Below are 57,671 nucleotides of genomic sequence, written 5' to 3'. Positions count from 1 at the left end.
ATCACGGGCACTGTTGTTTGAGTCACCGGCTTAGTTTCTCACGACACCGAGCATGCCTGAAACTCGCATGCCCGACACGGCATACGTCCTTGGAATCCAACCGCCTAGCTCAGTATTTCCGCGAGGAAGGATGCCGTGTGGCTTTTCGTGGATTTCGCTACCTGCTCGGGAGTGCCGGTGGCGACGATCTGGCCGCCGCCCGAACCGCCGTCCGGGCCAAGATCCACGATCCAGTCGGCGCTCTTAATGACATCCAGGTTGTGTTCGATGGTGATCACTGTATTGCCCTTGTCCACCAGCCCCTGAAGGACCATCAGGAGCTTGCGGATGTCCTCGAAGTGCAGGCCCGTGGTGGGCTCGTCGAGGACATACACACTGCGTCCGTTGGAGCGCTTCTGCAGTTCCGCGGCAAGCTTGACCCGCTGGGCCTCGCCGCCGGAGAGGGTGGTTGCCGGCTGTCCCAGCCGGACATAGCCGAGGCCCACGTCCACGAGCGTGTTCAAGTGCCGGGCGATCGGCGAGAAGGCCGCGAAGAACTCCGCACCTTCTTCGATGGGCATGTTGAGCACATCCGCGATGGTCTTGCCCTTGTAGTGCACTTCCAGGGTCTCGCGGTTGTACCGTGCGCCGTGGCACACCTCGCAGGGAACGTACACGTCCGGCAGGAAGTTCATTTCGATCTTCAGGGTGCCGTCACCTGCGCAGGCTTCGCAGCGCCCGCCCTTGACGTTGAAGGAGAACCGGCCTGGCAAGTAGCCGCGGACCTTGGCCTCGGTGGTTTCGGCGAAGAGCTTGCGGATGTTGTCAAAGACACCGGTGTAGGTGGCGGGGTTGGACCGGGGGGTACGCCCGATGGGGCTCTGGTCCACGTGCACCACCTTGTCCAGGTGCTCCAGGCCCACGATGCTCTTATGGCGTCCGGCTACCTGCTTGGCGCCGTTGAGCTTGTTGGCCAGCACCTTGTAGAGGATCTCGTTGACCAAGGTGGATTTGCCGGAGCCGCTGACTCCGGTCACGGCAGTGAACAGGCCTAGGGGGAAGGCCGCATCAACGTTGACCAGGTTGTTTTCACGGGCCCCGACGACCTTCAGCTCACGCTTTTTGTCGTATTTGCGCCGCTTCTTGGGAATGTCGATCTTCTTGCGGCCGGACAGGTAATCGCCGGTCAAAGAGTTGGTGTTGGCCAGGAGGTCCTGGTACGAACCCGAGTGCACCACCTGGCCGCCGTGCTCGCCCGCGCCCGGGCCGATGTCAACGATCCAGTCCGCCACCTGGATGGTGTCCTCGTCGTGTTCCACAACGATGAGCGTGTTTCCCATGTCCCGGAGCCGCGTCAGGGTGTCAATGAGCCGGCGGTTGTCGCGCTGGTGCAGGCCGATGGAGGGCTCGTCCAGGACGTAAAGGACGCCCACGAGGCCGGAACCGATCTGGGTGGCGAGCCTGATCCGCTGCGCTTCGCCGCCGGACAAGGTGGCGGAGGGGCGCTCAAGGTTCAGGTATTCCAGCCCGACGTCGAGCAGGAAGGTCAGCCGGGCCTGGATTTCCTTAAGCACCTGGTGGGCGATCTGGGCCTCACGGCCGGTCAGGACCAGGTTGTTCAGGAAGTCCGCGCACACCCGCATGGGCATGGCCGCGACATCGGCGATGGACTTGCCGTTGATCAGGACGGACAGCGAGGCGGGGTTGAGCCTGGCGCCATTGCACGCGGGGCACGCGATCTGCCGCATGTACTCTTCATAGCGGTCACGGGCCCACTCGGAGTCCGTCTCGCCGTGCTTGCGGTGGACGTACTGGATGGCGCCCTCGAAACCGGTGCTGTATTTGCGTTCCCGGCCGAAGCGGTTCTTGTACTGGACAACCACCTTGTGGTCCTTGCCGTGCAGGACGGTCTGGCGGACGTCGTTGCCCAGCTTCTCCCACGGCGTGTCCATGGAGAATCCAAGCTCATTGGCCAGCCCTTCGAGCAGGCGGTTCCAATACTCGGTGGTTGCTGTGCCCAGTGACCATGGCGCGATGGCGCCCTCGGACAACGACAGCTCAGGGTTCGGAATAATCAGTTCTTCGTCAACCTCCAGCCGTGTTCCGATGCCGCTGCACGCGGAACAGGCGCCGAAGGGATTATTGAAGGAGAAGGAGCGCGGCTCGATTTCATCGATGGCCAGGGGATGCTCGTTGGGGCACGCGAGGTTCTCGGAAAATGCCCGCAACCGTCCCGGCGCGTCTGCGTCCAGATCGACGAACTCGGCCAGTACCCGGCCCTCAGCCAGACCAAGTGCCGTTTCAACGGAATCCGTGAGGCGCTGGCTGATGCCTTCCTTGACTACCAGGCGGTCCACCACCACTTCAATGGTGTGCTTGAACTGCTTGCCGAGTTTGGGGGGCTCGCTCAGCTGGATCAGCTCGCCGTCCACCCGGGCACGCGAATAGCCCTTGGCGGTCAGTTCCTTGAAGAGGTCCACGAACTCGCCCTTGCGCCCACGTACCACCGGCGCCAGGACCTGGAAGCGTGTGCCTTCCTCAAGCTCAAGGAGCTGGTCCACGATCTGCTGCGGCGTCTGCCTGGCCACAACCTCGCCACAAACCGGGCAATGCGGCCGACCCACGCGTGCCCACAGCAGACGCATGTAGTCATAAATCTCGGTGATGGTGCCAACCGTGGAGCGGGGGTTCTTGCTGGTGGACTTCTGGTCAATCGATACCGCCGGCGAGAGACCTTCGATGAAATCGACATCCGGTTTATCCACCTGGCCCAGGAACTGACGGGCATAGGCCGACAGGGATTCAACGTAGCGCCGCTGGCCCTCGGCGAAGATGGTGTCGAATGCCAGCGATGACTTCCCGGAGCCAGATAACCCGGTGAAGACGATCATGGCATCACGGGGCAGATCCAAGTCCACATTGCGCAGGTTATGCTCGCGCGCGCCCTTGACCACAAGGCGGGAGAGGTCTGGCCGGGCAGGCGTGGCAGGGGCCTGGGTAACGACGACGGGGACGGATTCGACTGCTGTTTCTTCAGCTACGGCTTTAGGCACCCACTAATGCTAATCGAAAACTTCTTCGAATATCCATGCGGGGTCCGGCTAGTCGGCGTCGTAGGCTGCAGCCAGCAGCTTGACTGCTTCGGCAAAGGTGGCGCCTTGTGCCTTGGCCACCGATGCATACGAGTTGGCGGCAAGGGACAGTGCATCCTCCCGCTCATCACGCGCGCACACCACAGTGCCGTTCCTGCCCTTCGTGGCCACCACACCGGCTGCCTCCAGCTCCTTGAACGCCCGGGCAACGGTGTGGGGCGCGACGTCGAGCAGCCCCGCCAGTGTCCGCACCGCCGGCAGCTTGGTACCCGGTGGAAGGGCGCCACTGTCCGCAAGGCGGATCACGTGGAGGCGCAGCTGTTCAAACAGTGGCACCGTGCTCGACTGATTGGGCTTCCACGCGCCGGGGAACGGGCCGCCCGAGGTCATCGTCCGGCCTCCAACGTGCCGGTGCGGCCCGCACGTCCGGCGAACTGCGCGTTGTAGAGCCGCGCATAGCGGCCGTTGCCTGCCAGGAGGCTTCGATGGGTTCCCTGCTCTGCAATGCGTCCGTGATCCATGACCAGAATTAGATCAGCGTCCCGGACCGTGGACAAACGGTGGGCGATGACAAAGCTTGTTTTTCCCCGGCGCAGCCTCCGCATTGCCTGGCGGATCAGGACCTCGGTCCGGGAATCCACCGAACTCGTCGCCTCGTCCAGGACCAGGACGGCGCGGTCCGCCAACTGTGCCCGGGCGATGGATATCAGTTGGCGCTGGCCCTGGCTGAGCGGCTCTCCCCCGTTGCCCAGCAGGGTGTCGTATCCGGCGGGCAGTGACCTGATGACGTGGTCCACATGGCTCGCCTCTGCTGCCGCGGTAACCTCCGCATCTGTGGCCCCCGGCCGGCCGTATTCGATGTTCTCCCTGATGGTGCCGGAAAACAGCCACGCATCCTGGAGCACCACCCCGAATCCCTCACGCAGGACGTCCCTCGGAATGTCGGCGATGTTGGTGCCTCCGACGGTGATCCTGCCGGCGTCGACCTCATAAAACCGCATGAGGAGATTAACAATGGTGGTCTTGCCGGCGCCCGTATGGCCGACAATTGCGACAGTCTGACCCGGTTCCACCGTGAACGAGAGTCCACGGACCACCGGGTCAGCCCGGACATAGCCGAAGGTGACATGGCTGAACACAATCCCGCCGCCCGGACCGGATTGGTGGCCGCTACTTTCACGTTCGGCAGGTATCTCCTCCGCATCGAGCAGGTCGAACACGCGGCGCGCCGACGCCACGCAGGACTGGATGACGTTGAGCATGCCGCCGATCTGGCCCACAGGCTGGGTAAAAAGCCGGCTGAACTGGATAAACGCCTGGATCCCGCCGATGGTCATCGCCCCGGTGGTGACCTGGAGCGCCCCCACCACCGCCACGGCGATGTAATTGACATTGGCAATAAGGACCATCAACGGCTGGACAATGCCCGATGAATATTGGGCACGTGCCGATGCCCGGGCAAGGCGGTCGTTGCTTGCCTTGAAGGCTGCCGCCGCCTGGTCCTGGTACCCGAAGGCCCTAATGACCTCGTGCCCGGTGACAAACTCCTCCACGTGGGCGTTCAATTCACCTGTTTCGGTCCACTGGCGGGCAAAATGTGCTTGGGATTTCCGGGCCACCATAACGGTGATAAGCGTGGACAGCGGAACTGAAACAAGGGCGATCAGTGCCAGGAGCGGCGAGATCCACAGCATCATGGCCAGGGCGCCGCACAGCATCAGGACAGACATGATCAGCTGCGTGAGAACCTGGCTGAGCGCTTGCGAAATATTGTCGATGTCGTTGGTTACGCGGCTCAGGACGTCGCCCCTGGACTTCGTCTGGAAGTACGTGGAAGGAAGCCGGTGCAGCTTGGCCTGGACCGATGCCCGGAGGCTATACATCAGGCCGTGCACCGCGCTGGCCGTCACGGCTCCCTGGATCCAGTTGAACAGGGAAGCACCAACGTACATCGCGGCAACGGCGGCCAGCAGGATCCCCAGCCGCTGCCCGTCGAGCACTCCGCTGTAGACCCCATCCACCACCACATCGGTGGCATCACCGAGGTAGTTCGGCGCCGCGACATTGAGGACTACAAAAGCGCAGGTGGCCGCAACGGCACCCAGCATCCGGCCCCGTGACGGGCGCAGCAATGCAAGGAGACGGCGTGCTGTGGGCCAGAAGCCGTCGGGCGCCGCCTCGGTGCCGGGCGAAGGTGTCATGGCGCGTCGTCCAGTGCCAGTTGGGACTCGGCGATTTCCCGGTAGGTGGCGGACGTCTCCAGCAACTGCAGGTGCGTCCCCGCTGCAACCAGCCGGCCGTCGTCGAGTACCAGGATCTGGCCGGCGCCGGCAACGGTCGAGATCCGCTCCGCGACGACAATTACCACTGCGCCGTCAAGGGCAAGCTCCAGGGCATCCCGGACCCGGGCCTCGGTGGCGAAGTCCAGCGCGGAGAAGCTGTCGTCAAACAGATAGACGGGGACTTTCCGCAGGAGGGCACGCGCAATGCAGAGGCGCTGCCGCTGGCCGCCGGAGAGGGTGGTTCCCCCCTGCCCGACCTCTGTCTCCATACCCAGCGGCAGCGCACGGACGAAGCCGGCAGCCTGGGCTGTCTCCACGGCGTCCCACAGCTGGCCGTCGGATGCTTCCGGAGCTGCCACGCGCAAGTTGTCGGCGATGGTTCCGGAGAAAAGATGCGATCTTTGCGGCACCACCGCCATGGTCCGGCGGAGGACGTCCAAGGACATGGAACAGATGTTCCGGCCGCCGATGCTGATGGTTCCGGCAGTGGAGTCCAGGAACCGCGGCACCAGGTTCAGGAGCGTCGATTTACCGCTCCCCGTTGAGCCGACGATGGCAACAGTGGTTCCTGGCCCTGCCGTAAAGCAGATGTCTTCCAAAACTGGATTCTCGGCGCCGGGGTAGGAAAAACTGACGTTCCTGAAGGTGACGCTGGCACCGTCCAAGGTGCCACCATGGCTGGTCCCTTGGGGCGTCTTGTAGTCCTGGACGGACGGTGTTGCGTCGAGCACGGCACTGAGCCGTTCAGCGCAAGCGGCGGCCCGCGGAGCCGTCATGAAAACGTACATGGCCATCATGATTGCCAGGAGAATCTGCAGGATGTAGGCGATAAAGGCCGTGAGGGCGCCGATCTTCATCCCGCCGTCGTAAACCCGGTGGCCACCGAACCAGACCACGGCCACCGATGACAGGTTGACCACAATCATGATCAGCGGCAGCATGCCGGCAACGAGCAGGGAGGACTGAAGGTTGTTGCCGGTGAGGCTGCTGTTGGTCTTCGCAAACCGGCGTGTTTCGTGTCCCTGCCTGACGAAGGCCCGGATCACACTCGCGCCGATGATCTGCTCACGCAGGATCTCCCCCGTCCGGTCCAGGAGTTCCTGCCCCTGCCGGTAAAGGGGTACCAGGCGCCGGACGATGAGATACATGATCAGCAGCAGGATGGGCATGATGACGATTACGACGCTTGAAAGCACCTTGTCCTGCTGCCAGGCCAGCAGGACGCCACCTGCCGCCATGACCGGCGCCGCCACCAACATTGTGAAAACCAGGACGGCGAACGACTGGATCTGCTGGGTGTCGTTGGTGGCCCGTGTGACAAGGCTTTGTGTGCCGAAGGCTGCCACTTCCTGGGAAGAAAGCGACTGGATCCTGGTGAAGATCTCGCCGCGCAACTGGTGCCCGATCTTCATGGCCACCACTGCCCCGAAGTAGCCAGCGGCGATGGCCGCCGCCGCCTGGACCGCAGCGATCAAAGCCATGACAGTGCCCAAGCGGAAGATTTCCGGAGTGTTCCCGGCCACGATGCCGTCGTCGATGATGGCCGCATTAATGGTGGGCAAGAGCAGGTTGCCTGCGGTCTGGACGAGCTGGAGAGCAACAATCGCGGCCACGGCACCCTTATGGCCAGCCAGAAGCCGGGCCATTAAGCCGAAAAGCATCGCACCTCCAGGACGGGCTTTGGGAGGCTGATGAGGGTTCGGCCGTTTTGCCATCCCCAGAAGCCGCTTGCGTCATTGTAACCAGCATCACATTCTCTTCTAAGTCATAGGGCATTACCGACCATGTCGAGAACTTCAAACGAATGGAGTTTAGGTGCTGGTTTTCTTTTGCGCTACGGCAAAGATCCGCCGGAAGGGAAACACCGTGCCGTGGACCGATCCCGGGTACGCGGCCCGCAGGGCTGCCGCATACTCAGCTTCAAAGGCGAGGCCGTCCTCGGCCGAAAGGGCAGCCACGACCGGGCGCAACGCCGTGCCGCGCACCCAGTTGAGCACCGGGTCCGCCCCCGTGAGGACCTGCTGGTACGTGGTTTCCCAGGCATCTGCTGTACAGCCCGCGTCCAGCATGATGCGGAGGTAATCTGTGGGCTCCCCCACGGATTCACCACCGCGAAGTACGCCGTCGAGCCGAGAAGACCAGCGGGTGGAACCTGCCAGGTCCCGCATCAGCGCATGGGACGGGGCGTTGAAATTTCCCGGCACCTGCATGGCGAACCAGGCACCGGGCTTGAGCGCCGCCAGCCAGCCTGCCAGCATTTCCTGATGGCCCGGCACCCACTGAAGGGCGGCGTTGGTGACCACCACGTCGGTTTCAGCCGGAGGTGTCCAATCTGCGATATCCGCCAGCCCGAAGCTGAGGCCCGAATGCTTCCCGGCCTGGACCTCAGCCTTGTCCAGCATCTCCTCGGACGAATCGAGCCCGACCACTTTCGCTTCCGGCCATCTCCGGGCGAGCGTGGCCGTGAGGTTCCCCGGACCACAGCCCAGATCCACAACGTGCTGCGGCCGGTCCGCCTGGATCCGGCCCGTCAGGTCGAAAAAGGGCCGGTCGCGGTAGTCGCCGAACTGGACGTACTTTACGGGGTCCCACTTCACAGTTACCTCCATCGCCGGGTGCTGTCTGGCAGTACCGCGAGCCTAACCCGGGCCCGCCCGGATATCAGGCACCGGCTGGGCACTAAGCTGGAAATCAATGAAACTCGTTGACCAGCTGCCTGTCCTGCCCGCCCCAAACCCCTCCGGCGCAGGCATCGACCCGGACGCCCTGTACACCCAATTCCTGGAGTGGACCGAAAGCCGGGGCCTGGCGCTGTACGCTGCCCAGGACGAGGCCATCATGGAGCTCGCCACCGGGGCCAACGTCATCCTCGCCACCCCGACCGGTTCCGGCAAATCGCTGGTGGCCATCGCCGCGCACTTCCAGGCCATGGCAAGGGGCCAGCGAAGTTACTACACCGCTCCCATCAAGGCGCTGGTCTCCGAGAAGTTCTTTGCGCTGTGCGACATCTTCGGCGCGGAGAACGTCGGCATGATCACCGGCGACTCAGGCGTCAACCAGAACGCGCCGATCATCTGCTGCACGGCAGAAATCCTCGCGAACATCGCCCTCCGCGAAGGGACCTCCGCCGAACTCGGCGCGGTCATCATGGACGAATTCCATTTCTACTCCGACCCCCAGCGTGGCTGGGCCTGGCAGGTCCCGCTGCTGGAGCTGCCCCAGGCCCAGTTCCTCCTGATGTCCGCCACACTCGGTGACGTCAGCCGGTTCGAGGCTGGCATCACCGAGCTCACGGGACGGCCTACCAGCACCGTCAGTTCAGCCGAGCGTCCCATTCCGCTGCACTACTACTACCACCAGACACCGGTCCACGAAACGCTCGAGGAACTCCTCTCCACGCGCCAGGTGCCCGTCTACGTGGTGCACTTCAGCCAGATCGAGGCCATTGACCGGGCCCAGACGCTGATGAGCATCAACGTCTGCACCCGCGAGGAGAAGGACAAGATCGCCGAGCTGATCGCGAACTTCCGTTTCGCCGCAGGCTTCGGCAAGACGCTCAACAGGCTGGTCCGGCACGGTATCGGCGTCCATCACGCCGGTATGCTGCCGAAGTACCGGCGGCTGGTGGAACAGCTCGCCCAGGCCGGCCTGCTTAAGGTGATCTGCGGTACGGACACGCTGGGCGTCGGCATCAATGTGCCCATCCGCACCGTTTTGCTCACCGCGCTGAGCAAGTACGACGGCGTCCGCACCCGACCGCTTAACTCCCGGGAGTTCCACCAGATTGCCGGACGGGCCGGCCGCGCCGGGTATGACACCGCCGGGACAGTGGTGGTCCAGGCGCCGGAGCACGTGATCGAAAACGTGAAAGCCATGGCCAAGGCCACCGCCAAGTTTGGTGATGACCAGAAGAAGCTCCGCCAGGTGGTCAAGAAGAAGCCGCCGGAGGGCTTCGTTTCATGGGGTGAACCCACCTTCAAGCGCCTCGTGGAATCCGTGCCCGATCCTTTGACCTCAAGTTTCAGCGTGACGCATTCGATGCTGATGAACCTGATGGAACGGCCGGGCGACCCGTTCACGGCGGCTCGCCGGCTGCTCACCGAAAACCACGAGACGCGGGCCTCGCAGCTGCGGCTGATGAAAAAAGCCCTGGGAATCTACCGCGAACTCCTCGCCGCCGAGGTGGTGGAGCGAATCCCGGCAGAAGAGCAGGGCCAGGACGGCAGGACAGTCCGGCTCACCGTCCATCTGCAGGCCAATTTTGCCCTGAACCAGCCGCTCTCACCGTTTGCACTTGCGGCGCTGGAGCTGCTTGACCCGGATTCGCCGTCGTACGCACTGGACGTGGTGTCGGTGATCGAAGCGACCCTGGAAAAACCCCGCCAGATCCTCTCCGCCCAGCAGAAGAAGGCCCGCGGGGAAGCAATTGCCGTGATGAAGGCTGACGGCATCGAGTATGACCAGCGCATGGCCATGCTGGAGGAAGTCACCTATCCGCAGCCGCTCGCGGAACTCCTGGGCGAGGCCTTCGAGGTTTACCGCAAGGCCGCGCCGTGGGTGGGGGACTTTGAACTGGCGCCCAAGTCCGTGGTCCGCGACATGTACGAGCGTGCCATGAACTTCGGCGAGTTCGTCCAGTTCTACGGGCTGGCCCGCTCCGAGGGAATCGTGTTGCGCTACCTCGCCGACTGCTTTAAGGCGCTGCGCCAGACCGTGCCGCAGGACATGCTCCGGGAGGACCTCGAGGACCTCATCGCCTGGCTTGGCGAACTGGTGCGGCAGGTGGACTCCAGCCTCCTGGACGAATGGGAGGAGCTGACGTCCGGCGCGATGCCCACCCCGCACGACGCTCCGCCTCCCCCGCCGCCGTCGCTGACGTCCAACATCCGGGCCTTCCGCGTGATGGTCCGCAACGAGATGTTCCGCCGCGTGGAACTGTTCGCGGACGAAAACGCAGCAGCCCTGGGCGAGCTCGACGGCGGCGCAGGCTGGGGTGCCGACCGCTGGGAAGACATCCTGGACGACTACTTCGACGAACACAACGATATTGGCACCGGCCCTGATGCCCGCGGCCCCGGGCTCCTGATGATCACCGAAGAGACCGGACTGTGGAAGGTCCGGCAGATTTTCGACGATCCGGCCCGCAACCATGACTGGGGCATCTCCGCAGAAGTGGACCTGGCGGCGTCCGACGAATCCGGCACGGCAGTGGTCCGGGTCACCGACGTCAACCGGCTCTAGGCTGTGACCCAGTGGACGCCGTCCCCGACCTGACGGGCAGCCTTCGGGTTTTGGAAGCCCTGAAGGCCCAGCCAGTGGCGCCCGCCGACGGTCCACGGCAGTGGTGGAACGGCCCGCTGGACGTCGAGGGGCTGGCCTTGGGGGCTGTCCAGGCAGCAGCGACGTCTCTGAACGCCTTGGTTGGTGTGCCCGGGAGGTACTCGTTGGCATCCGGAGCCACGGCAGCGTCATTTGATTCACTCGGCCACCTGCGGATCGCGGGCGGGAAACCCGAAGGATTTGCTCCGACGTCCGGCTTTCGGCGCACGTCGGACGGCTGGATCCGTCTGCACGCCAACTATCCCCATCACGCAGCCCGGCTGATGGCGGCACTCTCGGTCAGCACGCCACAGGATGTGGAACGCGCCCTGCTAAGCATGACGTCCCTGGCAGCCGAGGACGCCATCACGGCAAAGAACGGCGTCGCTGCTGCCGTACGCACGCGGGAGGAGTGGACCGCGACCCCAATGCATGGGACGGCCGGCGCCGGGCCGTGGATCAGCATCTCCCGTCCACCGGCGGACACCAGTGAAAGCCGGCAGCGCCCCCGGTGGGTTCCAGGGGCTGTTCCACGCCACCCCCTGACCGGGCTCAAGGTGCTGGACCTGACGCGCGTCATAGCCGGTCCCACGGCCACCCGCCTCCTGGGCGCGCTGGGTGCGGACGTGCTGCGCATCGACCCGCCCCAGCTTCCGGAGCTGAGCGATGTGTTTGTTGACTCTGGCTTTGACAAGCGAAGCGCGGAGGCGGACCTCCGGGATCCGGAGGTTATGGACACCGTCAGGCGTCTCATTGAGTCTGCCGACGTGGTGGTCACGGGTTACCGTGACGGCGGGCTGGACCGTTTCGGACTGGCGCCCGACGCGCTGCTGCAGGCACGGCCCGACCTCGTGATAGTCACCCTCAGTGCATGGGGCAGCGGCGGCCCCTGGAAGGCACGGCGCGGTTTCGACAGCCTGGTACAGGCCGCCTGCGGCATAGCCGAACGGTATGGCGGGACCACTGATGACGGGTGGCAGCCTGGGGCGCTGCCAGTGCAGGCACTGGACCATGCCACCGGATATGGCCTGGCGGCGGCAGCATTTGCCTTGCTGGCCGAACGGCTCCAAAACGGACGTGGCGGCGCGGCCCGGCTTTCCCTGGCCCGCACCGCTGAAGAATTGTTCCGGCTCCCCGCATTGGCCGGCCAGAGTGGTTCCCTGCCCGAACCCGACTTCCGCGTGATGGAGAGTCCCTACGGCCGCCTGCGGTACGTTGGACCACCCATCATGGCGGACGGTGCGCCGCTTGAATACGGCAAGGGACCCGTCCGCTACGGTACATCCCAGCTTCGCTGGCAGTAGGGATCACGGCCCCGCTAGTAAACTCGGACCATGAGTGTAATCCGCCCCGCCACCCGGCAAGACGTCCCCGCTATCCTGCAGATGATCCACGAACTGGCCATCTACGAGAAAGAACCGGACGCGGTCCGCAACACCCCGGAAATGCTGGCTGAGGTCCTGTTCGGCGGGAACCCACGCGTGTTTGCCACGATGGCCGAAAACGGCGCGGGCGACGTCCAGGGGTTCGCCCTCTGGTTCCTGAACTACTCCACGTGGGAAGGTGTCCACGGCATCTACCTGGAAGACCTCTACGTCAGCCCGGACGCCCGCGGCGAGGGCCACGGAAAGGCGCTGCTGAAGCACCTGGCTGCCACCGCCGTCGAGAACGGCTACGCCCGGGTGGAGTGGAGCGTCCTGGACTGGAACGAGCCGTCCATCAACTTTTACCGCAGCCTCGGCGCCCGTCCCCTGGATGGCTGGTCCACGTTCCGGCTGACCGGCGACGCGCTGGAGAGCTTTGGCACCAGGACGGCAGCGTCCATCCGTGGCTGAGCGCGAGGCTTCCGCGCAAACCACTCGGACGCGGCCCCCTGTCCCGCATTTTGTGAAGGCCCGGCACGAATTCCGGGGCATGCGCACCGCCGAGCACTACTTCACCGTGCCCCTGGACCACTTCATGCCAGGGAGCGGCGACGCCGCCGAGACCATTACCGTTTTCGCCCGTGAGTACGTCTCGTCGGCCCACACCCAGGCTGAAGCCGAAGCGCTTCCTTGGCTGCTGTTCCTCCAAGGCGGCCCGGGCGGCCGCGGCAACCGGCTGGCCTCGCTGAGCGGCTGGAGCAAGGCGGCAGCCCGGGACTTCCGAATCCTGATGTTGGACCAGCGCGGCACCGGGCTGTCGACTCCGCTTGACCGGAAAACGCTGCCCGCGCGTGGAACGGCCGAGGCACAGGCTGCGTACCTTGAGCATTTCCGTGCGGATTCCATCGTGGCCGACGCGGAGCTCATCCGGGCGGCGCTTGGCTCCGGCCCCTGGAGCATCTACGGCCAAAGCTACGGCGGATTCTGCGCACTGACATACCTGTCCTTTGCCCCGGACGGGCTGAGGGAAGCCCTCATCACGGGCGGGTTGGCGCCGCTCGGTGGCCACGCCGACGACGTCTACCGCGCCACGTTCGCCCGTGTTGCGGCCCGCAACACTGAATACTTCAGCTGGTATCCGGAGGACCGCCGGACAGTGAACGCGATCGCATCGCACCTTCGGCAGACTGAGGAGCTCCTTCCCGACGGCGGCCGGCTCACGGTGGAACGGTTCCAGATGGTGGGCTCCTTCCTGGGCGGAAACACGCGGGTGGACGGCCTGCACTACCTTCTGGAGGACGCCTTCACCGAGACACAGCACGGGAACAGGCTCTCGGATGTCTTCCTCGAGCAGGTCCAGGGCATCGTGTCCCGCCTGGCGAACCCGCTCTATGCCCTGCTGCATGAGTCCATCTACGGTCAGGGACAGGCGACCGACTGGGCCGCCTGGCGGGTGCTGCAGGAAAATCCGGCATTCCGCCCGGATGCGGAGCCGTTGCTGCTGACCGGCGAGATGGTGTACCCGTGGTACTTCGAGCAGGATGCCGCCTTGGTGCCGCTGCGGCACGTGGCCCAGCTGCTGGCTGCCAAGACGGACTGGAAGCCGCTCTATGACCACACGCAGCTGGCCGCGAACGGCGTGCCCGCAGCCGCCGCGGTTTACCGGGACGACATTTACGTGGACCGCGATTTGTCCCTGGAAACGGCAGCTGCCGTGCGCGGACTCCAGGTATGGGAGACAGCCGACTTCCACCATGACGGCATCGCCGACGACGGCGAGGCCATCTTCGGCCGCCTGCTGGGTATGGTGCGCTCGGTTGCCGGCTCAGCGGGCAGCAGGGCCGCCCACTGACCCGTTGACTGTGCCGGCGGTGGGGCTGCGGCGTCGCGCCACAAGGACAACGACGGCGGCGGCCAGCACGGCAGCTCCCAACACGCCGCCTGCCATGTTCAGTCCCAGGTAGCCGGCCCAGCTGAGGATCAGGCCGGAGGTTGCCCCGCCCACTGCGCCGGCGGCGCCCATCAGCATGTCCGACACACCCTGGACCACCACACGGGACTCCTGCGGGACGCTCTCCGCCAGCAGCGTGGACCCGGAAATCGTGGCGGCAGACCAGCCAATGCCCAGCAGGACAAGTCCCACGGCAACCGCCACGGTTGATGTCTGGCCAAACCCTGCGACGGCGACGGCCGCGATGAGCGTGGCGAAGCCGATCATGATGGTCTCAGTCCTGCCTGCCTTGTCAGTTAGCCAGCCCATAACGGGCGACAACGCGAACATCCCGGCGATATGCAGGGAGATGGTGAAGCCGATGATCACCAGGACATCGCCGGAGGCGGCGTGGCCGGCATGGGTGGAACCCGGTCCGGCCACGAGTTCCTGCAAGTGCAGCGGGGTCATGGACATCACGCCTACCATCACTGCGTGCGCTCCAACGACAGCGGCAAGCGCCAGCCAGGACGCCCTGGAGTGGCGGATGGCCCGCAGTCCGCGGACAAGCGATCCCCCGGCGGCGCTTCGCGCCGTGCCGCCTTGCTGGGTTGCCGTACCTGGCGGCGTGGCCTGCGTCTTCCCGCCAGCCGTGTGGGCGGCGGATTCCTGGGCAGCTGGTCCTGGGGCGGCTGGTCCCTGGGCAGCGAGGTCTCGGGCGGCGATTTCCCGGGCGAGCAGGAGCGGGTCGGGTCTAAGGCCGGCGAAGAGCAGCACAATCGCCAGCAGGAGTCCGGCTGCGGAGATCACGAACGGTCCGGCGACGGGCGGCAGGCCGAGGGCCAGTCCCACAACGGTGCCAGGCTGGATCAGGTTGGGGCCGGCGACGGCGCCGACAGTGACTGCCCACACGACGGCGGACAAGGCCCTGCCGCGGTGTTCAGAATCCGCAAGGTCGACGGCGGCGAAGCGTGCTTGCAAGCTGGCCGCCGTGCCCACCCCGATGCCCACGGCCCCCAGCAGCAACAGGAGGAACAAGCCGGACACCACCGCAAGCACTATCAGCACGGTGCCGGCCAGGGCCGCGGAAAGTCCCGTAACCTGGCCGGAGCGGCGGCCCCGCCGGTCTGCCAACGAAGCCAGGGGCAGCGCTGTCAGGGCGGCACCCAATGTCATGACCGTGGCCACGGCTCCTGCCCACACGCTGGAACCCGAAATTTCCACAGCCAGGATGGAACCAATGGAAACCGTGGCTCCGGTGCCGATCCCACCGAAAACCTGGGCCGCGCTCAGCAGCACCACAGTGCGCCGTTGCACCTGGCGGACTCCACTTTCCGTTATGAGGATGCGGGCCATGCTCCGAGCATAGTCCTCCGTTGGCCGCTACCGCAGGGGTTCGTTAACGCCGCTGATCCCGGCCGAAGTACGGCCGGGATCAGCGGAAATGCTGGGTGCGTCCAGGAAACGCGGGTGCAACTTACTCGGCGTCGCTGTGGCTCTTCTTGGCGTCTTCCTCGAGGCGGGGGTCCAGGTGGGCCGTCTTGGCCTTGGAACTGACGAGGCTGGCAATCACGGCAACGATGATAGTGCCCACAATGACGGCCAGGGAGACGAAGGTCGGAATCTCCGGGGCCCATTCGATGTGGTGACCGCCGTTGATGAACGGCAGTTCGTTCACATGCATGGCGTGGAGCACCAGCTTCACACCGATGAACGCCAGGATGAACGACAGCGCGTGCTTCAGGTAGATCAGGCGATTCATCAGGCCACCCAGCAGGAAGTACAGCTGGCGCAGGCCCATCAGGGCGAACAGGTTAGCGGTAAAGACAATGAACGGGCTCTGCGTGAGGCCGAAGATCGCGGGAATCGAGTCAACGGCGAAGAGGAGGTCGGTGAGGCCGATGGTGATGAACACGATCAGCATGGGGGTGAACACCTTCTTGCCGTTCACCGTGGTGCGGAGTTTGCCTTCGTCGAACTTCTCCGACATGGGGATGACCTTGCGGATCCGGGCGATGAGCGGATTTTCCTTGTCCTCTTCGTCTTCGCCTTCATCCTGGGCCTGCTTCCAGGCCGTCCAGAGCAGGAATGCGCCGAAGATGTAGAACACCCAGCTGAACTGCTCGATCACGATGGCGCCGAGGAGGATAAAGATGCCGCGCAGGATCAGGGCGATGATGATGCCCACCATCAGGACTTCCTGCTGGTACTTACGGGGCACGGAGAAGCGGGCCATGATGATGATGAAGACAAACAGGTTGTCGATGCTGAGGCTGTATTCAGTGACCCAGCCGGCCACGAACTGGCCGCCGAACTCGGCACCGGTAAAGAAAAACATGGCCCCGGCGAACAGCAGAGCAAGGGAGACGTAGAACGCAACCCACAGGCCCGCTTCCTTCATGGAAGGTTCATGGGGACGCCGGACAACAAGCAGCAGGTCAATGAGGAGGATCAGGCCGAGGACGACAAGTGAGCCGACCTCAAACCACACGGGTAATTCGGGCACGGGAAGCCTTTCGCAGGGTACAGAGAAATGGTGTAAGTCTCTCCGGCCAGCCTGTGCACTTGGTGCTGAAATGGCGGCCCGCTACGCCCGGCCAGGCAACTTTGCCTGGCGTGTTGACGATCGTAGCGCTCGGGATACTCCCCTACGTGACATTAACTGTACAGCAGGCGTCCCCGCATGCGGGAACATGCCCCGACCGCTGCATACCCCCGCCGCCCGGGCGTGGCCTAGGCGTGCCCGGCCGCGTGCATCTGGCGGAGCTCTTTCTTGAGGTCACTGACCTCGTCCCGGATCCGCGCGGCCAGCTCGAACTGGAGTTCGGCGGCAGCGCCGTGCATCTGTTCGGTCAGCTGTTCGATGAGGCCCACGAGGTCTTCCGCCGGCGCCGCGGCGAGGCCGTCCTTGCGGACCTGCGCCGCGCCTTTTGCCGCGGACTTGCCGCGCTTGGCACCCTTGGCCAGCCGGTTGTTGTTCAGCAGCTCCTGGGTGTCGGCGTCTTCCTTGGCCAGTTGGTCGGTAATGTCGGCAATCTTCTTCCGCAGCGGCTGCGGATCGATGCCGCGTTCTGTGTTGTAGGCCACCTGGATGGCGCGGCGCCGGTTGGTCTCATCGATAGCCTTGGCCATGGAGTCGGTGATGCGGTCAGCGTACATGTGGACCTCGCCGGAGACGTTGCGGGCAGCACGGCCGATGGTCTGGATGAGAGACGTCGCCGAGCGCAGGAAGCCTTCCTTGTCCGCGTCCAGGATGCTCACAAGGGACACCTCGGGCAGGTCAAGGCCTTCCCGGAGCAGATTAATGCCCACCAGGACGTCGAAGACACCCATCCGGAGCTCCCGGAGCAGTTCAACGCGTCGCAGGGTGTCCACGTCCGAGTGCAGGTATTCGACCTTGATCCCGTGGCCCAGCAGGTAGTCGGTGAGGTCCTCCGCCATCCGTTTGGTCAGTGTGGTGACGAGGACGCGTTCGTTCTTTGCTGTGCGGGTCTTGATCTCGCCGAGGAGGTCATCGATCTGGCCCTTGGTGGGCTTGACCACCACCTCGGGGTCGATCAGTCCGGTGGGCCGGATGATCTGCTGCACAAAGCCGTCAGCTTTGCCCAGTTCGTATTTGCCGGGAGTGGCCGACAGGTAGACCGTCTGGCCAACGCGTTGGAGGAATTCGTCCCATTTGAGCGGCCGGTTGTCCATGGCCGACGGCAGGCGGAAACCGAAGTCCACCAGGTTCCGCTTGCGGGACATGTCGCCCTCGTACATGGCGCCGATCTGCGGCACGGTGACGTGGGATTCGTCGATCACCAGCAGGAAGTCGTCCGGGAAGTAGTCGATGAGGCAGTGCGGAGCGGTTCCGCGGGCGCGGCCGTCAATGTGCGACGAGTAGTTTTCGATGCCGTTGCAGAAGCCCATCTGCTGCATCATTTCGAGGTCGTAGGTGGTGCGCATCCGGAGCCGTTGGGCTTCCACCAGCTTGTTCTGGCCTTCCAGGACGGCAAGGCGTTCGGCGAGTTCGTCCTCGATCCGCTTGATGGCCCGGCCCATCCGCTCGGGCCCGGCCACATAGTGCGAAGCCGGGAAGACGTACATTTCCTCTTCGTCCCGGATCAGTTCGCCAGTCAGCGGATGGAGGGTATGGATGTTCTCAATCTCGTCTCCGAAGAATTCGATCCGGATGGCCAGTTCCTCGTACATCGGGATGATTTCCACGGTGTCGCCGCGGACCCGGAACGTGCCGCGGTGGAAGTCCATGTCGTTGCGCGCGTACTGCATGGAGACGAATTTCCGCAGCAGGTCGTCACGGTTCATCTGCGCCCCCTTGCGGAGCGTGACCATGCCGGCAATGTACTCTTCCGGCGTGCCAAGGCCGTAGATGCAGGACACCGTAGCGACCACAATGACGTCCCGGCGGGTCAGGAGGGCGTTGGTGGCGGAGTGGCGGAGCCGCTCCACTTCCTCATTGACGGACGAGTCCTTCTCAATGAAGGTGTCCGTCTGCGCTACGTACGCCTCAGGCTGGTAGTAGTCGTAGTACGAAACGAAGTATTCCACCGCGTTATTGGGCAGCAGTTCACGGAATTCGTTGGCGAGCTGGGCGGCCAGGGTCTTGTTCTGCACCATAACCAAAGTGGGCCGCTGAACCTGTTCGATGAGCCAGGCCGTGGTGGCACTCTTGCCGGTACCGGTGGCACCCAGCAGGACAACGTCCTTTTCGCCGTTCCTGATCCGCTCCGTCAGTTCGGTGATGGCGGCGGGCTGGTCACCTGCCGGCTGGAACTCGCTGATGACTTCAAACGGAGCGACGACGCGGTTGATCTCCTGGGCAAGGCTCATGCATCTAATCTACAACCGGGGACCGACAGTGAAAGCCGGATCAGTTACCGGCGAACATCCCGTCTCGGGGGCGCGGAGTTCAGGGGAGGTACGACGGCGGCGCCCAGCCTGTGCGCGTGGCCCAGTCTTCCATGCGTGGCCAGGCTTCGTCGGTGAACCACGGCTCCTTAGCCTCCGCGTAAGCCCGTGTCCCGTTTGTGGACGCAAACAGTTCGGCCAATGCACGCTTGTGGTCCCCATACAGGGTGGCTGCCTCCGGTTCATTCCTGAGCCAGTCGCGGAAGAGCAGCGCGTACCGCCACCCGGGCGATCCGGCTGCCCGGACGTGCAGGTTCACTGCACGGCCTGGGTCCGTGTTGGCATGGAACCGTTTCCGCCACTGCTCCGGATCCGGCTCCGTCGGTTTTGGTGTGTCGAATCCGGCCCCCGGAACGGCAGGGAACCCCGCGGCCGCCAGCAGCGGTGCGATCCGGTCTGCGGCGTTGAGATCCGACACGGTGACCTGGAGGTCGATGACGTCCTTGGCTGCCAGGCCCGGCACGGCCGTGGAGCCAATATGGTCCACCGCCAGGATGTCATCCGGTGCCGCGGCCCTGATCCGGGATGCCAGCCGTGCGGCCTGGGCTGCCCAATCCTCCTGCGGCACAGACAATTCCGCAGTGCCGGTCCTGGCCGCCCTGACGCCGCGGCGGATATTGTCCGCGTACGGGACCAGCCGCTCCGTCCATAGCCGGTCCACCCGCGCGGTCACGTCCGCCAGCGATCCGGAGTTGTCCAGGACCACGTCGGCAGCAGCAAGCCGCGCCTCACGCGATGCCTGGGCCGCCATCCGCGACCGTGCGTCCTCGGCCGTCATGCCCCGGTGTTCGAGCATCCGGCCGATCCTGACGTCGTCGGGTGCATCCACCACCAGGACCAGATGGAAGCCATTGCCTTGACCGGTCTCCACCAGCAGTGGAATGTCCTGGACCACTATGGCGCCGGCCGGGGCTGTGGCGATGATGCCCGCCGCCGCGGCCCGCACCAGCGGGTGGACGATGCCGTTCAGCACGGCCAGCTGCGGGGGGTTACCGAACACCACGGAACCAAGCCTTGCCCGGTCCAGCCGGCCCCCGGCGTCGAGCATGTCCGGTCCAAAGGCTTCCACCACACGGGCCAGTCCCGGTGTTCCCGGCTCCACCACGTCCCGGGCCAGCGCATCCGCGTCCACCAGCACCGCACCGAGCCCGGCGAGGCGTGAGGCGACCACGGACTTCCCCGAGGCGATGCCACCCGTCAAACCAATCTTGAGCATCCCACCACCCTACTAGTGGGCCCACCACCGCCAGGGTTCTCTAGGTGAGCGCAGCGAATTCAGGGAGGCGGCGGGGAATAGACTTGGGCGGTGCAAGAGCAAGACAGCCGGGCCACCACTTACGCCACGCTCGCCTCGGGCCAAGACTTCCGGCACGAGATCGAGATCAAACGCTCCAGGTTCATCACCGTGCTCCGCCGCGCCGACAATGAGGACACTGCGCGGAACCTGGTGGCCGGCCTGCGCCGCGAGTTCCACGACGCCCGCCACCACTGCTCGGCGTTCGTCCTGGGACCGGACCGGGACATCCAGCGCTCCAATGACGACGGCGAGCCCTCCGGCACCGCCGGCATCCCGATGTTGGAGGCCATCGTCAAAAGGGAAACGGCGCCGGGGGTGACGGACCTCAGCGACGTCAGTGCCGTCGTCGTCCGCTATTTCGGCGGCATCCTGCTGGGCGCTGGCGGACTGGTGCGCGCCTATTCGGAATCGGTGTCCGCCGCCCTGGAACGGGCCCCGCTGGTCCGCCGCAGCCGGCTCCGAATCTGTTCGGCACCGGTGCCGCACGCCGCTGCAGGACGGCTGGAGAACGATCTTCGGGCGGCCGGGTTCGTGATGGCGGAAACCACTTACGGAGCGCAGGCAACCATCCTGCGCCTGGCCGTGCCTGACGATGCCACAGAAATCGCCGCGGCCACCGAACGCGTGCTGTCGCTGACCGCCGGGAGAACCGGGCTCACGCCGGCCGGAACGGAGTGGATCGATGTTCCGCTCCCCTGAGGTCCGGCTGGCACGCGTCGACGACACCATGCTGGAGCGGCTGCTGGAACTGGCGCAGCGGGACGCATCCGCGGATGACGTCACGCCGCCACTTGGCAGCACAACCGGCTGGAACGCGGAACGCATCGCGTGGTTCCGCGCATACCACCGGGCTGCGGCCGCGGGGTTGGACGGACCGGCCTCGGAAAAGAGCTGGGCCGTGCTCTGCGACGGCAGCCCGGCCGGTTCGGTCAGGCTCAAGAGGACTGACGACGGAACGGTGGAAACAGGCATCTGGCTGGGACGTACCTACCGCGGCCTCGGTATCGGCGGCGCCGCGATGCGGCTGGTGTTGGCGGAAGCCCGACGCGCCGGCCTGCGAAAGGTGGTGGCCGCCACCACTGCCGGAAACATCGGCGCGCAGCGGCTCCTCACAGCCGCCGGTGCGGTCCTGACGCACGACGACGGCGGTACCGTGAGTGCCGCCGTCGTACTCCCAACCGACTCGGAGTAGCCGCACTGAAAGTCGCGTTTGGGAGCGTTCAGTGCCGGTCAGGTGGCCGGTTTGGATACTCCGGTTAAGCACAGCGGGCCCCTGCTTTCGCAGGGGCCCGCTGTGTTGGCCCGGGAAGCCCCGGGCCGGTGGCAATTAGTTGCCGGTCAGCTTCTCGCGCAGAGCTGCAAGAGCCTCATCCGAAGCGAGCGTGCCGCCACCGGTGTTGGACTCGGCTGCAGCAGGCTCGGAGGAGTAGCTGGTGGTGCCGGAATCGCTGTCACCGGACGTTGCAGCTGCAGCGTCGTCGGCAGCGTGCTGGGCAACCTGCTTCTTGTGTGCTTCCCAGCGGGTCTGGGCGTCAGCGTACTGCTGCTCCCAGACGGCGCGCTGGTTTTCGTAGCCTTCAAGCCACTCGTTGGACTCCGGGTCGAAGCCCTCCGGGTACTTGTAGTTGCCCTCTTCGTCGTACTCAGCGGCCATGCCGTAGAGAGCCGGATCGAATTCGGTGGACTCGGCGTCAACGCCCTCGTTAGCCTGCTTGAGGGAGAGGGAGATACGGCGGCGCTCGAGGTCGATGTCGATGACCTTGACGAACAGCTCGTCACCAACGGAGACAACCTGCTCAGCAAGCTCCACGTGGCGGACTGCCAGTTCGGAGATGTGCACGAGGCCTTCGATGCCGTCTTCGACGCGTACGAACGCACCGAACGGAACGAGCTTGGTGACCTTACCCGGAACAACCTGCCCAAGGGCGTGGGTGCGGGCGAAGGTCTGCCACGGATCTTCCTGCGTAGCCTTGAGCGACAGTGAAACACGCTCGCGGTCCAGGTCGACTTCGAGAACCTCGACGGTGACTTCCTGGCCAACTTCGACAACCTCGGACGGGTGGTCGATGTGCTTCCAGGACAGCTCGGAAACGTGAACGAGGCCGTCTACGCCGCCCAGGTCCACGAAGGCACCGAAGTTGACGATGGAGGAAACGACGCCGGGACGGACCTGGCCCTTTTCCAGCTTGTTGAGGAACGTGGAGCGGACCTCGGACTGGGTCTGCTCGAGCCATGCACGGCGGGACAGCACAACGTTGTTGCGGTTCTTGTCCAGCTCGATGATTTTGGCTTCGATCTTCTGACCGATGTACGGAGCAAGGTCGCGCACACGCCGCATCTCGACGAGGGATGCGGGCAGGAAGCCGCGCAGACCGATGTCGAGGATAAGACCACCCTTGACAACCTCGATGACGGTACCGGTGACAACACCGTCTTCTTCCTTGACCTTCTCGATGTCGCCCCAGGCGCGCTCGTACTGAGCACGCTTCTTGGAGAGGATCAGGCGGCCTTCTTTGTCTTCCTTGGTGAGCACCAGGGCTTCGACGAGATCGCCAACGGAGACAACGTCTCCGGGATCAACGTCGTGCTTGATGGACAGCTCGCGGGAGGGGATGACACCTTCGGTCTTGTAACCGATGTCGAGCAGAACTTCATCGCGGTCGACCTTGACGACGGTACCTTCGACGAGGTCTCCGTCGTTGAAGTACTTGATGGTGGCGTCGACTGCTGCGAGGAAGTCCTCAGCGGTACCGATGTCGTTAATCGCGACTACGGGGGTACCGGGCTTCTCGGTGGAGGTGATGGTCATGTAGTAGGGGCTCCGTTGTGGATAGTTAGTCGGTCAGGCAAACCACCGGCCCGCGTTATGGAACGCAGGCGCAGGTCTCGGCAGCTCGCAAGGATCTGCCGGGTCTTCCTGATTTGTGGATTCTAGAAACGCGCACGTAGTACGCGCCCACTTATTCTAGTCGCAGCGGCCAACAGGGGTCAAAGCGCATGCAACACATCGCCCAGGCGGGCGAACGTGGTTCCGCCGCCCTGAAGTTGTGGCAGCGCCTGCCGGAAGCCGGCGGCTGTGCCGCCGCCGGGCTTATTGAAATGCGCAATGACGATGTCGCCAGGACGTGCTGTGGCCAGGGCAGAGGCAACCGCTGATGGCGCCAGCGTGGCGCCGGCGTCGGCGTTGATGCTGAAGTTGACCGGCAACATGCCCAGACGCCGGGACATCGCGGCGGTCACCTCGTCGAGATATGCCGTGCCGGCGCGGAAGAACCGTGGCTGGTGCCCCGTCACTTCCCGGAAGATATCCGTGCAGCCGGTGAGTTCGTCATATGCGTCTGCCACGCTCACGGTGCCGGGGATGCCATAGGCTGATTTGCCGGTCACGGATAACGGCCGGTGCTGCCAGCCATGGTTGGCCAGTTCAAAGAGCGGGTCGTGCGCCAACTCGGCGGCGACCTGCCGGTTTGCCTGGATCCACCGGGCATTCACAAAGAGGGTGGCCGGGATGTTCAGCCGCCGGAGCGTGGCGAGCAGTTCCTTGTCGACGCCGGATCCGCCGGGGCCGCCGCAGGCATCGAAGGTGAGCACCGTATGACTCGCGTGCGACCTCGTGACCACGCCGGTTACGGCCAGACCCCACTCGGCCGGCCGGCGGCCGTCGAATTCCGTCACCAGCTGGGCTTTTGACGGCGTCAGGACAGCGGCTGCCGTCGCGGCCGGGACCTGCGCCGGTGCCGCCGACGCTTCCGGCTCGTTTGGCACGGGCGGGGCAAGTACCGCGAGGTCCGAGCGTTCATCCGAAAGAGCCGCGGACTCGAGCCCAACCGTGTCCGCCGACGAACACGATGTCACGGCAGCAAGCACGCCGGACACCAGACCGAGCAAAATAGCCCGTCGGCCCGTCGGCCCGGGCACACCAAAATCCCCCATGGATTGTCCTTGAACGAGGCAGGGGCCCCTAGAAATGGGTCAGGCAGTGGGTGGCCCGCTCAACCGCGAACATCCCCCGTGCCCGGAGCGACGCGCCCTGCTTGTGTTCACGGATCCGCCCAGCCGAAGTCAGCGTAACCGGACAGACTGCGCCCAGATAAATAGATGACAGCGCGGCGACATCCAGCGTCAGGTCCGGATCTTCCGAAGCGTCCAACTGGACGACGGCGCCATGGCCGCCGCTGACCTCCATGGCAAACGTCCCAGCCGTCAGGCCAAGCGCGTCCTGCACCTCGAACACAAGCCTGCCGTCCACCAGGTAATGCCGGGCTTCCAATGCCTGGGCCACGTCCAGGATGCGGAGCCAGAGCATGTCACGGCTGTCTGAGGAGTCGATACAGCGCGGATCAGCCAGCGCCCAGGTGAGCGGGTCATCCAGCGGTGCTTCCTCCCACGTGACGCGTTCCACCAGGTCGATGGCGGCCAGGAACTGCCAGAGTTCCAGGTAGGCCTCGTTCGTGGCGGCCACAAGGTCCACCACCTGCATCGTGTAGGGCTCGGTGTCCCAGCCGAGGAACTTGTAGGAGACGTAGCCGTCCACGGCCCCGTCGGGGCCGTAATGCAGGGCCACCTTGACGGCGGGGTCTTCTTTGCCCTCACGTCCCAAGGATCCTGAAGCCAGTTGGCGGTACCAGTCCTGGCGGCCGATCGATCCCGGGGTCAAACGGTGCACTCGGTCGAAGACTTCCGGCGCCAGGTCCAGCAGCACGCGCGGGTCCGCGATGTCCACGGTGCCAACGGCCTGGTGGTTGAGCTGGAAGCGGGACGTAGTGTCAACCTTTACCGTGCGTTCGAAGCTGGCAACACCGTAGCCGAACCGTCCATAGATGGAGCCCTCCGACGCTGTCAATGCGGCCATTGCAAGGCCATCCTGCTTTGACATGGCCAGGTCCTCTGACATCATCCGGCGTAGCAGGCCGCGACGACGGTGCGAGGTCCGGACCGTCACTGCGGTGACCAGCTGGGTTTCCAGCAGCCTGCCGAAGCCGATGTTGAGATTTTTGCGCAGCGTGCCGAAGGTTGCCACCGGCACCTCCGCGGGGAGCGAGCCCGTTGCGACTTCCCGCGTCTGGTAGGCGCCGGTGAAGATCCGCCGGTCAGCCGCGTAGGTCTCCAAGGATTTCGCAACATGTTCCGGCGTCCGCGTGGATTCGTGGAAGCCAAAGGACACCGCCTTCACCCACGATTCGGCGTTGGGATATCCCGCCTCGCCTTTGGATACCGCTGCGAAGCGCCGGATTTCATAGTCATCACTCAGTTCAGCCACACCGCCGAGCCTAACCAATGAATCCGGCGCCTGGCCAGCAGCAACACGCGCGCCGGCAGGAAATGGCTCAGAGCCGCCGCACGGGTTGGCGGAGGATGGTTTTGAGCTTTTCCGGTGCCACACGGCGGGCGTCGCTGAGGTAGACCTCATGGTGCAGGCCGGCAAATCCAAAGCCGTTGGCCGGCATGTATTCATGGTGCAGGCGGGCCAGAGTGGGAGCTTCGTCGTCGTGGCTGCCGAGGTGCAGGATCTGCACCGAGAGGCCTTCGTCGAGGGTCTCAAGACGGAGCTGGTCCAGCCCGGGAACGTTCTTCGCCGCCGCCTTCGCGACACCGTCCTGCACCTCGGCGGCACCGATCCAGCCCGGCTGCTGGATCATCATGGTCCACTTCCAGCTGTCCTTCTCGCCGCGGGTGAAGGCGTCTGGATCATCCGCAGTCCAGAGGCCCTCCAACGGCCCGACGACGTAGTCCCGGCCCGCATGCTTGCTGGCGAACTTGACGGCGTAGGACACCGAGAACAGTGCTTCGAGGGCGGCGGCATAGGCGGGGGCAGTCCCCGGATTTCCGTGCCCGTCCAGCATCAGGTAGTTCAAAGGAGGGACGGTGACCACTTCGAAATCGCGGGCGCGGGGCGCGTACAGCTCCTTGAACTGTTTCTTGACGTCATATTTGTCCATCGCGCCCCGCCCCGTTCGCTCCCAGCAATCCCGTTCCTAGTGGCCGGCGTCGTACCAGCTGGGGCCGACGCCGATCTGCACATCCAGCGGGACGCTGAGGTCCGCTGCAGCACCCATCTGCTCGGTAACGAGCTTCTCCACTGCAACACGTTCGCCGGCGGCGACTTCAAGCACGAGTTCGTCGTGGACCTGCAGGAGCATGCGCGACTTCAGGCCCTGGGCCGCCAGTTCAGCATGCACACCCAGCATGGCGCGCTTGATGATGTCCGCGGCCGATCCCTGGATGGGTGAGTTCAGGGCGATGCGCTCCGCGTTTTCGCGCAGCTGCCGGTCCGTGCTGGTGAGGTCCGGCAGGTAGCGGCGACGCCCTTCAATGGTGGCTGTGTAGCCGTCCACCCGGGCCTGATCCACCACACCGCGAAGGTAGTCGCGGACGGCGCCGAACCGGTCGAAGTAGTCCTTCATCAGGGTGCGGGCCTCGTCGACGGAAATTTCCAGCTGCTTGGACAGGCCGAACGAAGTCAGGCCATAGGCGAGTCCGTAGGACATGGCCTTGACCTTGGAGCGCATGGCGCTGGTGACTTCCTCGGTGGGCACGTGGAAGATGTTCGAGCCCACGAACCGGTGAAGGTCTTCGCCGTCCTGGTAAGCCTGGATCAGGCCAGCATCCCCCGAAAGGTGCGCCATGATCCGCATTTCGATCTGCGAGTAGTCCGCAGACAGCAGGCATTCGTAGCCTTCACTGACCACAAAGATGCCGCGGACGCGACGGCCTTCCTCGCTGCGGATGGGGATGTTCTGCAGGTTCGGGTTGTTGGACGAAATACGGCCCGTCGCTGCCACGTTCTGCGCGTAGGTGGTGTGGATCCGGCCGTCTTCGGTCACGGACTTCTTAAGCGACTCCAGCATCTGGCGCAGCTTCGAGGACTCCCGGTGCGCCATCAGCTGGACCAGGAATTCATGCCCGGTCTTTTCGAGGAGGTTCTTCAACGACGCGGCATCCGTGGTGTAGCCGGACTTGATCTTCTTGGTTTTCGGCAGCTCAAGTTCGTCAAAGAGTACGGTCTGCAGCTGCTTCGGCGATCCGAGATTAACCTCATGGCCGATCGCGGCGAAGGCGAGTTCCTGCGCGTTGTCGATCACCTTGGCCAGATCAGCGATCTGCTCGTCCATGCGCGGCAGGTCGATGGCGATGCCCGCGGTTTCCATGTCGGCCAGCACCCGGCTGACGGGCAGCTCGAGGGTGGTCAGCAGGTCCCCGGCCTTGCGTTCTGTGAGTTCTGATTCGAAGTGCCGGCTCAGGGCGTGGACCACAGCCGCCACCTGGACCAGGGCACCGGCAGCGGCGGCGTCGTCGCCGTCGAACGCCAGCTCCAGCTGGCCCGCCTTGGAGGTCTCCGACGGGACACTGACGTTGAGGTGGTGCTGGGCCAGCTCCGCGAGTTCATAGGTGCGGCGGTCCGGCTGGATGAGGTACCCGGAGATGGACGTGTCGTCCACGACGCCCTCCAGGCCCAGGCCTCGGCTGGAGAGGGCTTTCAGGGCAGCCTTGTAACCGTGCATGACCTTCGGGGAGTTTTCATCACGCAGCCAGTCCGCGAGGACATTTTCGGCGGCGGCATCCTGGGTGGCGAGGTCGACATATACGGCGGCGTCGTCACGGACGATGGCCAGCGCGGCGGCGTCCTCGCCGATCCGTCCGGGCACCAGGTCAACGGCGACTGCCGACGTCTTGCCAGCGCCAGCCGCCAGGAAGGCGCCCAGCTCGGTTGCCCCGGCGGGAATCACGAAGTCCGGCGTGGCGACGCTCTCGCGTTCCGCGGATTCCACTTCCTCGCTGCCGTACAGGGCGAAGAGCCGGGTGCGGATGGTCTTGAATTCGAGCTCGTCAAACAGCGTCTCCAGGGCGGCCTCGTCCGGGCGCGGTTCCGCGAGGTCGTCCAGGGTGAGCGGGAGTTCGAGGTCCGTGTGGAGCCTGTTCAGCCGTCGGTTGCGCTTGACGTCCTCGACGTTGGCGCGGAGGGATTCCCCCACTTTTCCACCGATGGCATCCAGGTGCTCGAGGACCCCCTCGAGACCCCCGTAGAGGTTGATCCACTTTGCCGCCGTCTTGGGGCCGACGCCGGGTACGCCCGGGAGGTTGTCCGCCGTCTCCCCCACCAACGCGGCGAGATCCGAATACTGAGCAGGAGTCACAAAATACTTCTCCTGTATGGCGGCCGCGTCCATCCGGGGGATGTCGCTGACGCCCTTCCGCGGGTACAACACAAATACGTTGTCCGTAATCAGCTGGAAGGCGTCACGGTCGCCCGAGACGAGTAATACCTCGAAGCCTGCCTTTTCCCCCATGGCGGCGAGGGTTGCCAGGATGTCATCAGCCTCGTAGCCGGGCAGCTTGATGGTCTTGATACCCCAGGCGCCCATGACCTTGTCGATGAGGTCGATCTGGCCGCTCATCTCACGGGGCGTTTCATTGCGTCCGCCCTTGTACTCGCTGTACTCCGCCTTGCGATGCGTGGTGTCATCCGAGACGTCGAAGGCGACACAAATGTGCGTGGGCTTCTGGTCTTTGATCAGGTTGATGAGCATGGAGGTGAAGCCGTGGATGGCGTTGGTGTGCTGTCCGTTGGCGGTGGAGAATTTGTCCGCCGGCAAGGCGAAGAAGGCGCGGAACGCCATCGAGTGGCCGTCAAGCACCAGAAGCCGAGGCTGGCCGGTGATGGGAACCACCGGGGTATCCGTGGCGGAAACCTGGCCTCCGACCGGCAGGACGTCGATGTCCTGCAGGGCAGCATCAGTGTCAAGCACTGCGGTCTCGGAAGGGAAGGGGGCCGGTTTGGTAGTTTCACTCACAGGTGCCAGCCTAGTTCCCATGATGGACAATTTCACGCCCGGCCCCTTCACTGAGGAATTGGTCACAGCCGGCGTCCCGGCGGACCTCCACGACTGGCTCGGCCACATGGGTATCGGCGCCCTGGTGGTGAAGATGGGGATCCACTTCCTGGAGATGAGCCCGGAACGAACGGTGGCCACCATGCCGGTGGAAGGAAACACCCAGGTGGCGGGCATCCTGCACGGCGGCGCCCATGTGGTGCTGGCCGAAACGCTGGGCTCCTTCGCCGCCGGGATGCACGCCGGCGCCGGCAGGCACGCCCTGGGCATCGAAGTCAGCGCCACGCACCACCGTGCGATCGGTGCGGGCACCGTGACAGGTACCTGCACCGCGATCCACCTGGGCCGGACACTGACAACCCACGAAATCGTGATGACCGACGAAAAAGGCCGCCGCCTCTCCACGGCACGCATCACCAACATGCTGCGGGACAACGAGCCCGCGGAGGCCTGACAGCCTCCGGCGGCGTTCTCTAGCCGGCCGGATCCGGGGCTGTGAGGGTGTAGCGCAACTCCACGATCCCCCGGCCCAAGGTGCGGGACGCCGTCAACTCCAGTGGCGTCGTCGGGCCTTCCAGCGGGAGCAGCCGCTTCCCCTCGCCCAGGACAACAGGGATGACCGAGAGGATGAGTTCGTCCAGCAGTCCGGCATCGGCGAATTGCGCAGCGAGGTTTCCGCCGCCCACCACCCAGACGTTCGTCTCACCTGCGTGGTCCTTGAAGTCCTGGATAAACTCCTGCACGGGTCCGCGGATGAAGGTGATGTCACTGCCGGCCGGCGCAACGTGCTCGTGCCGGGTAAACACATAACAGGGCGTGGAAGGGTACGGCCAGTTACCGGGCTCGTGCTCCATCAGCCAGGCGTACGTCTCGCCGCCCATCACGATGCAGCCGACGCCGGCCATGAAGGATTCGTAGCTTTCCTTGCCACCCTCGAAGCCGTCGAACTCAAGAAGCCAGGCGAGGTCATCCTTGGTGGTGGCAATGAAACCGTCGATGGAAGCCGCGACAAAATACTGGATCCTGGACATGGAACCAGAGTAGCGCTGCGGTGGCGCCGGGCTGAAGGGCTACTTGCTGAAGTACGGAATGATCAGGTAGAGCCCGAACATCACAGCTAAACCACAGAGGCCAAAGCAGGCGTAGGCGAAGTAGCGTTTGGCGCGGGGTGAGGCCTGCTGGGCGTCGCCGGCGATGGCCGTCAGCCGCACGCCCAGCGAATACAGGACCACAACCGTTACCGCGGACACCAGGGTGGTGCCGGCCACAGTCAAAAGTTCTAACCACTTCATAGCTGAGCGTCCTTCTGCTGGTTCGCCTGGGCGGCATCGTTCTGCTGGTTCGCCGGGGCGGTGGCGTCCATCTGCTGGTTCGCCTGGGCGGTGGCGTCCTTCTGCTGGTTCGCCCTGGCGCGGGCCCGGGCGAGGGCCTTCTTCTTCGCGAAGCGGACGGTCTGGCCCGCTTCTTCGACCTCCACGGCATTGTGGTGGCCCACCGACGACTTGCGGGAGTAGACGAACATAAACAGCACCGCGGCGGTGCCGGCGACGGCGGCAATCGCCACACCCACCACGCCCGTCTTCACGAGCAACGCGGTCAGCGCGCCCACAATGCCGGCAGCGGGAAGCGTGAACAGCCAGCCCAAGGCGATTTTCCCCACCATGTTCCAGCGCACCGTGGTGCCTTTGCGGCCCATGCCGGACCCGATCACGGAGCCGGACGCCACCTGCGTGGTGGAGAGAGCGAAACCCAGGTGGGAGGAAGCCAGGATGGCTGAGGCGGTGCTGGTCTCGGCTGCGAAGCCCTGGGCGGGCTTGACCTCGGTGAGCCCGGAGCCCATGGTCCGGATGATGCGCCAGCCACCAGCGTAGGTGCCAACAGCGATGGCGACGGCGCACGCGGTGATGACCCAGAACTGTGGGCCTGAGCCCGGCGCCTGGGTACCGGCGGAAATCAGGACCAGGGTGATGATGCCCATGGTCTTCTGGGCGTCATTGGTTCCGTGGGCCAGCGCCACAAGGCTGGAGGTGAAGATCTGGCCGGTGCGGAATCCGCCGCGCTTCTGCGTCAGCTTGCTGCCCGTGTCAGGATCGTGCCGGGATGTCAGGGCATACGCGAGCCGGGTGCAGAGGTACGCCACAAGGCCGGCAATGAGCGGGGCAAAGATCGCGGGCAGGATGACCTTCTGGAGCAGGGTTTCCAGGTTCACGGAATTAAATCCGATGCCGGCGATAGCCGCGCCGATCAGCCCCCCAAAGAGGGCGTGGGACGAGCTGGAGGGCAGGCCTTTGAGCCAGGTGATCATGTTCCAGAGGATGGCACCCATCAGGCCGGCGAAAATGATGTCCGGGGTGATCTGGACACCGTCGGTGCCTTCCCGGATGATGCCGCCGGAGACTGTTTTGGCCACTTCCGTTGAGAGGAAGGCACCGACCAGGTTCAGGATTGCGGCGAGCGTTACAGCGGTCTTCGGTTTGATGGCGCCGGTGGCGATGGGCGTAGCCATCGCATTGGCGGTGTCGTGGAAGCCGTTAGTGAAGTCGAAAAAAAGTGCCAGTCCGATGACCAGCGCCACCATGAAGGTGATATCCACCTGTTGCCCAATCTGCAGAGACGACGTTCAGCAGTTCCTTTACCCCCGCCTGCCCTGCAGCATAATTCACCTGCAGTTCACGTGAAATGACCTGTGGCGTTAACAGAACCGGCTTGAAACCTTATCGATCGTACGCGTCCTAAGCATGAGGTCAAAACAGCGGGTTCGCGACGAAGGTGCTGACGGCGTTCAGTTCGGCCGGCGAGATTCCCCGGCGCGGATCGGGCGAGACTGTAAGGATACGCGGGCCCAGGAATGCTGCCCAGGCCAGTGCTTCCTGTTCATACCGGAGCTGGTCGTCAATCCACACGATGCCGTCCGGGGTGTTGGCCGCCAGGTCCTCCTGGAGCGCGGCAAGCTTCCACCAGGTCTCCCCCGTTCCGCCACCCTCCGCTGTCAGGCAGGGCCAGTGGCCGCCGTCCAGTCCGATGGCAGGGCATAAGTATTCCGCGGCCATGTCCTTCCAGCTGGTGAGCCACACAAACCGGATCCCGTGTACCAGGGACAGTTCGTTGAGCCCGTCAACCAGTTGGCGCGCATATGCCACTTGAAGCATGCCGGCGTTCGCGAGTCGCCAGCCGGAACCCCACGGCGTGTTGTCCGTTGCACCGAACGGGCACACCACGCCGTCGACGTCCAGGTAGAGGGTGACGTTCCGCAAAGCCGCTCTCCGTCACTCCGGCAGACCCGGACCGGCCATGAAGTGGATAAGGGGCTGCACGCATTAATCGTTACATTGCCGGCAGCCCCTCCTCAAGGACTCTTGGCCATCAAACCGGCTGGAGCGGGTCCTCAGACAGCAAGCGTCTCCGACCGGGCAGCGTCGCCGCGTTCCTGCGAGACATCCCTGGACGAAGCGCCTGCAGCCCCCCGTTTCTTGCAGGTATAGGTAGAAGCGCAGCAGCTAGATCGCGGGAGCCGACTGCGGGTTGTTGACGTTGACCAGCCAGGCAGTACCGAACCGGTCGGTGCACATGCCGAAGATGTCCCCCCAGGGCGCCGGTTCGAGCGGAACGGTGACAGTGCCGCCGTCGGCGGACAGCTGGTCCCAGTAGCCGCGCAGTTCAGCTTCGTCGTCGCCGCTGAGCGAAACCGAAATGGAGCTGCCGGTTGCGAGGTCCATGCCGTTGGGCGTGTCAGCCCCCATCAGGACCAGTCCGTTGCTGGCCGTCAGCATGCCGTGCATGATCTTGTCGGCTTCCGCCGGATCTTCGCTGGCGTGGAACTCGCCGAAAGTGCTGAGGGCCAGGTCACCGCCGAACACGGACTGATAGAAGGTCATCGCCTCCCGGGCATTCTCGCGGAAGCCAAGGTAGGGGTTGAGCGTCGTTGGCATGGCCGGTTCTCCTTGTGGTGCGGAAGTGAAAAGGATTCGGAACAGTCAACATCCTGCCGCACTTCCAGCCGTGTTCATAGGGTTAATGGGGTTTCGACAGGCTCAACCACCGGTGGTTGCGGCTGTTCCGGGTTCAGGGCAAAAACCGGTACCCCACGCCGGGCTCGGTCAGCAGGTGGCGGGGCTTCCCGGGGTCGGCCTCCAGTTTCCGCCGCAACTGGGCCATGTACACGCGCAGGTAGTTGGCCTCAGTCTCGTAGGCCGGTCCCCAGACGTCCAGGAGGAGCTGCTGCTGGGTCACCAACCGCGAAGGGTTCCGGACCAGCAGTTCCAGGATGTTCCATTCGGTCGGCGTCAGCCGGACAACGTTCCCCTCTCTCGTGACCTGCCGCTGGGCCAGGTCCACGGTGAAGGAGGATACGGCCACTGTGGGCACCGACGCAGGTTCCGGAACGCGGCGGAGGAGCGCACGCAGGCGGGCCAACAGCTCGTCCAGTCCGAAAGGCTTGGTGATGTAATCGTCCGCACCGGCGTCCAGGGCGTCGACTTTGTCCGCTGAGCCGTGGCGTGCGGACAGCACCAGCACCGGCAGGGTGCTCCACCGACGGAGTTCCCGCAGGACTTCGGCCCCGTCAAGGTCCGGCAGTCCAAGGTCCAGGATCATCACGTCCGGCGGACGGTGGGATGCGGCACGCAGGGCGGCGCCGCCGTCGGACGCTGTGTCCACGGCGTAGCCGTGGGCCTGGAGTGTGATCCGGAGCGCCTTCAGCAGGTGGGGATCGTCGTCGACCACTAGGACACTGGCGCGGTGGCCGGCCTGTGTGACGGAAGAAGCCGCCTGGTCCGTGTTCAACTGGCCTCCTGCCGAGGCTGGCCGGCCGCGTGGCGCGCGCCCGGTGAGCCCGTGGAAAGGGCCAGCCTGATCACCATGGTCAGTCCTCCGCCGGGCGTCTCCTGTGCGGTCAACGCGCCGCCCATCGCCTTGGCGAAGCCGTCAGCAACGGCCAGGCCCAGTCCCACGCCCGTGGCCTGGGGCCGGTCGTGGAGCCGCTGGAACGGCTGGAACATGTCCAGCACCTGCCCAGCGGGCACACCGGCGCCGTGATCGATGATCCGCAGTTCGCCTGACGGATAGCCGTCCAGGGTGGCGGCGCCCATGCCATCGGAAGCGCCAGTGATGGTGATCCCCGAACCCGGCGCGTATTTGACGGCGTTTTCCAAAATGTTCGCGATAACGCGCTCGAGCAGCACCGGATCAGCTTCGACTGTGGGCATGTTGGCCGGGAGCTCCACCCTGACCGTTCCGTCCGGGAGCCCGCGGAGGGCCGGAGCCACAACCTCGCTCCAACGTACGGGTCCGAGCAGCGGCCGGACGGAATCGGCGGTGATCCTTGACATGTCCAGTAGGTTTCCCACCAGCTGGTCCAGCCGGTCCGTGCATTCGTCAATGGTTTCCAGCAGCTCCCTTTCTTCCGCCGGCGTATAGGTCACCGTTCGCTGCAGCAGGCCACCGGCGGCGAGCTTGATTCCGGCCAGAGGAGTCCGCAGGTCATGGGACACAGCCCGCAGGATCGCCGTGCGCATAGTGTTCCCCTCGGCCAGCCGCAGCACCTCGCGCCGGCTGACGGCCAGCTGGCGACGTTCCAGCTGGGCTTTCACGTGGACCGCAAACGCACCCAGGAGCCTGCTCTCCGCCGCGGGCACCTCCCGGCCGAACAGCACCAGCCGGGTGTCGTCGTCGACCGGTTCTGCAGTGCTGCCCGGCACGCCGGTTTCGCCATGCTCCCACCCTGTGGTTTCCCCCGCGCTGGCAACCAGCCGCCAGACCCTGCCGTCCGCGCCGCGGACTTCGGAGGCTCCCGACGCCGGGCCGGAACCTTCCGCCATGCCCTCCCGGCGGCTGAACACACCGGCACCGGTGGCCCCAAAAGCGTCCAAGGCCTCCGCCAGTATCCCCTCCAGGGTGTCCTCCGAACGGGAGGCACCCAACGCAAGGTCGCCCAGCGTCGTCGCCTCTGCCCGGGCGCGGGCGGCCTCCTTGGACCGGCGGGCAGACCGGTCCACCACGCCGGCGACAGCCACGGAGACCCCGGCAAATACGCCCAGGGAAAGGAAATCCTGCGGATCACCGATGGCCAGATCCCCCAGGGGCGGCGTGGAAAAGTAGTTCACCAGCACGCTGCTCCACAACGCGCCGACGACCGCAGGCCACAACCCGCCCACCAGCGCCACTGCAACGGCGCCCGCGAGCTGGATCAGGACGGCGGTGGCAACGCTGTGGTCGAAGGCTGTGAGCAGGATCTGCAGCAGTACCGGCAGGGATGCTGCGAGCGCAAAGCCAAGACCAACCCTGGTCCGGCCCAGGTCAGGCCGCGAGCGCGGTGCGTTCTGTTGAGATGGGACGCGGGGAACCACCTGGACATCGACGTCCCCCGCACCACGGACCACCCGGGCTTCCACGGTGCCGCCGGCGAGCAAACCTGCCAGCGCACCGGCCAGCGGCCCGCGGCGGGACTGCCCCACGACAATATGGGTGGCGCCGGACTTGCGGGCGTAGTCCAGAACGGCCGTGGCCGGGTCCACCGCGGAGACCGTGTGGTACGTTCCGCCTAAGTCGGTGACGAGCCGCCGTTGTGCGTCCAGGACCTGGGGCGACTCGCCCGCGGCACCGCCCGTGGTGCGGACGTGGACGGCCACCAGCTCGCCGCCGTCGCTCCTTTCGAGAATCCTGGCGGCACGGCGGATGAGCTGTTCTGCGTCGTCGCTGCCGTTGAGGCCAATGACTATCCGTACCCATGCCATGCCGCCATTCTCCCACCAGTATCCGGCCAATTTTCGCCGGCCGCGTGGCAGCGCTGTGCTGGCTGTCCTAGGGGCGTTAAGGATGCGTCAAGATCCGCCGGAATCCGGCTTCGAGGCGTGCAGCACGGACTAGATTCGGGTGTGCCCGCGGTGCAGTGCCGCAGACTGAAAGGCTTCTATGACCACCATGAGCAGGCCCCCCGCCGATCCGTCGGCCCTCCGGCCCACGCGGAAGACGGCCCTCGGCAGTTGGCTGATGTTCGGGCTGGAGGACGCCAAGGGCACCCATCAGGGTCCGGGCGGTCTCGCGGACAAGGAGAAGAAGCACCACTGGTGGCAGGTGATGTGCCTGACCGGCGTGGACTACTTCTCCACGCTCGGATACCAGCCGGCCATCGCGGCGCTCGCTGCCGGCGCCATCTCTCCCCTGGCCACCCTTGTGCTTGTGGCGGTTACCCTGTTTGGCGCGCTCCCGGTCTACCGCCGGGTTGCCGGCGAAAGCCACCGCGGCGAAGGTTCCATTGCCATGCTGGAGCGGCTGCTCCCCAAGTGGCGGGGCAAACTCCTGGTGCTCGTGCTGCTCGGGTTCGCGGCGACGGACTTCATGATCACCATGACGCTGTCCGCCGCGGATGCCACGGCACACCTGATCGAGAATCCGTTTGCCCCGGATGTCCTGCATGGCCAGGAGGTGGCCGTGACGCTGGTGCTGCTTGCTTTGCTCGCTGCGGTCTTCCTGCGCGGGTTCAAGGAGGCCATCGGCGTCGCCGTTGTACTGGTGGTCCTGTACCTGGGGCTCAACGTGGTGGTCATTGCCAGATCTCTGGTGGAGGCAGCGGCCCATCCGGTGGCCGTCGGTGACTGGTGGCAGACCCTGAACACGTCGCATGGGAATCCGCTGATGGCGGTTGCCATCGCCCTTCTGGTCTTCCCCAAGCTGGCGCTGGGGCTGTCCGGCTTTGAAACGGGAGTTGCGGTGATGCCTCAGATCCGTGGCGGCGCGGGCGATACCGAGGAGAACCCCGCCGGGCGGATCCAGGGGACCCGCCGGATGCTGACCACTGCGGCCGTGATCATGAGTTCCTTCCTGGTCAGCAGCAGCTTCACCACGGTGGTCCTGATCCCCGAGCATGAATTCCGGCCGGGCGGGGAGGCGAACGGGCGGGCACTGGCGTTCCTGGCGCACGAATACCTTGGGCCGGGTTTCGGAACGGTGTATGACCTGAGCACCATCGCCATCCTGTGGTTCGCCGGCGCGTCCGCGATGGCCGGTTTGCTGAACCTTGTCCCCCGCTACCTGCCGCGCTACGGCATGGCCCCTGCGTGGGCGAAAGCAGTGCGCCCCCTCGTGCTCGTCTTCACGCTGATCGGATTCCTGATCACCTGGCTGTTTAAGGCCGACGTCGATGCCCAGGGCGGTGCGTACGCCACCGGCGTCCTGGTGCTGATGACCTCCGCGGCCGTTGCCGTGACGCTCTCTGCCCGGCGGCTTAACCAGCGCAAGCGGACCATCGGCTTTGGCATCATCACGGTGCTCTTTGTCTACACAACGGTGGCCAATATCTTTGAACGTCCCGAAGGAATCCGGATTGCCGGCTTCTTCATCCTGGGGATCGTCAGCATCTCGCTGCTCTCCAGGGTGCTTCGGTCCTTCGAACTGCACGCCACGCACGTCCGGCTGGACACCCAGGCCCTGGAGTTCATGGCGGAGAATCTGTCCGGTCCAATCGGGATCATCGCCCATGAACCGCTGCGCCAGTCAGCGGACGCCTACCGGCAGAAACTGGCGTCCGCCACCGAAGCAAGCCACTTCCCCGCCGACTACCAGACACTGTTCCTGGAAGTCATCGTGGATGATTCCTCCGACTTCGAGACGGCCCTGGAAGTCCGGGGCGTGGTGCGGCATGGGTTTGCCGTCCTGGAGGTGCACGGACCGGGCGTCCCCAACACCATCGCCTCGGTGCTCCTGCACATCCGTGATGTGACCGGGCTGATGCCGCACGTCTACTTCCGCTGGACCGAGGGAAATCCCGCAGTGAACCTCCTGCGCTTCCTGGTGCTGGGCGAAGGCGAAATCGCTCCCGTGACACGCGAGATTCTGCGCGAAGCCGAACCGGACATCACCAAGCGGCCGTGGGTGCACGTGGGCTGACCGTTGACGACGGCGGGAGCTCACCCCCCGAGCTGGTGGACTGTGAAAGCGGTCAGGAACCCAACGGAAGCTGTGAGTCCCGTGAGGTTGTGATGCTCCTCGAACGCCTCAGGGATCATGGTGTCGGCGAGCATCGCCAGGATCCCGCCCGCCGCGATAGCGGTAATGAAGGCGACGACAGCTGCCGGCGCGTTCTCCAGCGCCACGTACCCGATCAGTGAGGCGAGCCCGCACATCACGGCAATGCCTCCCCACACCCCAAAGATGTAGCCGGTACTGCGGCCTGCCTTCTTCATCCCGGCCGTTCCGGACAGACCCTCGGGAACGTTGGAGATAAACACGGCCACAAGCATGGCCGGACTGACCGATCCCGCCGTGATGAGTCCGACGCCGAGCACTATCGACTCAGGGATCCCGTCGAGGAGGGCACCGAACGCTATAGCAGTGCCGCTGCCCGGGCTGTCCTGCTCCGACGGCTGCTGGCCGCCCGAGCGTTTGCGGTGTTTAGCGCCGGCCCGTGACAGGAGCATGTTAGCCCCGACGTAGACCACGGAACCGGCCAGGAATCCGGCTATGGTGGGCCACAGGCCCCCTCCTTCAACAGCCTCACCGACGAGCTCGAACGCCAGGGCCGATATCAGCACGCCCGCCCCAAAGGACATGATCGAGGAGACAAGTTTGGATGGAATGGCCCACTTCCACGACGCCGCAGCCCCCAGCACCAGGGCGGCACCAGCCAGGGTTCCCCACATCAACGCCTGAAGCCACACCGGCATGCTGCCACCTTTCGTTTGTCCGCCCGGGACTCACCCGACGGACTGAACTGTAACGCCCTGAACCTATCCTCCATGAACCTATACGCCTACGGCGTTGGACGCACGGACCGTGCCTGTCTACTGACCAGGGCGGCAATTGTCGTAGGCTCAGGAACATGGCCAGATACTTTGATGTTCATCCCCAGGATCCCCAGCCCCGCGCCATTACGCAGGCCGTGAAGATCGTGCTTGACGGCGGGCTGATCGCCTACCCCACGGACTCCTGCTACGCCCTCGGGGCCCAGCTGGGCAACAAGGATGCGCTGGACCGGATCCGTAATATCCGCAAGCTCGACGACAAACACCACTTCACACTGGTGTGCAAGGATTTCGCCCAACTGGGCCAGTTCGTGAACATTGGCAACGACGTCTTCCGCGCCATTAAGGCCGTCACGCCCGGCAGTTACACATTTATTCTGCCTGCCACCAAGGAAGTTCCGCGCCGGCTGCTGCACCCGAAGAAAAAGACGGTGGGCGTGCGGATCCCGGATAACCGCGTGGTCCAGGCGCTGCTGGCCGAGCTTGGCGAACCCCTGCTCTCCAGCACCCTGCTGCTCCCGGACGAGGAAGACCCGCTGACCCAGGGCTGGGAAATCAAGGAGCGCCTCGAATACGAGGTGGACGCCGTCATCGATTCCGGCGACTGCGGGGCAGAGCCCACCACGGTGATCGACTATTCCAGCGGGGTGGCCGAGGTGGTTCGTCGCGGCACCGGGGACCCTTCCCGGTTCGAGTAGGCCCTTCCTGAACACGGGGACCAGCTCAAACGGACTCAGTCCTGCTTGCGTGCGCGGCTCGGCTGTACCCGTGGGGGCTCACCGGGCATCTTCGGGTAGTCCGGCGGGAAGGGCAGCTCGCCGAGGCCGGCCTTGAGGTCCCGCTCCCACCACTCCAACAGCACATCGATAGTGCCCGGATGCGCCTTCATGTCTGCCCAGGGATCGCCAATGGTCCGAAGCCGTTCCGGGACCGTCAGGATGGTGAAGTCCTTGGGATCCGCGTTGCCCAGTTCGTCCCAGCTGATTGGGCAGGAGACCGGCGCATGGGCCAGCGCGCGGGGGCTGTACGCGCCGGCGATGGTCCGGTCGCGGTTCGCCTGGTTGAAGTCCAGGAACACCTTCACGCCCCGTTCCTCCTTCCACCAGGCTGTGGTGACCTTGTCCGGCATCCGCCGCTCCAGCTCGCGGGCCGCCGCGATCACCGCGTGGCGGACGTCCAGGAATTCGTGGGTGGGCTCGATGGGCGCGTAGACGTGCAGGCCGCGGTTCCCCGATGTCTTGATGAACGTTTCCAGCCCGGCCTCCGCCAGCACGTCCTTCAGCGCCAGCGCGGCCGGGACGGCGTCGTCGAAATCCGTGCCCGGCTGGGGGTCAAGATCGATCCTGAGCTGGTCAGGGTTATCGGTATCCCCGGCCAGTGAGGGCCACGGGTGGAACACCACCGTATTCATCTGGACTGCCCAGACGGCCGCGGCAGGTTCGTCCAGGACCAGCATGGGGTGCGAGCGTGCGCTGGGGAAGACCACCTTCACCGACCGGATGAAATCGGGGGTTCCCTTGGGCGGGTTCTTGGAGAAGAACTGGTCCCCTTCGACGTTGTCAGAGTACCTTTGCAGCGCCACCGGACGGTCACCGTTCGCGGCCATGAACGCTTCCCCCACATCCACCATGTAGCGTGCGAGGTCCAGCTTGGTCAGACCGAGATCCGGCCAGAGCACCCTGCTGGGGCTGGAAACACGCATCTCGCGCTCGCCGTGCGGTCCCGGGACAGTGAGGGTGGTCTGTTCGCTCGCCATGTGGACAACCTACCCTGCGCCGCGCGCGGCGTCAGCACCTCGGCGCGTGGTCGCCTGCGATCCGGCATCATGGACCTATGGCCGCTGCTGAATTCCCTGTCACCTTCCCGGTCGGCGACGTCGAAGTCTCCGGCGTTTACGCCCGCCCGGACAGCCCGTTTGGGACCCTGGTGCTGGCGCACGGCGCCGGGGCAGGTATGGAGCATCCCTTTATGAGCGGGTTCACCCGCGGACTGAACGACGACGGCGTTGCCACGTTGCGCTTCAACTTCCCCTACCGCGAGGCCGGACGGAAGTTCCCGGACCGGCCGCCGGCAGCCATCGCCGCCTGGCGGGCCGCCATGCATGAAGCAACGCGGCTCGGAGCCGAGCACGGTGATACCGGACCGGTGTGGGCTGCCGGTAAATCGTTCGGCGGCCGGATGGCGTCCATGGCCGTTGCTGAGGGAATGGATAGTGCCGGACTCGTCTATCTTGGCTACCCCCTGCACCCGCCCGGCAAGCCGGAAAAGCTCCGCGACGAGCACCTCTACGGGCTCACGCTCCCCATGTTGTTCCTGCAGGGCACGCGCGACACCTTCGCGACGGCGGACCTGCTGGAGGGTGTGGTGTCGCGGATCGGCCCGTCCGCCGTCCTTGACTGGATCGACGGGGGTGACCACTCCTTCGCCGTCGCAGGGAAGAAGCGCGACGCGGCAGAGATCGGTGGGGCGCTGGCGCCGAAGGTGGCTGGGTTCATGCGGAGCCGCGGCTGACCGGTCCGGCCGGGCCGGACCTCCGGGTCTGGCGGGGTGCCCCGGCCCGGCTACGCGGCGTCTTCGTGCCACCAGCCTTCCCAGGCGGTGGAGGTCAGCCGGCCGGTGGGGAAATCGGTCTTCACGATCCCGCCATTGCCATTGTGCGGGCGGTTGCCCTCTCCGCGGCCGGCGTCAAAGAGGAAGTTCAGGCTACTCAAAAGCAACATAATTGTGTCCCTTCGTGTGGTGTTCTGACCACGTTGTCCAAGTAGGACCGAGCCTAACTGCGCCATGTTTCAGTACGTCGACGCAACGTTTCGGCCACGTATCGGACATCTCACCTGTACAAACGACGTAAGAAAGCCTCCGGACGGACCGGCGCTACATGCGGGCTTTGGTCCGGGCAGTCGGCTGAGCCGTCCAGGGATCCTCGGGCCACGGATGCCTGGGGTACCGGCCGCGCATCTCGGACCGCACCTGCGCATAGGGCCCGGACCAGAAGGAGGCCAGGTCATCCGTCACGGCGAGCGGCCGCCGCGCAGGAGACAGCAGGTGAAACAGGACAGGCACCCTGCCGTCCACCAGCCGGGGCGTCTCAGCCCAGCCAAAGCACTCCTGCAGCTTGACCGCGACAACCGGCCGGCCGCCGTCGTCCGCGCCATTCTGCCCAGATGCTGCCGGCCTGGATCCTGACTCGTCAGGCGCCGGCGGGCCCGACCCGACACCGCCTGAGCCCGCTTTGTCCGATACCTCGGGGTAGTCGATCCGCACCATCGATCCGCTCGGCACTTTCAACGCCTCCGGTGCCAGCTCCGCCAGGCGGACCGCCTCCGGCCACGGCAGCAGCCGCCGCAAGGGGTCGGTGAGGTCGATGCTGCTGGTGGCGGCGCCGCCGGCCAGTGCCTCGAGCTCCGGCCCCAGCCAGGAGTCCAGCCGTGCCAGCAGGGCCGGATCGGAAACATCCGGCCACGGCTCGCCCAGTTCGCGGCGCAGCAACGCGAGGCGGCGGCGCAAGGCGTCAGCCGCCGTCGACCATCCGATGGTTGCCAATCCTTCCTTGGCGAGGGCGCGGGCCACGGCTGCACGGCCGTCCTCGGCGGAGGGGCGGACGGGGGTGGAGGACAGGCTGATGGCACCCAACCGGCGTTCCCGCCTGGCCTTCACCCTGCCCTGGTTGAACTGCGCTTCCACCGTGTCGGTCAGGAGCTGCCCGGCGGCCGCCTCTGCGGTTTCGGCGCTCAACGGCGCCGCGGAGCGGATCACCGCCCCCGTGCCAGCCGCATCCCGGCCAGCGGCACGCGAAACTTCCGCCACGGCCAGCCACTCCTGCCCGCTCAGCGGACTGCCCGCCGGTAACCCCGCGCGCGTACCGGATGACAGCAGGTACCGTGCCGGGCCATCGCCCGGGACGCGCCGGGCCACGCGGTCCGGGAACGCAAGCGCGACGACGACGCCCACCGCCTCCGCTGCAGTCAAGGGCTCGGTTTTCACAAGGGAAGCGATGGCGGACGGGCCGACGGCGGCGGCCTCCTTCAGCGCAATGGCCTCCAGCCGGCGGACGTCCTCCGCCCAGCGCCGGGCGGCGGGGTCCTTACCGGTGCGAAGTACGGTCAGTAGCCGGGTGAGATCTGCCCCCGGGGCGCGCTGGTCCCCCGCCACGAGTGCCACTGCTTCCGCTGCGGCGCGGTGACCCACGGCAGCTGCGCCGTCGAGCAGTGCCCGGGCCAGCCTGGGATCGGACGGAACCCTGGCCAGCGTCCGCCCCAGCGAGGTTGCATGCCCATCCCGGTCCACAGCAGCGAGTTCGCGAAGCACCTCGATGGCTTCGCCCATGGCTGCTGCGGGAGGTGCATCCGGAAGCGCTAAGCCGGCGCCGCCAGGTGATCCCCAGCAGGCCAGGACCAGAGCAACGCCGGTCAGGTCCGCGACCGCGATCTCGGGGGTCACATGCGCCGGCGCGGCACCATAGGTCCGCTGGTCGTAGCAGCGCACCACCCGGCCCGGCCCCTGCCGCGCCGCCCGGCCCGCGCGCTGTTCCGCGGAAGCCCGTGAGCAGGAAACAGTTACCAGTCCGGACATGCCCCGGCTGGCATCGCGGCGGGGTTCACGGGTCAGCCCTGAGTCGATCACCAGCCGCACCCCGGGGACGGTCAGGGACGATTCGGCCAGGTCCGTGGACACTATGATCCGTGCAGCGCCGCCCGGCCGCCGCCCCGACACAGCCTGGTCCTGCTCGGCCGGGCTGGCCTGGCCGTGGAGTTCCAGCACGTCGGTCCCCGGGGCCGCCCGGCCGCGGAGGCGGGCCGCCACATAGGAGACCTCCCAGGCGCCCGGGACAAAAACCAGTGCATCGGTGCCCGCGTCCTGCCCCACCGCGGCGGTGTGGGCCTGCGCAGCCGTATCCGCCACGTGGTCCAGGAACCCGCGTGTCACTCCGCGGTCGTCCAACCGCGGCACTGCGGCAGGCGCCCACTCCACTGCGAGGGGGTACAGGGCTGAGGGACAGTCGACGACGGGAGCCGGCCCGCCGTCGTCGTCCGCGGTCCCTGTCTGTTCTGTTGCTTCGTGTCCGGTCCCTGCATTCCCGGCAGCTGCGCCCCCGATCAGGGCGGCGAAGCGGGGCGCATCAAGGGTGGCGGACATGGCCACCAGGGTGAGGTCTCCGCGCAGCTGCCGCACTTCGGTGAGCATTCCCAGCAACAGGTCGGTTTCGAGGCCGCGTTCATGGACCTCGTCCAGGATGACCGCGCCGATGTTCTCCAGGCCGGGATCATCGAGCAGGCGCCGCAGCAGGATCCCCGGCGTGACAAACTCCACCAGGGTGGCGGGCCCGGCGTGGCGTTCACCGCGGACGGTGTACCCCACGCGGTCTCCGAGCCGGCTGCCATCCAGTACGGCCAGGCGGCGGGCGGCTGCACGCGCCGCGACGCGTCGGGGCTGGGTGACCACCACGCGCCGGGACTTTCCTGCAAGCGCGGCGAGGTTGGCCAGCAGGGGCGGGACAAGCGTTGTTTTGCCGGTGCCGGGCGGTGCCTGCACCACTGCAGTACCCGCCGCACCGCCGGCGCGCAGCACGGAGGACAAGTCCCCGAGTGATTCAGCGAAGGCCAGGCCGGTGCTGATGGCCGCCAGATCAAAGGTGCCGGCGGTAGAGGTGCCAGCAGGGACGGCGGCGGAGTTGGTTGGCGATGTCACCCGTCCATTGTCGCCGCAATCCCGCACCGGGTTCAGCGGAGGTGCGGCCGGATGCGTCAGACTGGAGGTCGTCGACCATGAAAGCAGGATTTCCTTTGATCAATCTCCAGCAGGACTCTGAAGGCTTCATCCGCATGAAGCGGCACTTTCCCGCCAGCGCCACTGTGACTGTCACGTTCAACGACGGCTCCCAGGAGGAAGTCTCCGGCCGCCGGCTCAACGAACTCTACGACGACGCCCTTGCCGTGTACCGCGCCCAGAACCAGCTTGATGCCAAGGGCTTTTCCCGTGGTCCGCAGAAAAAGATCCAAACCACCATCGAGTTTGTCCCTGTCCAGCCCGGCATGGGGCAGTAACGTGTGCCACCGTCCCCAGCGGCTCGCGGTGCACTGAGGCACCGCCGGCTCACCGTGTGTTTTTGACCACCATCGCCGAACCGCCACCGCGCCGCAAGGGCTCGGCAACCGCGGTCATGCTCTTGCCGGGCCCGAACTCGATGGCTGTCGCGGCACCGATTTCCGCAGCCGAGGTGAAGGCGTCCCCTGCGGGGACCAACTTGTGACCGTACGGTGCCAACGCGTCTCCATATGCTTTGATGAAGTCCGGCTCGGCCGTGACATTGGCGGTGTTGCGCTGGGATGCACGCGGTGCCGCCAGCGAGTCCAGAATGTTCATATCCAGGTCCACCCTGTTGAGGATGGTCTGCAGCACCGTCGTGATAATGGTCGATCCGCCGGGGGAACCGAGCGCCAGGAACGGCTTTTCGTCCTTGAGGATGATGGTGGGAGACATCGAGGACCGTGGACGCTTGCCCGGCTCGATCCGGTTCGGGTCGGTGGGGACATAGACGGTGGAGAAGTCGGTGAGCTCATTGTTCAGCAGGAACCCGCGGCCGGGCACCACCATGCCGGACCCGCCGGTCTGCTCGATCGTGAGGGTGTACTCCACCACGTTGCCCCACTTGTCAGCGACAGTCAGATTGGTCGTGGAGATGTTTTCGGTGTCCTTCTCGTCTGCCGTTGCCGCAGGTTCAAGCGTGCACACGCCGCTGTAATCTGACGCGTTCCCTGCCGGTACGGGCTTGGTTGCCGCCTTGCCCGGATCGATTTCGCAGGAGCGTTCCTTGCCGAACTGCGGATCCGTGAGGGCATCGGTGGGGACATCGACGAATGCCGGGTCGCCCACGTACTTGGCCCGGTCCGCGAATGCGAGTGCGCTGGCCTCGAGGTAGTGATGCAGTGCGTCCGGCGCGGTCATCTCGCCCAGGTTAAAGGGCGCCAGGATATTCAGCGCCTCGCCCACTGTGGTGCCACCGCTGCTGGACGGAGCCATGCCGAAGACGTCGTAGCCGCGGTACTCAACGTGAGTGGGCTCCTGGTCCAGCGTCCGGTATGCGGCGAGATCCGCCGTCGTAAGGTGGCCGGCCGGAACAGGCAGCTGGGTGGTGTCGCTCTTGGCCGGTGACTGGACCGTGGCGGCGATCTCCGCTGCGAGCGGGCCGCCGTAGAAGGCATCCGTTCCCTCCTTCGCGAGGAGCCGGTACGTCTTGGCGAGGTCCTGGTTATGGAAAATACTCCCGACGGCGGGCAGTTCGCCACCCGGGAGGAACAGGCTGCTCGTGGCGGGAAATGCTTCGAAGCGCGCCCGGTTGTCATCTGTCTGTTGGCGGAAGGTTTCATCCACCACGAATCCACGGTTGGCCACCTTGATGGCGGGCTTGAGGGCCTCGCCAAGGTCCAGTGTGCCCCACCGTTCCAAGGCCCGTTCCCACGTGGCCGGTGTCCCGGGGACGCCTACGGAGACGCCACTGGTGACCAGTTCGGGGGTAAACCGGTATGGGCTGCCGGCCGGGTTCGCCGGAGTGACGGTGGCTGGATCGATGAACGCGTCCGTAGGCATCGTTGCCGGCGCCGTTTCGCGGCCGTCGATGGTTCCCACTTTGCCGGTCTTAGCGTTGTAGAACACGAAGTATCCGCCGCCGCCGATGCCGGCGCTGTAGGGCTCGGTCACACCCAGGGTCGCGGCCGCGGCGACGGCGGCGTCGGCCGCATTGCCGCCGGCCCGGAGGACCTCGATCGCCGCAGCGGACGCCTCCGGGTCAACGGTGCTCACCGCCCCGCCGTACCCCGTAGCCATCGGGGTCTTGTCCGTCGCGCGGGGATCTGCGAACGCGGGGCTGGTCACCGCCCCCGTTGTTACGCTCAAAGCCAGGACAGCCGTCACAGCCGCCAATCGACGTCGCACACTAGGCATGATCTCTCCCAAGTCAGGGTGTTCCGCAGGGTGGGTTTGCGCCACGTTACTCCGCTGGCAGGGGACTCTCAAGGCTCAATTTTTTGTGCCGCGGGCATGGCTAAGGGCCATGGCTTCAGGCTGGCGCAGCAGTTTCGGTGGTTGCTGTGTCGGCCGGCGAGCGCCGCCGACGGCTCGCCAGCAGGAACGGTACGGCGAACAGTTCGATGACACCGCTGATGGCCAGTGACAGCGGATAGCCGTACACGTCCGCCGCCCGGCCCATGAGCGGCTGCACCACAATTCCACCGCTGGATCCCATCAGCGAATCGAAGCTCAGCACCGTGGCCCGCTGTTTTGAGTCGATCATGTCGTTCAAATAAGCCTGCCGTACCGGGGTGCCCGCGGCGGAGACGAGCGCCCAGAGCACCAGCAGCAGCAGGGCCACCCAAAACACGCGCGTGATGCCGAGCGCCACCAGGATCAGTGCCCCCATGCTGCTGCTCACCACCAGGACAGTGGTGCGCTTGTGGACCAGGCGCCGGACAATCGGCGCCAGCCAGCCGCCCACCACTTGCGCCCCGGCCACAATGCCCGCGGCGAGCCCGGCGACGGAGTATGCGTGCGGGTCGCCGAAGAGCTCCAGCAGATAGGGCTGCAGAGCGTAGAAAACATAGATCCCGACGCCGGCGCTGAACGGCGCGGCCAGCATGATGTACCGCACGGGCGGGTTTTTCAGGCCGTTGTCGATGGAGGCGGCCAACACTGTGCGCGTCGCCTGAAGCGGATGGGGCGAACGCTCCGGCGTGAAACCCACATCGCGCATCAGCCAGAAGGCCACCCCGAACATCGCCAGGAGCACACCTACGCGCAACAGGAACGGCACGCCGAGGTCAGTGGCCTGGGCGATTACGCCGCCGGCCGTTGAGCCCGCGAGCATGGCGACGCCGGCTACCATCTGTGCCCGTCCGAAGACTGCCTCCAAGGCACCGTCATAGCCGGAGAAGTGCAACGCGTCCACCAGCCAGGCCTCCACGGCCCCGGAGAAGAACGTGAACCCCAGGCCCAGCAGGACGGACACCACCGCCCAGGCCCAGAAGGGTGCGGACAACTGCCAGAGCAGGTAGTACAAGTAGGTGGAGGCCGCCAGCGTCACCGTACCGAGCAGGAATGAGACCCGTCGACCCCATCCGTCCGCGATGACCCCGGTGGGAATTTCGAAGAGGACCATGCCGGCCGTGAAGAAGGCGTTGGCCGCGAAGGCTTCCAGGTTGCTCAACCCGGCATCCAACAGGAAAAGCGTATTGATGCCCCAGATGAACGAAGCGGCAAGGGTATTGCCCAGTGTCAGGGTGAGGTAGATGCGCTGGATCTTCCGCGCGGCGGCATTCATGGCGTAGCGTTCATGAGCCGTTGGGAACCGGGTCATGCCGGAGGTAGCGGCGCCGGAACCGGCCGGTCCCGGCAGTCAGCGCACGGAGCTCCACGGCGTATTTCAGCAGTTCCTGGTCCGGTACTTCGGCGCTGATTTCAGTCAGCTCGCTACCCGAGGTGGCCGTACCGGTGAGCCTGCCGCGGCGTGCTGAGAGGTCACTCATCACAGCACCCACGTGCGCCTCGGACACGGTGATGCTGACCGAGGAAACCGGCTCAAGCAGCTGGATGCGACCGGCCGCGGCCGCCTCCCGGAGCGCCAGTGCGCCGGCAGCCTGGAACGCGGCGTCGGACGAGTCAACGCTGTGGGCTTTGCCGCCCACCAGGGTGACGCGCAGGTCCACCACGGGGAATCCGGCGGCCAGCCCTTTCTGCATCTGCGCCCGCACCCCCTTCTCCACGGAGGAGATAAACGTTCCGGGGATCACCCCGCCCACCGTTTTGTCGACGAATTCGAACCCGCCGCCACGGTCCAGCGGCTCCACGTCGATGTCGCAGACGGCATACTGCCCGTGTCCGCCGGACTGTTTAACGTGCCGGCCGTGGCCCGTTGCCGGGGCGGCGAACGTTTCCCGTAGCGGTGTCACCACGCCAACGGTGTGCAGCTTGACGCCCTGGTCGCGCAGCCTGTCCAGCACCACCTCGGCATGGGCCTCCCCCATGCACCAGAGAATCAGCTGGTGTGTTTCCGGGTTCCGCTCCACACTCAGGGTGGGATCGCCGGCGGCCACCTTCGCCAGGCTCCGTGCCAGCGCATCCTCGTCACTGCGCGAGTCCGCTTCGACCGCCACCGGCATCAGCGGCTCCGGCATCTCCCAGGTGGCCAGCAGCAGCGGCCGGTCCTTGGCCGAGATCGTGTCCCCGGTTTCGGCGCCCCCCAGTTTTGCCACCGCGCAGATGTCGCCCGCCACACACTGCGACACAGGACGCAGGGTGGGGCCCAGCGGCGAATACAGGTGGGTGAGGCGCTCGTCGGCATCATGGTCCTGATGGCCGCGGTCCGCGAGCCCGTGCCCGCCGACGTGCACGGGCGTGTCAGCACGCAACGTGCCGGAAAAGACCCGTGTCAGGCAGACCCTGCCCAGGAACGGATCAATGGTGGTGCGGACCACCTCAGCCGCCAGTGGCCCCTCCGGGTCACAGGCTAAGGCCGCCGTGGGAGCGCCCGCCAGGTCAGTCGCCGCAGGGAGGCCAACCTCCACCGGAGACGGGAAGCCCTTGGTCAGTACTTCCAGCAATTCCGCCGTGCCGAGTCCGGTGATAGCTGAGGTGGGCAGGACCGGGAAGAAGGAACCACGGGCGACGGCGGTTTCCAGGTCCACGATGAGGACATCGGTGTCGATGTCCTCACCACCCAGATAGCGGTCCATCAAGGTCTCGTCCTCGCTCTCGGCGATGATCCCCTCGATGAGCCGGCCTCGGGCTACCTCGGAATCAGCGCGCTCGCCGGGATCGGCGTCCCGGGAGCCGGCGTCTGCCTGCCCGGCGGAGTAGTCCGAAACTGTGCCCGTCAGCAATCCCAGCAGCCCGGTGGTTTCGCCGCCGGACCGGACCGGGACGTACAGCGGCAGCACGGAGTCGCCGAACGCCTGCTGGCAGGCGGCCAGGACGCCGTCGTAATCTGCCCGGGGGTGGTCCAGGCGGGAGATGACCACGGCCCGGGGAGTGCCGAGGCGTTCGCATTCGCCCCAGAGCGCCGTAGTGGTGGCATCGATGCCGTCCACGGCGGAGACAACTAAGAGGGCGGAGTCCGCAGCCCGCAGCCCCGCCCGAAGTTCGCCGATAAAGTCTGGATACCCCGGCGTATCCAGCAGGTTCACTTTAATGCCGTTGATGAGCAACGGGACCAGGGACAGTGTGACCGACCGCTGCTGCCGCACTGCTGATGGGTCGGAGTCACTGACGGTGGTGCCATCCGCGATGGAGCCTTTGCGTGTGATCATGCCGTGTGCGGCCAACAATGCTTCGACCAGCAGGGTTTTCCCGGCGCCCGAATGCCCCACGAGCGCCACGTTGCGCACCTGCGTGGAATCCGCTGCCACGATGCCGTTGGAAGCATCAGCCCGGCGCACTTCCGGCCCCCCACGCCCCGGTGTCCGCGCTGTGTCCTTTGCGCCTCTCACTGACATGGGAACCTCCTGGCATCTTTGCCATGCACCGGGCCGAATCGTGTTCTTTGATTCGACACCCTGGCGGGCGCAAGGGCAAGAGCAACCACCGGGACGGTGCGGCCGCTGCGGTGGATAATTGCAGCCAGCGCCCAAAGTGCCATTGTGAGGAGGTCCCGGTGCAGCCGTTGCCGCGCATCACCGTGGAGGTTCCGGTCCTGGCTGTGGGATCAGCACCGTCTGACTATGAGGGCCTGGGCAGTTATGTCAACGCCCTGCGCAGGCAGCAGGGGCTGCACCTGACGCTGCTGCATATCGGCATCCTGGCGGATTTTGCGCAGGACGTGGCGGACTGGACGAAGGGGATCACCCCGGTCCGTGAGGCCGTCCGGCACACAACGGGCTGGTTGCAGGGGCTGCCCGTGCTGGACGGGTTTACGGGCACCTCGGAACAACTGATTGTGCTCGGCGGCGGAGGCATCTCCGGACTCGAAGTGGACGTTCCCCGGCGGGTGCACGACTATCAGGTGTCCCTGGTGCAGGGCCTGCATGATCTGCTGGACCGGCTCCTCGTGGACAATGTGGACGACTTCATCCTCGGCTCACCCGCCCTGGGCTACCGGTACCCGCACTGGGTGCCCCATGTGGCCGTCGGCCGTCCACTGTCGCGGGAACGCGGACCGCGGACCATTGCCCCGCTCACCGTGGCCTTTGGCCCGTCGCGGATCAGGAACGGCCGGTTCCTGCAGAGCCCTGACTGAGCAGCCCGCGCGTCAGATCGTGGCGCCGCTCCAGGCCCGCCACAGCATGGCTTCTCACCGCGCTGATCGTCTATGTGCTGGCCTATAAGAAGGGGATCCAGGGGTTCCGGCTGATCGACGCCGGCATTGCGCTGTCGGCAATGCTGGCTTCGGTCCACACCTGGCTGATCCTCAAGGCGGACCTGATGGAGGCCATGAGCGCGGCAGTCTGGGGTGCCGGAACCCTGAACCGGCTGTCGTGGGAACAGGTGGGGCCGGTGGCGGCCTGCACGCTCGCGCTGGTGGCAGTCCTGCTGCCCATGAGCCGGCGCCTGGGCATGCTGGAGATGGGTGACGACACGGCGCGGGCGCCGGGGGTCCGGGTAGAGCCGTCGCGGCCGGTGCTTGTGGTCCTGGGCGTCGGCCTGACCGCGATGGCCACAGCCGTTGCCGGGCCCATAGCCTTTTGTGTCGCTGGCCCGCGGGGGTGGCACCACTGACCGCCAGCAGCCGAAAGAACTTTCCCGGAGTATTTCCCGGAACAGGCCCGCGGGGACCCTAAATGTCAGTGCCTCGCAAGATGATGTGAGTATGAAAAGGACATCAGCGGTGGAGGCGTTGGAGGCCATCAAGGCTTCTGTCGCTGCGCTTGGTGAGGTGACCCCTGGCGCAGGCTTCACCGGTGAAGGGGATCCGGATCCGCTGCGGCATCAGGCTGACGGCTGGCTGGACACCCTCGCGGAGGCTGCCCGGCTGCAGGCTGCCACGGCGGCCCTGGTGGTCCACGCCGCAGCCGGGTTCGCCGACACGGCCCGGACGATGGCCTCCCCGAACGCGCTGCCGCAGGGCCTCATCGCTCAGGAGATGGCGGTAGTCGCTGAGGTCGCGTGCGTCCTGGCGGTCAGCGAGCGGACGGCCGGTGCGCTCCTGTCCGAGGCCCACGAACTGACCACCACCCTGCCGCTGACGCTGGCCGCCCCGCAGGCCGGGAACATTTCGTGGCAGCATGCCCGGATCGTTGTCGACGAAACGGTCAATCTGGATCCCACCGGTGCGGCGGCGTTGGAGGCGCACTTCCTGGATCCCGACGCACCGAACCCGGCACGGGGCTGCCCGGCCGGGGAGATGATCCCGTCACGGTTCCGCGCCAAAGCCCGGACCTGGCGCGAACGCCACCACCCGGACAGCATCGAAACCCGCCACACTCGCAGCATTGCGGATCGCCGGGTGGAGTTCGCCCCGGACCGGGACGGCATGGCCTGGCTGAGCGCGTACCTGCCCGCGGACCAGGCCGCCGGGATCTGGGATCGCACCACCACCGCAGCGCGGGCCCTCCAAGGCCCCGATGAGGACCGGACGCTGAGCCAACTCCGCGCCGACAACGCCGCGGCCTGGCTCCTGGGCGGTACCGCCGAGCACGTGCCCTCACCGTCCGCGCAGGTCCTCGTGACCGTGCCGGTGTTCGCCCTCATGGGCCTCACCGACGAACCCGCCATGCTCGACGGATACGGGCCCATCCCGGCATCCGTCGCCAGCCGGCTCATGGCCGAAAGTTCCAACTCGTTCCACCGGGTCTTGACTGATCCCCGCGACGGGGCACCGCTGGAGATTGGGCGGACCAGCTACCGGATCCCCGTCACGATGCGCCAATGGCTTAGATTGCGGGACGGGAAATGCCCGTTCCCCGGCTGCGCCAACCAGTCCCTGGACAATGAAGCCGACCACCTACTGTCCTGGGCCGACGGCGGCACCACCGGCATCAGCAACCTCGGCCAGCCATGCCGCAAACACCACAGGCTGAAACACACAACCGCCTGGAAACCCGCCGGGGCGACCACCGACAAGCCACCCGGCTGGACGTCGCCGACAGGCCGTCAGTACGCCAGCGAACAAACGGACTCGGAACCACCGCACTGGCCAACCCAAATCCAGAATCAAGTAGGACACCTGGAACTTGGTCCTGACGTGCCCCAAGACATCCTGCCCGCCGAACCGCCTGCTTCAGATCTGCGCCCGGCCGATCCCTTGCCGGAGTGGAGCTGGCGACAGGCACCCGTCGAAGAGCCATGGCCGGAGTGGAGCATCCCTCAAACGGTCTAGTTGGACGTGTGCAGCTATCACGGGCACTGCCGGTCAAGCGCGTCCAGCAGCCGTTTGACCGAGCCGCCAAGATTCCATTCGACAGCAAGACGCTCCAGTTCGGTGCGCGATTCGCCGTCGACAGGGTGCAGTTCGGCGCCCGCTTCCTCGAGGGTGGGCAGCTTGAGGTCGCGGACGATTTTCACCACGGTGGGCGCGACTGCCAGGTAGTCGGCGGCCGCGGCGAGCTTGGATCGCACGGAGCCGGACACCCCGCCTTCCCCGTCCGCGGCTGCTGCGAGCAAGTTGTCCAGTGTGCCGTACTCGCCCAGAAGCGACGCAGCGGTCTTCTCACCGATGCCGGCCACGCCTGGCAGCCCGTCGGAGGCGTCGCCGCGAAGGGTCGCGTAATCGGCATATTGTTCGGGCAGTACACGATATTTCCCGACGACGACGGCGTCCGTTACGACTTCGAGGTTCCTCATGCCCCGCGCGGTGTAGATCACCCGCACCTGGCGGTCGTCGTTGACGGTCTGGAAAAGATCGCGGTCGCCCGTGACCACATCGACGGGGAGGTGCGCGTGGCTGGCGTAGGTGCCAACGACGTCGTCCGCTTCGTGTTCAGCAGCCCCCACGATGGCGATGCCGGCGAGCCCAAGGACGCGGCGGATCATCGGAAGCTGCGCTTCGAGAGCGTCCGGGACCACCTCAACGTCGGGGGCATCCGCCACAACTTCGGCAACCCGGTGCGCTTTGTATGTCGGGATCAGATCCACGCGCCACTGCGGACGCCAGTCGTCGTCCCAGCAGGCAATCAGATGTGTGGCCCCGTAATCCGTGGTAAGCCGGGCGATCATGTCCAGGAGGCCGCGAACGGCGTTCACCGGTATTCCGTCAGTGCGGCGGATCGTGTCCGGCAAGCCATAGAAGGCGCGAAAGTACAGGGACGCAGTATCAAGCAGCATCAGGCGGTCTGGCATACCTGATCCTGACACGGAAGCGGCCGCCGAGCCATCAGCAGGTCGCCGCGACTCATCGCCCTACAGCCAGGACAGGGCACTGAACGCGTAATCTCCGCGTCGGTGCGGGAGGCTTGCAGCTCCTGCACTAACAGGCAGGCCCAACAGCGAACTGGTGGGGTTAGGATGCCGGTAACGGTTCAAGCAGCGGACCAAGACTTCTGTGTTTGAGAGGTTCCCCCCTTGGCCGAAAATGCACCCGACGATACCGCGCCCCGCGTGCCCTTGCAACAGGCTTTGGACGGGCACGCCCCGCCAACTCATCACGATGAGGACCGGACCGGCCCAGCGGCAGCGACAGACCGGAAAGCTGTTCCCAACCCCTATGGCTTCGACCGGGAGCATTGGCCGGGACCCTGAGCCCGGGTAGCGTCCTGCGGTGAATGCGAGAATTCCAGGCTGGCGACGCCGTCAAGGCAGAATAGACAGCATGACCCTCACGACATTCGCCCTGATCCGCCATGGCCAGACAGACTGGAATGCGCAGCGTCGGCTCCAGGGAGCCACCGACATTCCACTGAACCACGTGGGGCGTGGCCAGGCGCGCGATGCCGTTGATGTCCTTTCTGACTATGAGTGGGATGCGATCGTGTCCTCGCCACTTAGCCGTGCCGCGGAAACGGCCAACGTGATAGCAGCTGGGTTGGGGCTGAGCGTCACCCGGCACATTCCGTCGCTCGCCGAACGCAGCTTCGGACAGGCCGAGGGCCTGCAGGCCGGCCCCGAGCTGGAGGCCCTGCGCATCCCCGGCGGTTTCCGCGGCGCCGAGACCGAGGAAGACGCGGCCGCCCGGGGTTTGGGGGCACTGGAAGCACTGGCCCGTGAATTCCCCGGCCGCCGCGTCCTGGTGGTCGCCCACGGCACGCTCCTCCGGGTCAGCCTCAACCGCGCCATCGGCCGCACCCTCCACAGGATCGACAACGCCGTGCTGAACCTGGCCCACCACCACGCCACCGAGGGCTGGCACCTCGAATACTTCAATGGTGAGCGCGTCGTAGCTGCGGCCCAGGGCTGAGAACCTAGGCGCCCGCCGCGACCTCAAAAGTTTGGATGGACCTGCGCTCCAACCGCGGGATGATCTGCCCAGCCCCGATCCGCTCGATGTGCTCATATTCGCGGTGGGCGGCAAAACCGGCGGCATCCGTATAGCGCTCAAGGATCACAATCTGCGCGGGGTCCTCCACACCCTGGAAGAATTCGTAGGAAATGTTGGCCTCCTCCGTGCGGGTGGCTGCGGCCATCTCGCCCAGCAGGCCAAGGACCGTTTCCGTTTCCTCGGGTTTCACCTGGTAGCGGACCACCACCTGGAAGTACGTTTCTGTCATATCGGGATCCCCTCGCTCTGAAGAGTGTGGGGCTGCTCCAACTCTATTGCGTGCTGGATGAACTGGGCATCGCCGTAGTTCCCCGGTGATTCTCGGCGGCGGCGTGCCCTTCCTCGGCAGGATCAGCGAATGGACAAAGCTTGCGCTCCGGGAGTGCCGCTCATTTCCATCCGGCATGGTGCTGTTGGACTTTCACCTGATCGGCCCCACGTGCTACGGGGAAGCCTTGTGGCGGAAGCACGCGGATCTAGCCCTACTCAACGTCGCCGCTGGCAGCTAGACTCAGAGCCGAGCGTCCGTGACAGCATCCGGACACCTGGAGAGAAACGGAGGTGGTTTTGATGACTGCTATTGCCACGCGCCCAGCGCGCCCCGCACACATCAAACCAATCACCACCGTCTCCAGCAACCGCACGGCGTAAGCCGCGCAACACACCAACGGACAGGCCAAACGGCCGCAGCACTACGCTGATTCCGGAGTCTGGAGACCTCTCCCGAGGACTCACCTTGAATAATTCCTCAGGCACCAGCCTGGACAGCTACTCCCCATCAACCCCCGGCTCAACCTCCGGCACGACCCCCGGGCCCGAAGGACCCACAAAGTACGGCTACTCCCCCGCCATCGCGGCGTATTTTGACGCGAACCAACCCCAACCCGAACACCAGACCCACCACCCTGCGGCCCAGCGCTACGAGCGGGGACGGGTGGTGCGCTTGGACCGCAACCTCGTCCTCACAGCCGTCGGCCGCGAACTTCTCCACCTGCCGTACCCGCTCGACGGCGGCGTTCCGGTCACCGGCGATTGGGTGTGGATCGGACCCAACCGCGCGGGCGGCCGCCAGATCACCGGGATCCTCCCGCGCCGGTCTGAGCTCAGCCGGAAGCGCGCCTTTGAAGATTCCTCGGAGGCGCAGGTCCTGGCCGCGAACATGGATGTGGTGGGCGTGGTGGTCCCGGTGGACCGGCCGCTCACGCACAACCGCCTGGAACGCACACTCGTGGCCGCCTGGGATTCCGGCGCGGTTCCGCTGGTGATCATCACCAAAGCCGATCTTGCAGATCTGGCGGACGACGTCGTCGGGAAGGTCATCCTGCAGGCGGCGGGCGTGGACGTGGTCACCACGTCAGCCGAGAACGGCGACGGGATCGATGCGCTGCTGGCGCACCTGCCGCCCCACTGCACACTGGTCCTTCTCGGTCCGTCCGGCGCGGGCAAATCCACGCTTATCAATGCGCTGGCGGGCCGCGAGGTCCAGGACACCGGAGAGGTCCGCTCCGGCGACTTCAAAGGGAAGCACACCACCACGTCCCGGGAACTCGTGCCGCTGGCGAACGGCGCCGTCCTCATGGACACTCCGGGCGTCCGCGGGTTCGGATTGTTCGACGCCGGTGAAGGCCTGGCCGAGATGTTCGGGGACGTCGAGGATCTGGCCAGCCGGTGCCGGTTCTCCGACTGCGGCCACCAGCAGGAGCCCGGGTGCGCCGTGCAGGCGGCCATGGCGGACGGGGCGTTGGAGGAACGCCGCTGGCTCAGCTACGGCAAGCTCCAGCGCGAGCTCGCCGCCTTGGCCCGGCGCACGGATGCCGCCGCCCGCCGGGCCTACCAGCGCGAGTGGCACCAGAAGGTGGTGGTGGCAGGGAAATCGCAGCGTTCCGCTGAACGTGACAGCTCCGAGCGCGGGGAGGAGCAACGGTCCAAACGGAAGCGGCGCTGAGCCGGACGTTCGCACGCACGCTTGCTCCCCCGTCGCCGTGAAGGCCACCGCGTGACGATCAGGGTCGTTGACCTGGATCGCGCACTGTAGGAGCCGACGGCGGCGGCGGGGGCTCATCCGGCGGGGGCTCACCCGGCGGCAGGCTGCCCGGCGGAAGGGGTTGCGCCGGCTGGACCGGGGCGGGCAGCATGCCGCCGTCGCTGGCATGTGGCTGCCGCGCCTGGAGTTCTGATGCGCCCTGATCCAGGCGGAACGGCGGATATTCATCGCGCATCAAGGCTGCGTAGGTGATGACGCGGTAGATCCAGCGGTTGAAGCCCATGAGCAGGTCGAAGAGCGGGCGCTGGTAACGTCCGGTGAACAGCAGTATCACCGCTGCAACAAGGACCAGGAAGCTGAACAGCGAAAATCCCGTGCCGGTCTCGTACCTGATGCCTGGGTTCTCGGGATCGCTCCAACGGGCCATGCTGGTGCCGGTCAGCGCCGCAATGATCACGAAGTGCGGCAGGGCAAAGAGCCACCACTTGACCAGCACCAGCCCACGGGACAGCCGTTCCGGATAATCCACCTCGAAATCAGCAGGGTAGT

General features: G+C 65.7%; 48 protein-coding genes (2 of these 48 only partly in view). 16 read left to right on the top strand and 32 right to left on the bottom strand.

Annotated features, from left to right (window positions below; genetic code table 11):
• From ACZY1F_RS08320 to ACZY1F_RS08295, 6 genes are all read right to left on the bottom strand, one after another.
• A protein-coding gene (locus ACZY1F_RS08320) for an HAD hydrolase-like protein (RefSeq protein WP_463941287.1) crosses the window boundary here: on the bottom strand, nucleotides 1-26 show its start. The gene continues 688 nt to the left of window position 1, outside the view; 26 of the gene's 714 nt are visible here — the first part of the coding sequence; its start codon is at nucleotides 24-26; its stop codon lies beyond the left edge, outside the window.
• Nucleotides 27-104: 78 nt separating this feature from the next.
• Nucleotides 105-3,032: an excinuclease ABC subunit UvrA gene (uvrA, locus tag ACZY1F_RS08315; RefSeq protein ID WP_463941286.1), complete on the bottom strand. Its 2,928-nt coding sequence runs from the start codon at nucleotides 3,030-3,032 to the stop codon at nucleotides 105-107.
• 48 nt (nucleotides 3,033-3,080) lie between these two features.
• A complete protein-coding gene (locus tag ACZY1F_RS08310) occupies nucleotides 3,081-3,461 on the bottom strand; it encodes a GntR family transcriptional regulator (protein WP_463941285.1) in 381 nt (126 codons plus the stop codon).
• Nucleotides 3,458-5,272 (bottom strand): ABC transporter ATP-binding protein, encoded by a 1,815-nt coding sequence (locus ACZY1F_RS08305; protein ID WP_463941284.1) that lies wholly within the window; start codon nucleotides 5,270-5,272, stop codon nucleotides 3,458-3,460. Before ACZY1F_RS08305 ends, ACZY1F_RS08310 begins: the two co-directional genes overlap by 4 nt.
• Nucleotides 5,269-7,014 (bottom strand): ABC transporter ATP-binding protein, encoded by a 1,746-nt coding sequence (locus ACZY1F_RS08300; protein ID WP_463941283.1) that lies wholly within the window; start codon nucleotides 7,012-7,014, stop codon nucleotides 5,269-5,271. The genes ACZY1F_RS08305 and ACZY1F_RS08300 overlap by 4 nt, the downstream gene beginning before the upstream one ends.
• A 150-nt stretch (nucleotides 7,015-7,164) precedes the next feature.
• Nucleotides 7,165-7,950 (bottom strand): trans-aconitate 2-methyltransferase, encoded by a 786-nt coding sequence (locus tag ACZY1F_RS08295; RefSeq protein WP_463941282.1) that lies wholly within the window; start codon nucleotides 7,948-7,950, stop codon nucleotides 7,165-7,167.
• Nucleotides 7,951-8,047: 97 nt separating this feature from the next.
• Here ACZY1F_RS08295 and ACZY1F_RS08290 point away from each other — a divergent pair, with 97 nt between their 5' ends.
• The 4 genes from ACZY1F_RS08290 (at nucleotide 8,048) to ACZY1F_RS08275 (ending at nucleotide 13,888) form a co-directional block, all read left to right on the top strand.
• A complete protein-coding gene (locus tag ACZY1F_RS08290) occupies nucleotides 8,048-10,594 on the top strand; it encodes a DEAD/DEAH box helicase (protein WP_463941281.1) in 2,547 nt (848 codons plus the stop codon).
• 11 nt (nucleotides 10,595-10,605) lie between these two features.
• Nucleotides 10,606-11,976: a CoA transferase gene (locus tag ACZY1F_RS08285; protein WP_463941280.1), complete on the top strand. Its 1,371-nt coding sequence runs from the start codon at nucleotides 10,606-10,608 to the stop codon at nucleotides 11,974-11,976.
• 30 nt (nucleotides 11,977-12,006) lie between these two features.
• A complete protein-coding gene (locus ACZY1F_RS08280) occupies nucleotides 12,007-12,507 on the top strand; it encodes a GNAT family N-acetyltransferase (RefSeq protein WP_463941279.1) in 501 nt (166 codons plus the stop codon).
• A 79-nt stretch (nucleotides 12,508-12,586) separates the two neighbouring features.
• Nucleotides 12,587-13,888 carry an alpha/beta fold hydrolase gene (locus ACZY1F_RS08275; RefSeq protein WP_463941561.1) on the top strand — a complete coding sequence of 434 codons (1,302 nt, stop codon included), beginning with the start codon at nucleotides 12,587-12,589 and terminating at the stop codon, nucleotides 13,886-13,888.
• Here the strand turns inward: ACZY1F_RS08275 and ACZY1F_RS08270 are convergent.
• The 4 genes from ACZY1F_RS08270 to coaE form a co-directional block, all read right to left on the bottom strand.
• Nucleotides 13,862-15,322 (bottom strand): MFS transporter, encoded by a 1,461-nt coding sequence (locus ACZY1F_RS08270; protein ID WP_463941278.1) that lies wholly within the window; start codon nucleotides 15,320-15,322, stop codon nucleotides 13,862-13,864. The genes ACZY1F_RS08275 and ACZY1F_RS08270 overlap by 27 nt on opposite strands.
• Before the next feature lie 121 nt (nucleotides 15,323-15,443).
• Complete coding sequence (locus ACZY1F_RS08265; RefSeq protein ID WP_463941277.1) at nucleotides 15,444-16,472, bottom strand: TerC family protein; 1,029 nt, start codon at nucleotides 16,470-16,472, stop codon at nucleotides 15,444-15,446.
• Nucleotides 16,473-16,699: 227 nt separating this feature from the next.
• Nucleotides 16,700-18,799, bottom strand: a complete 2,100-nt coding sequence (gene uvrB / locus ACZY1F_RS08260; RefSeq protein ID WP_463941276.1) for an excinuclease ABC subunit UvrB — start codon at nucleotides 18,797-18,799, stop codon at nucleotides 16,700-16,702.
• A 79-nt stretch (nucleotides 18,800-18,878) separates the two neighbouring features.
• Nucleotides 18,879-20,093: a dephospho-CoA kinase gene (gene coaE, locus ACZY1F_RS08255; RefSeq protein WP_463941275.1), complete on the bottom strand. Its 1,215-nt coding sequence runs from the start codon at nucleotides 20,091-20,093 to the stop codon at nucleotides 18,879-18,881.
• A 90-nt stretch (nucleotides 20,094-20,183) separates the two neighbouring features.
• Here coaE and ACZY1F_RS08250 point away from each other — a divergent pair, with 90 nt between their 5' ends.
• Both ACZY1F_RS08250 and ACZY1F_RS08245 read left to right on the top strand, forming a co-directional pair.
• Nucleotides 20,184-20,873 carry an IMPACT family protein gene (locus ACZY1F_RS08250; RefSeq protein ID WP_463941274.1) on the top strand — a complete coding sequence of 230 codons (690 nt, stop codon included), beginning with the start codon at nucleotides 20,184-20,186 and terminating at the stop codon, nucleotides 20,871-20,873.
• On the top strand, nucleotides 20,857-21,366 hold the full coding sequence (locus tag ACZY1F_RS08245; protein WP_463941273.1) for a GNAT family N-acetyltransferase: 510 nt from the start codon (nucleotides 20,857-20,859) through the stop codon (nucleotides 21,364-21,366). The genes ACZY1F_RS08250 and ACZY1F_RS08245 overlap by 17 nt, the downstream gene beginning before the upstream one ends.
• A gap of 135 nt (nucleotides 21,367-21,501) precedes the next feature.
• Here ACZY1F_RS08245 and rpsA read toward each other — a convergent pair whose 3' ends face one another.
• The 5 genes from rpsA to polA all read right to left on the bottom strand — a co-directional run bounded on the left by rpsA (nucleotide 21,502) and on the right by polA (nucleotide 28,792).
• Nucleotides 21,502-22,983, bottom strand: a complete 1,482-nt coding sequence (gene rpsA / locus ACZY1F_RS08240) for a 30S ribosomal protein S1 (RefSeq protein WP_463941272.1) — start codon at nucleotides 22,981-22,983, stop codon at nucleotides 21,502-21,504.
• Nucleotides 22,984-23,162: 179 nt separating this feature from the next.
• The gene (locus tag ACZY1F_RS08235) at nucleotides 23,163-24,107 is read right to left on the bottom strand and encodes a polysaccharide deacetylase family protein (protein ID WP_463941271.1); all 945 of its coding nucleotides are present in this window, start codon (nucleotides 24,105-24,107) and stop codon (nucleotides 23,163-23,165) included.
• A 28-nt stretch (nucleotides 24,108-24,135) separates the two neighbouring features.
• Nucleotides 24,136-25,425, bottom strand: a complete 1,290-nt coding sequence (locus ACZY1F_RS08230; RefSeq protein ID WP_463941560.1) for a GNAT family N-acetyltransferase — start codon at nucleotides 25,423-25,425, stop codon at nucleotides 24,136-24,138.
• 76 nt (nucleotides 25,426-25,501) lie between these two features.
• A complete protein-coding gene (locus tag ACZY1F_RS08225; protein WP_463941270.1) occupies nucleotides 25,502-26,113 on the bottom strand; it encodes a GyrI-like domain-containing protein in 612 nt (203 codons plus the stop codon).
• Between the two features lie 36 nt (nucleotides 26,114-26,149).
• Complete coding sequence (gene polA / locus ACZY1F_RS08220; protein ID WP_463941559.1) at nucleotides 26,150-28,792, bottom strand: DNA polymerase I; 2,643 nt, start codon at nucleotides 28,790-28,792, stop codon at nucleotides 26,150-26,152.
• 193 nt (nucleotides 28,793-28,985) lie between these two features.
• Between polA and ACZY1F_RS08215 the strand changes: the two genes are divergently transcribed.
• A complete protein-coding gene (locus ACZY1F_RS08215; RefSeq protein ID WP_463941269.1) occupies nucleotides 28,986-29,459 on the top strand; it encodes a hotdog fold thioesterase in 474 nt (157 codons plus the stop codon).
• Nucleotides 29,460-29,478: 19 nt separating this feature from the next.
• Here ACZY1F_RS08215 and ACZY1F_RS08210 read toward each other — a convergent pair whose 3' ends face one another.
• From ACZY1F_RS08210 to ACZY1F_RS08180, 7 genes are all read right to left on the bottom strand, one after another.
• Complete coding sequence (locus ACZY1F_RS08210; protein ID WP_463941268.1) at nucleotides 29,479-30,036, bottom strand: dihydrofolate reductase family protein; 558 nt, start codon at nucleotides 30,034-30,036, stop codon at nucleotides 29,479-29,481.
• A 39-nt stretch (nucleotides 30,037-30,075) separates the two neighbouring features.
• Nucleotides 30,076-30,297, bottom strand: coding sequence for a hypothetical protein (locus ACZY1F_RS08205; protein WP_463941267.1), 222 nt, complete (start codon nucleotides 30,295-30,297; stop codon nucleotides 30,076-30,078).
• Nucleotides 30,294-31,598, bottom strand: a complete 1,305-nt coding sequence (locus ACZY1F_RS08200; RefSeq protein ID WP_463941266.1) for an inorganic phosphate transporter — start codon at nucleotides 31,596-31,598, stop codon at nucleotides 30,294-30,296. The genes ACZY1F_RS08205 and ACZY1F_RS08200 overlap by 4 nt, the downstream gene beginning before the upstream one ends.
• 151 nt (nucleotides 31,599-31,749) lie before the next feature.
• Nucleotides 31,750-32,259 carry an HAD domain-containing protein gene (locus ACZY1F_RS08195; protein ID WP_463941265.1) on the bottom strand — a complete coding sequence of 170 codons (510 nt, stop codon included), beginning with the start codon at nucleotides 32,257-32,259 and terminating at the stop codon, nucleotides 31,750-31,752.
• A 243-nt stretch (nucleotides 32,260-32,502) separates the two neighbouring features.
• Nucleotides 32,503-32,934 (bottom strand): VOC family protein, encoded by a 432-nt coding sequence (locus ACZY1F_RS08190; protein WP_463941264.1) that lies wholly within the window; start codon nucleotides 32,932-32,934, stop codon nucleotides 32,503-32,505.
• A 133-nt stretch (nucleotides 32,935-33,067) separates the two neighbouring features.
• A complete protein-coding gene (locus ACZY1F_RS08185; RefSeq protein WP_463941263.1) occupies nucleotides 33,068-33,787 on the bottom strand; it encodes a response regulator in 720 nt (239 codons plus the stop codon).
• Entirely contained in the window at nucleotides 33,784-35,736 is a 1,953-nt protein-coding gene (locus ACZY1F_RS08180) for a DUF4118 domain-containing protein (protein ID WP_463941262.1), read from the bottom strand. The genes ACZY1F_RS08185 and ACZY1F_RS08180 overlap by 4 nt, the downstream gene beginning before the upstream one ends.
• Before the next feature lie 178 nt (nucleotides 35,737-35,914).
• Between ACZY1F_RS08180 and ACZY1F_RS08175 the strand changes: the two genes are divergently transcribed.
• Nucleotides 35,915-37,888 carry an APC family permease gene (locus ACZY1F_RS08175; protein WP_463941261.1) on the top strand — a complete coding sequence of 658 codons (1,974 nt, stop codon included), beginning with the start codon at nucleotides 35,915-35,917 and terminating at the stop codon, nucleotides 37,886-37,888.
• A gap of 20 nt (nucleotides 37,889-37,908) precedes the next feature.
• Here ACZY1F_RS08175 and ACZY1F_RS08170 read toward each other — a convergent pair whose 3' ends face one another.
• A complete protein-coding gene (locus ACZY1F_RS08170; RefSeq protein ID WP_463941260.1) occupies nucleotides 37,909-38,664 on the bottom strand; it encodes a ZIP family metal transporter in 756 nt (251 codons plus the stop codon).
• Between the two features lie 155 nt (nucleotides 38,665-38,819).
• Here ACZY1F_RS08170 and ACZY1F_RS08165 point away from each other — a divergent pair, with 155 nt between their 5' ends.
• Nucleotides 38,820-39,440, top strand: coding sequence for an L-threonylcarbamoyladenylate synthase (locus tag ACZY1F_RS08165; protein ID WP_282330773.1), 621 nt, complete (start codon nucleotides 38,820-38,822; stop codon nucleotides 39,438-39,440).
• Nucleotides 39,441-39,475: 35 nt separating this feature from the next.
• Here ACZY1F_RS08165 and ligD read toward each other — a convergent pair whose 3' ends face one another.
• Nucleotides 39,476-40,498 (bottom strand): non-homologous end-joining DNA ligase, encoded by a 1,023-nt coding sequence (ligD, locus tag ACZY1F_RS08160; protein ID WP_463941259.1) that lies wholly within the window; start codon nucleotides 40,496-40,498, stop codon nucleotides 39,476-39,478.
• Nucleotides 40,499-40,575: 77 nt separating this feature from the next.
• On the opposite strand from ligD, the gene ACZY1F_RS08155 reads away from it, so the two are divergent.
• Complete coding sequence (locus ACZY1F_RS08155) at nucleotides 40,576-41,253, top strand: alpha/beta hydrolase family protein (protein WP_463941258.1); 678 nt, start codon at nucleotides 40,576-40,578, stop codon at nucleotides 41,251-41,253.
• 50 nt (nucleotides 41,254-41,303) lie between these two features.
• Here ACZY1F_RS08155 and ACZY1F_RS08150 read toward each other — a convergent pair whose 3' ends face one another.
• Both ACZY1F_RS08150 and ACZY1F_RS08145 read right to left on the bottom strand, forming a co-directional pair.
• Nucleotides 41,304-41,462, bottom strand: coding sequence for a hypothetical protein (locus ACZY1F_RS08150; RefSeq protein WP_463941257.1), 159 nt, complete (start codon nucleotides 41,460-41,462; stop codon nucleotides 41,304-41,306).
• A 154-nt stretch (nucleotides 41,463-41,616) separates the two neighbouring features.
• Nucleotides 41,617-44,430, bottom strand: a complete 2,814-nt coding sequence (locus ACZY1F_RS08145) for an ATP-dependent RNA helicase (RefSeq protein ID WP_463941256.1) — start codon at nucleotides 44,428-44,430, stop codon at nucleotides 41,617-41,619.
• Between the two features lie 95 nt (nucleotides 44,431-44,525).
• On the opposite strand from ACZY1F_RS08145, the gene ACZY1F_RS08140 reads away from it, so the two are divergent.
• The gene (locus ACZY1F_RS08140) at nucleotides 44,526-44,786 is read left to right on the top strand and encodes a hypothetical protein (RefSeq protein ID WP_463941558.1); all 261 of its coding nucleotides are present in this window, start codon (nucleotides 44,526-44,528) and stop codon (nucleotides 44,784-44,786) included.
• Nucleotides 44,787-44,835: 49 nt separating this feature from the next.
• Here ACZY1F_RS08140 and ggt read toward each other — a convergent pair whose 3' ends face one another.
• From ggt to ACZY1F_RS08125, 3 genes are all read right to left on the bottom strand, one after another.
• Complete coding sequence (ggt, locus tag ACZY1F_RS08135) at nucleotides 44,836-46,683, bottom strand: gamma-glutamyltransferase (RefSeq protein ID WP_463941255.1); 1,848 nt, start codon at nucleotides 46,681-46,683, stop codon at nucleotides 44,836-44,838.
• 115 nt (nucleotides 46,684-46,798) lie between these two features.
• Entirely contained in the window at nucleotides 46,799-48,055 is a 1,257-nt protein-coding gene (locus ACZY1F_RS08130) for an MFS transporter (protein ID WP_463941254.1), read from the bottom strand.
• A 10-nt stretch (nucleotides 48,056-48,065) separates the two neighbouring features.
• Nucleotides 48,066-50,225 carry an elongation factor G-like protein EF-G2 gene (locus ACZY1F_RS08125; RefSeq protein WP_463941253.1) on the bottom strand — a complete coding sequence of 720 codons (2,160 nt, stop codon included), beginning with the start codon at nucleotides 50,223-50,225 and terminating at the stop codon, nucleotides 48,066-48,068.
• 158 nt (nucleotides 50,226-50,383) lie between these two features.
• On the opposite strand from ACZY1F_RS08125, the gene ACZY1F_RS08120 reads away from it, so the two are divergent.
• From ACZY1F_RS08120 to ACZY1F_RS08110, 3 genes are all read left to right on the top strand, one after another.
• Entirely contained in the window at nucleotides 50,384-50,965 is a 582-nt protein-coding gene (locus ACZY1F_RS08120; protein WP_463941252.1) for a hypothetical protein, read from the top strand.
• On the top strand, nucleotides 50,962-51,444 hold the full coding sequence (locus ACZY1F_RS08115; RefSeq protein WP_463941557.1) for an iron chelate uptake ABC transporter family permease subunit: 483 nt from the start codon (nucleotides 50,962-50,964) through the stop codon (nucleotides 51,442-51,444). The genes ACZY1F_RS08120 and ACZY1F_RS08115 overlap by 4 nt, the downstream gene beginning before the upstream one ends.
• Nucleotides 51,445-51,535: 91 nt before the next feature.
• Entirely contained in the window at nucleotides 51,536-53,044 is a 1,509-nt protein-coding gene (locus ACZY1F_RS08110) for an HNH endonuclease signature motif containing protein (RefSeq protein ID WP_463941251.1), read from the top strand.
• A gap of 17 nt (nucleotides 53,045-53,061) precedes the next feature.
• Here the strand turns inward: ACZY1F_RS08110 and ACZY1F_RS08105 are convergent, their stop codons facing one another.
• A complete protein-coding gene (locus ACZY1F_RS08105; RefSeq protein WP_463941250.1) occupies nucleotides 53,062-54,003 on the bottom strand; it encodes a 5'-3' exonuclease in 942 nt (313 codons plus the stop codon).
• A 469-nt stretch (nucleotides 54,004-54,472) separates the two neighbouring features.
• On the opposite strand from ACZY1F_RS08105, the gene ACZY1F_RS08100 reads away from it, so the two are divergent.
• Complete coding sequence (locus ACZY1F_RS08100; RefSeq protein WP_463941249.1) at nucleotides 54,473-55,057, top strand: histidine phosphatase family protein; 585 nt, start codon at nucleotides 54,473-54,475, stop codon at nucleotides 55,055-55,057.
• A gap of 4 nt (nucleotides 55,058-55,061) precedes the next feature.
• Here ACZY1F_RS08100 and ACZY1F_RS08095 read toward each other — a convergent pair whose 3' ends face one another.
• Nucleotides 55,062-55,367, bottom strand: a complete 306-nt coding sequence (locus ACZY1F_RS08095) for a putative quinol monooxygenase (RefSeq protein WP_463941248.1) — start codon at nucleotides 55,365-55,367, stop codon at nucleotides 55,062-55,064.
• Nucleotides 55,368-55,874: 507 nt separating this feature from the next.
• On the opposite strand from ACZY1F_RS08095, the gene rsgA reads away from it, so the two are divergent.
• On the top strand, nucleotides 55,875-57,083 hold the full coding sequence (gene rsgA / locus ACZY1F_RS08090; protein WP_463941247.1) for a ribosome small subunit-dependent GTPase A: 1,209 nt from the start codon (nucleotides 55,875-55,877) through the stop codon (nucleotides 57,081-57,083).
• 58 nt (nucleotides 57,084-57,141) lie between these two features.
• Here the strand turns inward: rsgA and ACZY1F_RS08085 are convergent, their stop codons facing one another.
• On the bottom strand, nucleotides 57,142-57,671 hold the 3' portion of the coding sequence (locus ACZY1F_RS08085) for a DUF4389 domain-containing protein (RefSeq protein WP_463941246.1). It continues 1,108 nt past the right edge of the window; the window shows 530 of its 1,638 coding nt (coding positions 1,109-1,638); the start codon falls outside the window, past its right edge — the gene reads right to left on this strand; it ends in the stop codon at nucleotides 57,142-57,144.

The sequence above is a fragment of the Pseudarthrobacter xylosi genome (genome assembly GCF_055412765.1).
The sequence above is the reverse complement of the archived record's forward strand: the minus strand, read 5'-3'. Positions and strand labels throughout refer to the sequence as shown.

Excerpts from the sequence above, each read along its gene's own strand:
- ACZY1F_RS08310 (WP_463941285.1), bottom strand. The coding sequence starts at position 3,461 with ATGACCTCGGGCGGCCCGTTCCCCGGCGCGTGGAAGCCCAATCAGTCG.
- ACZY1F_RS08305 (WP_463941284.1), bottom strand. The coding sequence starts at position 5,272 with ATGACACCTTCGCCCGGCACCGAGGCGGCGCCCGACGGCTTCTGGCCC.
- ACZY1F_RS08300 (WP_463941283.1), bottom strand. The coding sequence starts at position 7,014 with ATGCTTTTCGGCTTAATGGCCCGGCTTCTGGCTGGCCATAAGGGTGCC.
- ACZY1F_RS08290 (WP_463941281.1), top strand. The coding sequence starts at position 8,048 with ATGAAACTCGTTGACCAGCTGCCTGTCCTGCCCGCCCCAAACCCCTCC.
- ACZY1F_RS08280 (WP_463941279.1), top strand. The coding sequence starts at position 12,007 with ATGAGTGTAATCCGCCCCGCCACCCGGCAAGACGTCCCCGCTATCCTG.
- ACZY1F_RS08275 (WP_463941561.1), top strand. The coding sequence starts at position 12,587 with ATGCGCACCGCCGAGCACTACTTCACCGTGCCCCTGGACCACTTCATG.
- ACZY1F_RS08270 (WP_463941278.1), bottom strand. The coding sequence starts at position 15,322 with ATGGCCCGCATCCTCATAACGGAAAGTGGAGTCCGCCAGGTGCAACGG.
- uvrB (WP_463941276.1), bottom strand. The coding sequence starts at position 18,799 with ATGAGCCTTGCCCAGGAGATCAACCGCGTCGTCGCTCCGTTTGAAGTC.
- coaE (WP_463941275.1), bottom strand. The coding sequence starts at position 20,093 with ATGCTCAAGATTGGTTTGACGGGTGGCATCGCCTCGGGGAAGTCCGTG.
- ACZY1F_RS08245 (WP_463941273.1), top strand. The coding sequence starts at position 20,857 with ATGTTCCGCTCCCCTGAGGTCCGGCTGGCACGCGTCGACGACACCATG.
- rpsA (WP_463941272.1), bottom strand. The coding sequence starts at position 22,983 with ATGACCATCACCTCCACCGAGAAGCCCGGTACCCCCGTAGTCGCGATT.
- ACZY1F_RS08235 (WP_463941271.1), bottom strand. The coding sequence starts at position 24,107 with ATGGGGGATTTTGGTGTGCCCGGGCCGACGGGCCGACGGGCTATTTTG.
- ACZY1F_RS08225 (WP_463941270.1), bottom strand. The coding sequence starts at position 26,113 with ATGGACAAATATGACGTCAAGAAACAGTTCAAGGAGCTGTACGCGCCC.
- polA (WP_463941559.1), bottom strand. The coding sequence starts at position 28,792 with ATGGCGTTCCGCGCCTTCTTCGCCTTGCCGGCGGACAAATTCTCCACC.
- ACZY1F_RS08215 (WP_463941269.1), top strand. The coding sequence starts at position 28,986 with ATGATGGACAATTTCACGCCCGGCCCCTTCACTGAGGAATTGGTCACA.
- ACZY1F_RS08210 (WP_463941268.1), bottom strand. The coding sequence starts at position 30,036 with ATGTCCAGGATCCAGTATTTTGTCGCGGCTTCCATCGACGGTTTCATT.
- ACZY1F_RS08205 (WP_463941267.1), bottom strand. The coding sequence starts at position 30,297 with ATGAAGTGGTTAGAACTTTTGACTGTGGCCGGCACCACCCTGGTGTCC.
- ACZY1F_RS08190 (WP_463941264.1), bottom strand. The coding sequence starts at position 32,934 with ATGCCAACGACGCTCAACCCCTACCTTGGCTTCCGCGAGAATGCCCGG.
- ACZY1F_RS08180 (WP_463941262.1), bottom strand. The coding sequence starts at position 35,736 with ATGGCATGGGTACGGATAGTCATTGGCCTCAACGGCAGCGACGACGCA.
- ACZY1F_RS08175 (WP_463941261.1), top strand. The coding sequence starts at position 35,915 with ATGACCACCATGAGCAGGCCCCCCGCCGATCCGTCGGCCCTCCGGCCC.
- ACZY1F_RS08170 (WP_463941260.1), bottom strand. The coding sequence starts at position 38,664 with ATGCCGGTGTGGCTTCAGGCGTTGATGTGGGGAACCCTGGCTGGTGCC.
- ACZY1F_RS08165 (WP_282330773.1), top strand. The coding sequence starts at position 38,820 with ATGGCCAGATACTTTGATGTTCATCCCCAGGATCCCCAGCCCCGCGCC.
- ligD (WP_463941259.1), bottom strand. The coding sequence starts at position 40,498 with ATGGCGAGCGAACAGACCACCCTCACTGTCCCGGGACCGCACGGCGAG.
- ACZY1F_RS08155 (WP_463941258.1), top strand. The coding sequence starts at position 40,576 with ATGGCCGCTGCTGAATTCCCTGTCACCTTCCCGGTCGGCGACGTCGAA.
- ACZY1F_RS08150 (WP_463941257.1), bottom strand. The coding sequence starts at position 41,462 with ATGTTGCTTTTGAGTAGCCTGAACTTCCTCTTTGACGCCGGCCGCGGA.
- ggt (WP_463941255.1), bottom strand. The coding sequence starts at position 46,683 with ATGCCTAGTGTGCGACGTCGATTGGCGGCTGTGACGGCTGTCCTGGCT.
- ACZY1F_RS08130 (WP_463941254.1), bottom strand. The coding sequence starts at position 48,055 with ATGAATGCCGCCGCGCGGAAGATCCAGCGCATCTACCTCACCCTGACA.
- ACZY1F_RS08125 (WP_463941253.1), bottom strand. The coding sequence starts at position 50,225 with ATGTCAGTGAGAGGCGCAAAGGACACAGCGCGGACACCGGGGCGTGGG.
- ACZY1F_RS08110 (WP_463941251.1), top strand. The coding sequence starts at position 51,536 with ATGAAAAGGACATCAGCGGTGGAGGCGTTGGAGGCCATCAAGGCTTCT.
- ACZY1F_RS08105 (WP_463941250.1), bottom strand. The coding sequence starts at position 54,003 with ATGCCAGACCGCCTGATGCTGCTTGATACTGCGTCCCTGTACTTTCGC.
- ACZY1F_RS08100 (WP_463941249.1), top strand. The coding sequence starts at position 54,473 with ATGACCCTCACGACATTCGCCCTGATCCGCCATGGCCAGACAGACTGG.
- ACZY1F_RS08095 (WP_463941248.1), bottom strand. The coding sequence starts at position 55,367 with ATGACAGAAACGTACTTCCAGGTGGTGGTCCGCTACCAGGTGAAACCC.